The sequence below is a fragment of the Actinomadura fibrosa genome (assembly GCF_900659615.1).
In the GTDB taxonomy this organism is placed as follows: Bacteria; Actinomycetota; Actinomycetes; order Streptosporangiales; family Streptosporangiaceae; genus Spirillospora; species Spirillospora fibrosa.
The window spans coordinates 1-54,746 of the sequence record NZ_CAACUY010000038.1 but is presented as its reverse complement, the minus strand read 5'-3'; the positions used below and the strand labels follow the sequence as shown (position 1 = coordinate 54,746).

Below are 54,746 nucleotides of genomic sequence, written 5' to 3'. Positions count from 1 at the left end.
TCGGGTCGGGAGCGGCCAGGTCGATGGTGACCTGGCCGCAGCCGATCACCCTGACCGCCAGCACTGAGCCCGCGGCCCCTTGCTGCCGTAATCCGGCTGCACCCCCGCTACGCCCTCAATCCGCCCAAGTTGACGGCCGTCCTGAGCTGGAATGCCTGGCTGGCAGCGTGAATAACCCCTGGTCATCTGGGCGGGCTGGGGTGGGTCGTCCGGACGCTCGCGAGCAGGTACAGGGCGGCGGGGAGGGCGGGGGCCGCCGCGACGGCGAAGCAGAGCGGCAGGGGCAGACGTTCTAGGAGGGGGCCGATGGCGGCGGTCCCGGCGGACGTGCCGAGGTTGAGCGCGGTGCTGACCCAGGCGGCGAGGACGAGGCCGGGGACGGACGGGGCCACGCCTGCCGCAGCGAGCGACAGCCCTACAGCGCCGACGAGCAGGCCCAACCGCGTCCGTGGGGACGCCCTCCAGGTTCGGGTGCCGTAGGCGAGGCCGCCGAGGGCGCTGCCGATGGCGAGCGCGGCCTCGATCCAGGCGACGGCAGCGGGCCAGTGGTGCGCGCGAGTGAACGCGACGGCGAGGAGGCCGAGGGCGCCGGTCGTGACTCCGATCGTCGCCGCGGCTGTGGCGGCTGCGGCGGGCGGCGCCGCACGTCCGGCCGGTCCGGGCCGTCCGGGCGCTGAGACGGGCGTCCCCGGGCGCGGACGAGCGCCCGGGGAGGTGATCATCCCCACGGTGCCCGCGACGATCAGGACGGCGCTGAGGGCGATGCCGAGAGAGGGCGAGCGGAGCGCGGCGAGGCCGGCGAGCAGGGGCCCGGCGACGTAGAGGAGCTCTTCGGCGACGGTGTCGAGGCTGTAGGCACGGGCGACGAGCGGACCGCCGGGCAGGAGGCCGTGCCAGAGCGTCCGCATGACGGGACCAAGCGGCGGCGCGGCGGCACCGGCGGCCGCGGTGAGCAGGGCCAGCGCCCAGGCCGGGACGCCGGGACGCCACGTCGTGGCGGCGAGCGCGGCCAAGGCGACGGCGTAAGCGCAAGTCAGCGCGGGGAGCACGCGCCGGAGGCCGTGCCGGTCGACGAGGGCCGCCCGGAGCGGGGTCAGGGCGGAGACCGTCACCGCGAACAAGGCCATGATCGCGCCGGCGGTGCTGTAGGAGGCGGTGGCGGAGGTCAGGGCGAGGGTGAGGGAGAGGAAGACCGTCCCGTAGGACAGGCGGCCCAAGAGAGCAGGCCCGAAGGTGCGAAGGACGTGCGGGGCGCGAAGGACGGACGCATAGGACGCTGGCACGAGTGCTGTACCTCAGGGGAACCCCACGGCGGAGGCCGGGGGGAAGGCGTGCAGGGACGTGGGACGCCGCACCGTGGGAGGGGGAGCGGCCGGGACGTCCTAGGCACGGAGAAGGAACAGCACGGTGATCATGCTAGCTGCGCGCGAGCCGGAGCAGAACGTTCCTGGACTACGTAGACGCGCCGGGCGCAGCCGCCCGACCGCCGTCAACGACGCGCGCGCCGTCACCCACTCGGGGAGCCGGGACCTGGTGCGGAGAGACGGGCACTGCGGGGACAGCCCTCCAGGAGCGCCCGTCCGCAGCAGCCGGCGCCGGTCTCAACAGACCACGACCGGCATGTTTCTGGTTCTGGCCGACCTCCGGGCGGCGGCCACCATCCGTGCGATCGCCGCGAGCCTCGCCCTCACCAAGACACCGGAACGCGCGCCGACCCCTGGCCGCTCTCGACGGGGAGGAGGCGTCCACCGGGCGGATATGCGCGGCCGACGGCTGCGACACGCGGTGCCCGGATCGGGCCCTGCGAGCGCGGGAGGCGGAGTCGCGCGCGGGAGGCCGTCCAGGACGGCCGCGTCCGTCAGCGTAGGTGAGGATGTCCGACCCGACGATAGCCCGCACGATGTGACGAGAGGACAGGGGCGGGACGGGGTGGCGGGGTCAGTGGGCCCATTCGCGGCGGCGGGCTTCGGCGAGGGCGACGGCGGTGGCGACGGCGACGTTGAGGGAGCCGACGCGTCCGATCTGGGGGATGTAGGTGACGGCGTCGGCGGCGGCGAGCAGGGCGGGGGAGCAGCCGTGGTCCTCGCCGCCGACGGCGAGGCAGACGTCGCCGTCCAGGGGCGCCTCGTGGAGGGGGACGGCGTCGGTGGTGAGTTCGACGGCGACGAGGCGCATGCCCTGTTCGCGGACGGCGGCGGCGGCTTCGGCGGGGGTTCCGGCGTGCTCCCAGGGGACGAGCCGCTCGGTGCCGAGGGCGGTCTTGCTGACGTTGCGGTGGTCGGGAGATGTGGCGTTCCCGGCGAGCCAGAGGTGCTCGACGCCGAACACGGCGGCGCTGCGGATGATCGAGCCGATGTTGAACGGCTGGGTGACCGATTCGACGAGCAGGCCGAGGCGTCCGCCGGTGCGGCGGCGCCAGTCGCGGTTGAGGCGCTTGACGTCGGTGGGGCGCAGCTGCCTGCGTCCTTGCGCGGGCTGGTCGTGCTGCTGGGTGCTCATCGGGACGGGCCTTCCGTGCGGTCGGGCGCGCCGGTGGGGGCGCTGGTCGGGGCGTCGCCGGGGGGCGGGCCTGCGGTCGGGTGGCCGGTCGCGTCGCCCGGCCCTTCGGTGGCGGGGGAGCCGGTTTCGGCGGGGGAGACGCGCAGGACGCGGTAGGCGGAGCGGGAGGCGATGCGCTCGGTGGGGAAGCCCTGGTCGTTCAACCATCGCTGGAGGGAGTCGGAGCCGAGGTGCTTCTGGACGACGAGGTGGGCGAGGCCGGTGGGGGTGAGGCGGGGGAGCCAGGTGAGGAGGAGGGCGTGGAGGGCGGGCTTGCCGATGCGGATCGGGGGGTTGGACCAGATCGCGGCGAAGCGAAGGCCAGGGTCGATCTCCTCCCCCAGGTTGAACCTTACATTGTCAAGGCCGCTGGTGGTGGCATTCTGCCCGGCGAGCGCAAGCGCTCGCCGGTTCACATCCACACCCCAAACCCTCGCCTGCGGCGAGCGGCTAGCCATGGTGAGGGCGATGGGGCCGTATCCGCAGCCGAGGTCGAGGAGGTCGCCGTGCTGCGGGGGCGGGGGGACGGTCTCCAGCAGGACGCGGGTGCCGAGGTCGACGCGGTCGGGGGAGAACATGCCGCTGTCGGTCTCCAGCCTCAGGTGCAGGTCGGGCAGGACCAGGTCGACGGTGCGCCTGCGGCCGGCGGCGCCGGGCCGTTCGGCGAAGTAGTGTTCCCCCACGTCGGCCGACCGTATCAGCGCCGGCCCCCTGCCGGTGCCGTGGCGGCGCCGGTGCCGCGGGTCAGGGGAGGCGGGAGAACCAGGCGAGGGACACGCCGCCGGCGGCGAGGGCGAACAGCAGCGCGATGCCGGTGTACCGGGCGGCGATGTCGCGGTGCTCGATCTTGAAGCCGAGGGAGCTGCCGATGTTGGCGTACACCTCGCCGAGCTGGTCGGCGTCGGCGGCCTCGTAGGCCTTGCCCTCGGTGCTGTCGGCGAGGTTCTTGAGGGTCTCCTTGTTGACCGAGACGCTGGTGGTCTCGCCTTCGATGTCGACGGTGCCGTAGGGGGTGCCGAAGGCGATGGTGGAGACGGGGATGTGGGCGCTGCGGGAGGCGTCGATGGCCTCCTGGACGGAGCGTCCGGTGGTGTTGTCGCCGTCGGAGAGCAGGACGATGTGGGCGGGCGGCGGGTCCTGGCTGGCCTGGGCGTCGAAGGAGCGGACGCCTTGCAGGGAGGTGAAGACGGCTTCGCCGATGGCGGTGCGCTTGGCGAGGACGAGCTGGTCGAGGGAGGCGATGGCGGCGTCGCGGTCGGCGGAGGGGGCGGCGACGAGGTTGGCGTTGCCGGCGAAGGAGACGACGCCGACGTTGAAGCGGGCGGGGAGCTCGCGGATGAACTTCTTGGCGGCGCTCTTGGCGGCGTCGAAGCGGGTGGGGGTGACGTCCCTGGCCATCATGGACAGGGAGACGTCGACGGCGACCATGATGGTGGCGCGGTCGCGGGGGACCTTGACCGAGGACGCGGGGCGCGCGAATCCGATCATCATGAGGACGATCATGATGAGGAAGAGGGCGGCGGCGACGTGGCGGCGCCAGCCGGGGCGCCGGGGGGCGATCTGGGAGAGCAGGGCGAGGTTGGTGAAGCGGACGGCGTACTGGCGGCGGCGCATCTGGAGCAGGACGTAGGCGGCGGCGAGGAGCGGCGCGAGGACCAGGAGCCAGAGCCGGTCGGGTGACAGGAAGGTCATGGGCGCGCGCTCCCGGTGCTGACGGGCCGTCCGGCGGCGCGGCGCTGGCGGAGGGCGAAGCGGGCGATGTCGGTGATCCAGTCGCGGTCGGTGCGCAGGACGAGGTGGTGGGCGCCGCTGCGGCGCAGGGCGGCGCTGGTGCGGTCGCGTTGGGCGGCCGCGGCGGCGGCGTAGCGTTCGCGGACGCGGCGGTTCAGGACGATCTCGTGGACGGTGCCGGTCTCGGGGTCGGTCATCTCGATGAGGCCGATGTCGGGGAGGTCGAGTTCGCGGGGATCGATGATCTCGATGGCGAGGACCTGGTGGCGGGCGGCGAGGCGGCGCAGGGGGCGTTCCCAGGGCGGCTGGTCGCCGGAGCGCGGGTCGTGGCGGGGGTCGCCGGGGGCGTCGTCGAGGGGGGCGAGGAAGTCGGAGATGATCACGCGGAGGCCGCGGCGGGTCTGGCCGCGGTCGAGGGAGGTGATGGCGGCGGCGAGGTCGCCGTGGGGGGCGTGGCGGGGGGTGGCGCGGGAGAGCCCGGCGGCGGCTCCGGTCATGGCGGTGCCGCCTCGGTTGGCGCGCTTGGGGTCGCCGTCGGGGTCGCTGTCGGGGCGTGCGTCCAGGACGGCTTGGAGGAGGGCGTAGAGGGCGGCCTTGCCGGTGCGGGCGGGCCAGCGGCGCAGGCCGTCGCGGTGCAGGAGGTAGGCGCCGGCGCGGTCGCCGAGGCGGACGGTGAGGAAGCCGACGGCGGCGAGGGCGGCGACGGCGAGGTCGCGTTTGACGAGGGTGCCGGTGCCGAAGTCCATGCTGGGGGTGAGGTCGATGAGGGCCCAGGCTTCGAGTTCGTGGTCGGCGATGAGGTCGCGGACGTGGGGGGTGGTGGTGCGGGCGGTGACGGCCCAGTCCATGTGGCGGACGTCGTCCTCGCCGGGCTGGTAGAGGCGGGCTTCGGCGAGTTCGGTGCCGGGGCCGGGGAGCAGGCCGAGGTGCTCGCCGTTGAGGAGGCCGTCGAGGCGGCGGGTGACCTGGAGTTCGAGGCGGCGCAGGGTCCGCTCGGGGGCGAGTTCGGCGAGTTTGCCGCTGGGGCGGGGGCCGGAGCGGGGGCTCATGGGGTGGTCACCGCGGCGGCGCCGTGGTTCCACACGACGCGGGGCGGGGGGACGGCGGTGAGGATCTGCGCGACGACGTCGCCGGTGTCGACGCCGTCGGCGAGGGCGTCGAAGGTGAGGACGAGGCGGTGGGCGATGACGTCGCGGGCGACGGCGCGGACGTCGTCGGGCAGGACGTAGTCGCGGCCGGAGAGCAGGGCGAGGGCGCGGGCGGCGGCGACGAGGCCGAGGGTGGCGCGGGGGCTGGCGCCGATGTCGATGACGGGGCGCAGGTCGGGGAGGCGGTACTGCTCGGGTTCGCGGGTGGCCATGACGAGCCGGACGATGTAGTCGGCGACGAGTTCGTGGACGGAGACCTCTTCGGCGGCGCGCTGGAGGCCGGCGAGGCGCTCGGTGTCGAGGAGGCGGGTGGCCTCGGGGGGGTCGACGCTCATGCGCTGGAGGATCTGGAGTTCCTCGTGGGCGCCGGGGTGGTGGACGTCGATCTTCATGAGGAAGCGGTCGCGCTGGGCTTCGGGGAGGGGGTAGACGCCTTCGGACTCGATGGGGTTCTGGGTGGCGAGGACGATGAAGGGGCGGGGGAGGGGGTAGGTGTTGCCGCCGAGGGAGACCTGGCGTTCGGCCATGACCTCCAGGAGGGCGGACTGGACCTTGGCGGGGGCGCGGTTGATCTCGTCGGCGAGGACGAAGTTGACGAAGACGGGGCCGAGTTCGACGTCGAACTGCTCGGTGGAGGGGTGGTAGATGCGGGTGCCGACGATGTCGGAGGGGACGAGGTCGGGGGTGAACTGGAGGCGGGCGAAGGTGCCGCCGACGACGCGGGCGAGGGTGTCGACGGCGAGGGTCTTGGCGACGCCGGGGACGCCTTCGATGAGGCAGTGGCCGCGGGCGAGGAGGGCGACGACCATGCGCTCGACCATGTGGTCCTGGCCGACGATGACCTTCTTGACCTCGGCGACGGTGTTCTGGAGCAGGGCCGCGGCCTCGTCGACGTCGTGGGCGGCGATGGTCATGTGGGAGTCCCTCACTGTCCTGCGGGTGGACGTCGTGGTGCGGGTGCGGGCCGGCGCCTTCTGACCCTACGCGATCACTTGTACCCGTTCGTGCGGGATCCCTGCGTGGTGGGCGGGGTGTTTCGGGTGGTGCGGCCGGTGGGGTGGGCGCTGGCGGGGGAGTACGGCGCCGGGGGGTCGCCGGGCGGGGTAGCGGGTGAGGCGCGGGGCGTGGTGGCGGGGTGCGGTTGTTAGTGTGGCGGCCATGTCGAGGCCGTTGCCCCCGGGGGATCCGCTGCAGCTGGGGCCGTTCCGTTTGTCGGCTCGTCTGTCGGAGACGCCGGCGGGGATCGTTTTCCTCGGGGTGGACGGTGCGGGGCGGCGTGCGAGTGTGGCGGTGCTGAACCGCGGTGCGGCGGGGGACGCGGCGGCGCGGGATCGGTTCCGCGCGGCGATCAACGCGGCGGTGCCGGGTGCGGGACGGGTCGCGTCGGGCCGTCCGGGCGCCGGGCCCGGTGCGGCCGGACCTGGAGGTTTCGGACCCGGAGGTGCGGGCCGGGGCGGATCGGACGGGGCGGCGCCGGTGCTGGCGGCGCATCCGGACGGGCCGGCGCCGTGGGTGGCGACGGTGTACGAGCCGGATCGGGCGGGTGCGGAGCGCTTCCTTGCGTCGGTGCTGCTGGAGGGGACGGGGCGGGGCCGGTGGGGGCGGCGCCGCGGTCCGCAGTTCCAGCCGTACTGGCTGGGGTCGGGTGAGCCGGCGCTGGCGCGTCCGGTGGCGTCGCCGGTGCCGGGTCCGGCGGCTCCGGGCGTGGTGGAGCGCCCGCCGGAGCGGAGCCTGGTGACGACGCTGCTGACGCTGGCGGCGGCGCTGGTGGTGCTGGCGTTGCTGATGGGTGTGCTGTTCGCGTGCCAGCCGCGGGTGAAGGAGCCGCCGCCTCCGCCGCCGGAGCCGACCCCGTCGACTCCGGCGCCGACGCGGACTCCGGTGTCGCCGTCGCCGTTGCCGACCCCGTCGAGCCCGGTGACGACTCCGGCGCCGTCGGACGGCGCTCCCCTCTTCTGAGCCCTGCCCGCCGGCCGTCCTGCCTGGCCCCGCGGTAAAGGCGTTGCGGGGGCGGGAACGGGGTGGCCAGGATGGGCGGATGCTGGAGAGTCTTCTCGCCTTCACGGGCGCGGCGGTGCTGATCTCGATGGCGCCGGGTCCGAGCACGGTCGTGATCATGCGTCAGTCGATGCGGGCGGGGCGCCGCGCGGGGCTGGCGACGGTCGTGGGCAACGAGGCGGGGGTGCTGGCGTGGGGGCTGGCGGCGGCCGCGGGGCTGTCGGCGCTGCTGGTGGCGTCGCGGCTGGCGTATGACGGGCTGCGGATCGTGGGCGCGGCGGTGCTGGTGTGGTTCGGTGTGCGCGCGTTGTGGTCGGCGCGGCGCGGCTCGTCCGCGCACGGCGCGGCAGCGGACGCGGCGCCGGACCTTGGGCCGGACCTGGTGCCCGGCGCGCCGGCCGAGGCTTCGGGTGAATCAGCGGGTGCGGCAGATGGGGAGGGCGCGGGCGGCGGGGTGTCGTCGTGGCGGTGCTTTCGTCTCGGGCTGGTGACGAACTTCGCGAACCCGAAGGCGGGGGTGTTCGCGGTGTCGTTCCTGCCGCAGTTCGTCCCGGACGGGTGGTCGGTGCCGGCGGCGCTGGTGCTGTTCTCGGTGCTGTGGGCGCTGATCGACGTGGTCTGGTACACGGTGGTGGTGTGGCTGGTCGGCACGGCTCGGCGGACGCTGGAGCGCCCGTCGGTGCGGCGGCGGCTGGACCAGGTGTCGGGTGTGGTGCTGGTGGGCCTCGGGGTGAGGCTGGCGGCGGAGACCCGCTGACCCGGCCCGCCCAGTCCGCTCGGCCTGCTCGGCCTGCTCGGCCTGCTCGTGCCGTCCGCCTGGGGGCAGGTGGCCCGGTTCAAGATCGGCTTTCGGGGCGGGGGCCGTAGCCTGGGGTGATGATCTCACTGGATGACCTCGCCGACCGGTACGTGGACGAGTTCGCCGCGCTGGATCCGTGCCTGGCGGCGATGATGGGCATCGCGGGGCAGGACGCGCGGCTCACCGACTACGGTCCGGAGGGCCGGGCCGCCCGCGCCGGCCTGGCGCGCGCGACGCTGGCGCGGCTGGAGTCCGGTGACGTCGCGGTCGTGTCCGATGCCGACCGGGTCGCGGCGGCGGTGCTGCGCGAGCGTCTGGAGACGGATGTGGCGCTGCACGAGGCGCGCGTCCACGAAGGGTTCCTGGACAGCACCGACGGGCCGGTGCAGCGGCTGCGCACGGCGGTGGAGCTGCTGGACCAGGGGGCGGGCACCGACTGGGACGCGGTCCGGTCGCGGCTGCGGGCGCTGCCGGGGGCTCTGGAGGGGTTGCGGACCGACCTGGAGGCGGCGCGCGGCGGTGGCCGGGTGGCGGCGCGGCGGCAGGTGCTCCGCAACGCCCGCGAATGCCGGGACATCCCCGCGTATCTGATGAGCCTGCCCGCCAAGTACGACGCCGTCCACACCGGACCGGCCGGCTCGGTTGACTCGGCCGGCTCTGTCGGAGGCGGAGGGGACGCGGGGGCCGATGCGGCGCTGCGGGGGGAGCTGGAGTCGGCGGCGGCGGAGGCCGCGCAGGCGCTGGAGGAGTTCGCCGCGTTCCTGGTCGGAGATCTGGCGCCGCACGCGCCGGAGCGGGACGCGCTGGGCCCCGACCGGTACCGGCTGGGCGTCCGGGACTTCCTCGGGACGACGCTGGACCTGGAGGAGACCTACGCGTGGGGCTTTGAGGAGCTGGCGCGGATCGAGGCCGAGATGGACGAGGCCGCCGAGCGGATCCTGCCGGGGGAGCCGGTCGCGGCGGTCCGTGCCGCGCTGGACGCCGACCCCGCCTACCGGGTCACCGGCGCGCGGGCGTTCCGGGAGTACCTTCAGGAGCTCGCCGACCGCGCGATCGACGACCTGGACGGCGTCCACTTCGACATCCCGGCCCCGCTGCGGCGCATCGACTGCCGGATCCCGCCGGTGGAGTCCGGGATCTACTACCTGGCGCCGGCCGAGGACCTGTCGCGTCCGGGCACGGTGTGGTGGACGGTCCGCGACCCGGCCGCCGACATCGTGACGTGGTCGGTCCCGGGGACGATGTTCCACGAGGGCGTGCCGGGGCACCACCTGCAGCTCGGCGCGACCGTCCTGAACGCCGGGCTGAACCGGTTCCAGCGGGTGGCGGGCGAGCTGTACCCGGGCCACTGCGAGGGGTGGGGCCTGTACGCCGAGCGGCTGATGGACGAGCTCGGCCACTACCGCGATCCCGCGCACAAGCTGGGGATGCTGGCGGGCGGGCAGCAGTTCCGCGCGGCGCGGGTCGTCCTGGACATCGGCCTGCACCTCCAGTTGCGGATCCCGGCGGGGACGGGCTTCCACGAGGGGGAGCGGTGGACGCCGGAGCTGGGCCTTGAGTTCCTGCGCGCGCACACCGGCCCCGAGCCGGAGGAGGCGCTGGCGTTCGAGATCGACCGGTATCTCGGGCGGCCCGCGCAGGCGATCGCCTACAAGCTCGGAGAGCGGGTGTGGCTGGAGGCGCGTGAGGCGGCGCGCCGCCGGGACGGCGCGGCGTTCGACCTGAAGGCGTTCCACCGCCGCGCGCTGGACCTGGGCCCGATGGGGCTGGACCTGCTGCGCACCGAGCTGTCCCGCGCCTGACCCCGCGCGGTCCGGCCTCGGCGACCGGTCAGGACGGGCCTGCGGGGTCGTTGACGGCGACGGCCTTGAAGAAGGTGTAGTGGAAGGTCCCGTCCGCGCGGGCCGTCCGGCGCAGGTCGGCGACACCGCGGTCGAAGGCGTCCCGCCTGGTGAGCCCGGCGGCGACCGCGTCGTCGCCGACCGCCGCGACCATGGCGGTGAAGGTGTCCAGCGTGAAGCCCTCGGCGAGCGCGGGACGGGTCCGGTCGGCGTAGACGGTGCGGGGGCGGACGCGGACCGCGGCGTACCCGGCGGCCGACAGCAGCGGGTGCAGGCGCCGGCCGATGAGCGCGTCGCCGCCCGCCGCGGCCTGCAACCGGACCAGGTGCCCGATCGCGGCGCGGGCGTCGGCGCTGTCGGGGTGGAAGAACGCCGACCCGTGGTCGCCCTCGATCACCGTGAGGGTGCCGCCGGGCCGCAGGACGCGCCGCAGCGCGGCCAGCGCCGCCACCGGATCGGCGAGATGCTCCAGCACGAAGCAGACCCCGCAGCCGACCTCCAGCACGCGGGACCCGGGCGGGTAGGCGGTGCCGCCGTGCAGCAGCCCGGCGAGGGTGTCGGCCTGGTCGCCGAGCCGCCGCGCCTCGTCCGCCGAGTACCCGTGCACGTACCCGTGCACGCAGCCGCCGTGGGGGTTCGCTGTCGTCATGGGGATTACCGTCGCGCGACAATGGCCCGGTGCACAGGTCCAATGGCGGCGGCTCCGATCGGTCCATAACGGCGGCGGGCTCGGACTTCCTCCAGCTGGACGCCGCCGACGCCCCGCCCGGCGGCCTGGCGGACTGGCTCACCGCCCGCCTGCGGCAGGCGATCGCCGACGGGCGCGTCCCCGTCGGCGCCCGCCTGCCCGCCACCCGCGTCCTCGCGGCCGAGCTGGGGGTGTCGCGCGGTGTGGTCACCGAGGCCTACCAGCGGCTCACCGACGCCGGCCACCTCACCGGCCGCGGCCGCGCCGGCACGATCGTCGTCGCCGCCCCCTCCCCGACACCCCCGCCCGGCAACGACGGGACCGCCGATGCGGGCGCGGCCGTGGGCGAGGCGGGGGAGGGGCCGTTCGGGAGCGGGCCGGGCAGTAACGTGTTCGACGTGCTGCGGGCCGCGCCCGCGCGGATCGACCTGTCCCCGGGCGTCCCCGACCTGGCGGCGTTCCCCCGGGCCGCGTGGATGCGCGCCGAACGGTCCGTGGCCGGGTCCCTGGCGGCGCCCTCGTTCGGGTACGGGGACCCGCGGGGGACGCCGGAGCTGCGCACCGCCGTGGCGAACTGGCTGGCCCGCAACCGCGGGATCCGCGCCGACCCCGCCGAGGTCGTCGTGGTCGCCGGGACCGCGCAGGCGCTCGCGCTGGCGGCCCGGGTCCTCGGCGCGGACGGGATCGCCGCGGTCGCGGTCGAGGACCCCGGGTCGCTCGGCGCCCGCCAGCACCTCGCCCACTGGGGGATGCGGACCCCGCCCGTGCCGGTCGACGCCGACGGGATCCGCGTCGACGCGCTCCGCGCGTCCGGGGCGGGCGCGGTGCTGCTGACCCCGGCGCACCAGTTCCCCACCGGGGCCGTGCTGTCGGGCGGGCGGCGCCGCGACCTGGCGCGCTGGGCCGCCGGCGGAGGCCTCGTCGTCGAGGACGACTACGACGCCGAGCACCGCTACGACCGGCCGCCCGTGGCCGCGCTCCGCTCGATCCTGCCCGACCGGGTCTTCTACGCCGGCAGCACGTCCAAGCTGCTGGCACCGGCCCTGCGGATCGGATGGATGCTCGCGCCGCCCGCGCACCGGGACGCGCTGGTGGACGCCAAGCGGTTCGCCGACCTCGGCAACGCGGCCCTGCCGCAACTGGTGCTGGCCCGGCTCATGGACTCCGGCGAGCTGGAACGGCAGCTGCGGTTCCTGCGCCGCCGCCACCGGCACCGCCGCGACACGATGATCGACGCGATCCGCGCCCACCTGCCGGGCGCGGTCGTGCACGGCGCCGCCGCCGGACTCCACCTCACCGTCACCTTCGACACCGCCTTCCCCGACACCACCTTCTCCGACACCGGCCTCGCCGCGCGGGCCCTGGCGGACGGGGTGAAGACCCAGCCGCTGTCCTGGCACGCTCAGCGCCCCCACCGGCCCGGCCTCGTCCTCGGCTACGCCGCCACGGCCCCGTCCACGATCACCGAAGGCATCGCGATCATCGGGAAGGCACTGCGAACCCTGACCTGACCCCGCCCCGGGACACACCGCGCCCGTGCGGAGCCGCTGCGGTGGCGGCCGGGGCCGCGGCTCCCCGCCCGGCCCCTTACCGCCGTTCACTGCGCGGACGCCGCCGCAGCGCCTCACCGAGGGCCCCGATGCTGGTCACACCACCTCGCCGCCGTTCATCGGCAGGGGAGCGGTCAGCGGCGGCGGGGTGAGCGCCGGCTGCTCGCCAGCGCCGCCGGTCGTCCGGTCGCCGCCCCGTCCGCGTGGCTCCGAGGACCACGGCGACGACGGCGATCGGGACGGACGCCGCCGCCATCAGCACGCCCGGGCCCGCCCACGCCGACCCCAGCCCCCATCCCGCGAACACCAGCACCGCCACGACCTCCGACCCGAGACCCGCGAGCGACGTCACCGTCGCCCGCGCCCCGTCCGAGATGCCCTCCTGCAACCGGGCGTCCGCCGCCGCCGTCGACCAGCGCAGCGCCCCGAACGCGACCGCCACCAGCACCAGCCCGCCCGGACGGCCGTCCAGCGACCCCGCCGCCAGGCACACCGCGCCCACCGCCAGCACCGGCGCCGGCCACCGCGCCCCGCGCCCCGACAGCCAGCCGCCCACCGCGTCACCCGTGACCACCATCAGCACCAGCAGCGGCCCCCAGGACCCCGCTACACCGGCGTCCCGGACCAGCAGCGGAACATACTCGTCCAGCGCGCCCACGCCCGTCAGCACCACCATCACCAGCAGCGACCGCCGCAGGCGCGGGCCGGTCCGGACCTGCCGCCACCCCTCACGCACCACCGCCGCCAGCGACGCCCCCACCCCCGCCGAAGCGTCGTCCGTGCTCGCCACGCCGCCCGTCCCGCGCACGGGCTCACCGGACGTCACGCGGGGCGACTCGGGCAGGCGCCACCCGGCCACCGCGCACGCCCCGCACGCGGCGACACTCAGCACCCCGGCCGCCGCGTACCCGCCGACGGCCAGCACCGGCGCCGCCAGCGCGGACGCCGCGACCACCCCGGCCAGCCCCGCCGCCTCCGAACGCCCCACCAGCCGCGCATAGGACGCCGCCGCGCCCGCCCGCGCCAGCTCCTCGTACACCAGCGCCTGCAACGTCCCCGACCGCAGCGCCGACCCGGCACCCCACAGCACGAACCCCACCGCGAACACCGGATACGACGGAACCGCCGCCCACGCCCCGAAACCCGCGCCCGACAGCAGGGGAGCGGCGACCAGCAGCCGCCGCCGCGAGAACGCGTCCGCCCACACCCCCGACGGCAGCTCCAGCGCGAACCCCGCCACCGACCAGATCACGAACAGCGACGAGATCGCCGCCGCGGACAGCCCCGCGTCGGCGAACAGCGCCGCGTACACCGGGTACAGGACGATGAAGTCCTGCAAGAACGCGTAGGCGTACAGGCGGCGCGCCAGCCGCGTCTCAGCCGGCGCGTCGGACGGTTCAGGGGAGCATCAACATCGCCACGTCATGCCCCGCACCCAACCACATCGCCCGTCCCGCCGCACCCCGTTATCCAGCCGCGTTACCCGGCCACGCCGCAGCCGCGCCGCAGCCGCCCGGCGAGCACGCGGCCGAGGCGTCCCGCGGACCTCCGGCGACGCCACCCGGGAGAGTCGCGCGGGGGGAGTCACCCGGGGAGTCGCGTGGGGGAGTCGCGCGGGTTCCCCGGGCGGTCTCGGACGGTCAGGGCCGCGGCCAGTTCCGCAGAGCGCTGTCCAGGGCGTCCAGGCACCTGGCCCAGGAGGCGTCGGCGTCGCGCGGATGGTGCCGGAACCCGCCCGCCGTCTCCAGGCTCACATAGCCGTGGAACACCGCCCCCAGCATCCGCACCGCGTCGGTCTGGTCCGGCTCGGCCAGGTCGTAGCCGCGCAGGATCGCCCGGGCCATCTCCGCGTGCCGGGGGCCCGCGCTCGCCGCCGCCGTCTCGGGGTCCAGCTCCATCTGCCCGGCGGCGTACCGGCCCGGATGCCGCTTGGCGTAGTCGCGGTAGGCGCCCGCGAACGCCACCAGCGCGTCCTTGCCCGCCCTGCCGGCCAGCGCGGCGGCGACCTCGTCGGCGAGCTCGGCCAGCGCCAGCAGCGCCACCCGCGTCCGCAGATCCCGGGCGTTGCGGATGTGGGAGTACAGGCTCGCCTCCTTCACCCCGAACCGGCGCGCCAGCGCCGCGACCGTCACGTTGCCGAAGCCGACCTCGTCGGCCAGCTCCGCCGCCGCCACGGTCAGCCGCTCCACGGTCACCCCCGCGCGCGCCATGCCCCACCCCCACAACCTAAGTCCTTAATGTATTTGCCTAAGCCTATTAGGAAGACTAGCCTCGCCGCACATGAGACCCCTCACCGAGCACGACATCCGCACCAGCTTCCTCAACTGCTCCAAAGGCGAGGCCAAGCGCCTCGGTCTGCCCAAGGACCTCGCCGGCCTGCCCTGGGACGACCTGGACTTCCTCGGCTGGCGAGATCCCGGCGCCCCCGAACGCGCCTACCTCGTCGCCGAACGCGGCGGCCGCCCCACCGGCATCGCGCTGCGCGGCGGCCGCGGCACCGCCCGCGGCTTCACCGCCCGCACCATGTGCTCGCTGTGCCTGACCACCCGTACCGGCGGCGGCGTCACCCTCATGACCGCCCGCCGCACCGGCGAGGCCGGCCGGCAGGGCAACTCCGTCGGCCAGTACCTGTGCGGCGACCTCGACTGCTCCCTCTACGTCCGCGGCAAGAAGCAGACCGTCGCCGGCGGCGGCCTCGACGAGTCCCTCACCCTCGAAGAGAAGATCGCCCGCGTCAACGCCAACCTGCACGCCTTCATCGACACCATCACCCGCTGACCCGCCTCCCACCGGCCGCCCCCACCGGGGGAGGGGCCAGCGCCCCGGTCGGCCTCGGCGCCCGAGCGGTCAACGCCTCTTCCGCCGCCGGGTCCGCCGGGCAGGGACCGCTACCCGAGGGCGTTCGCGCGGATCCCGTCGAGCAGATACCCCAGGCCACGGCGGAACGCGTCGTCCCAGTCGTTGTCACTGGGATGCCCGTGCGCCGCCAGCGTCGGGTACGTCTCGCGCCGCGCCGCGAGGATCGCGTCGGCGGCGCCGCGGACGGACGACTCGTCCGTCCCCTGCCACGACAGCTGGCTGACCGCTGACCCGAACACGAAATGGGACAGCCCGTAGGCGGCGGCGGTCAGCGGCGCGCCCGTCAGCCCGGCGCGCCGCAGCGCCGCGTGCAGGAACTCCGTGCGCGCGAGGACGTTCGGGCCGAGCATCGGCCGGCCCACCAGCGTCCCGGTCCATCGGTGCCGCAGCATCACCGCCCGCCACCGCTCCACCATTGCCGTCACGTCGGCGCGCCAGTCGCCGGTCGCCGGCGGCACCTCGGCCTCGGCGAACACCGTGTCGAGGGCCAGGTCCAGCACGTCGTCCTTGGTGTCCACGTGCCAGTACAGCGTGGTCGAGCCCGTGCCGAGCCGCTCGGCCAGCCGCCGCATGGTCAGCCGGTCCGCGCCCTCCTCGTCCAGGAGCGCGATCGCCTCGGCGACGATGCGCTCCCGCGACAGCGGCGGCGCCTCCCGCCGCCCCCGCGGCCCCCTCAACCAGATCTCGCCCGCCCGGCTCGTCCCCATGCGCCCACTCTAGTACGGTGAACGAGTACCGGACCAACGTTCCAGTCACTCGATCAGCGTTCAGGAGTGGGTGTGGGACACATCGAGGCCAGCGACCTGGCCTACGCGCTGCCCGACGGACGGCCCCTGCTGCGGGAGGTGTCCTTCCGCGTGGGGCAGGGCACGAAAGCCGCCCTCGTCGGACCCAACGGCGGCGGCAAGACGACCCTGCTCAAGCTCATCGCCGGGGAACTGGCCCCGTCCGCAGGAAAGATCACCCACACGGGCGGGCTCGGCGTCATGCGCCAGTTCACCCCCGAGGACCGCACCGTCCGCCAGCTCCTCCTAGCGGCCGCACCACCGCGGATCCGAACGGCCACCGACGCGCTCGCACGCGCCGAAGCCGCACTGACCGGCACCCCCGACAGCCAGCTCGCCTACGCCCAGGCCATCGGCGACTTCACCGACGCCGGCGGCTACGACCTCGAAGTCGTCTGGGACGCCTGCACCACCCTCGCCCTCGGCCTGCCCTACGAGCAGGTCCGCGACCGGCCCGCCGGCACCCTGTCCGGCGGCGAGCAGAAACGCCTCACGCTGGAGGCCCTCCTCCGCGGACCCGACGACGTCCTGCTCCTCGACGAACCCGACAACTACCTCGACATCCCCGGCAAGCAATGGCTGGAGGAACGCCTCAACGCCACCACCAAGACCGTGCTGCTCGTCTCCCACGACCGCCGCCTGCTCGCCGGCACCGCCGACCGCATCATCACCGTCGAGTCCGGCACCACCTGGACCCACGGCGGCGGCTTCACCACCTACCCCGCCGCCCGCCGCGACCGCGCCGCCCGCCTCGGCGAACGCCGCCGCCGCTGGGACGACGAGCACGCCCGGCTGCGCCGCCTCGTCCACACACTGCGCCGGCGCGCCGCCGCCAACGACGCCCTCGCCTCCTCCTACCAGGCCGCCCGCACCCGCCTGACCCGCTTCGAGCAGGCCGGACCACCCGAACCACCGCCCCGCGAGCAGAACATCCGCGTCCGCCTGCGCGGCGGGCGCACCGGCAAACGCGCCGTCACCTGCGAACGGCTCCAACTCACCGGCCTCACCGAGCCCTTCGACCTCGAAGCCTGGTACGGCGAACGCATCGCCGTCCTCGGCGCCAACGGGACCGGCAAATCACAGTTCCTCAAACTCCTCGCCGACCCGTCCTCCGTACCCCACACCGGCACGGCCCGGCTGGGCGCCCGCGTCGTCCCCGGCCACTTCGCCCAGACCCACACCCGCCCCGACCTCCACGACCGCACCCCCGACGAGATCATCACCACCGGCTTCGGGACCACCCTCAACGACGCCATGCGCGCACTCGCCCGCTACGAACTCGCACCCGCACGGCGCCAGCCCTTCCACACCCTGTCCGGTGGCCAGCAGGCACGGCTGCAGATCCTGCTGCTGGAACTGTCCGGCTGCACCCTCCTCCTGCTGGACGAGCCGACCGACAACCTCGACCTCGCCAGCGCCCAAGCCCTCCAGGACGGCCTGACCGCCTACCAGGGCACCGTCCTCGCCGTGACACACGACCGCTGGTTCGCCGAAGATTTCGACCGCTACCTGATCTTCGACCCGGACGGCACCGTCCACCACCGCACCACCCCGACCTGGCAACCAGCCGGCCCGACACCTGAGAACCCCGACACCTGAGAGCTGAGCACCGGCCGCAGCACAGACCCCGCTCCGGCCGCATCCAGCACCCGCCAGACGGGTCCGCCGGGGCAGGGGAGTACCCCCATCCCGGCGGACCCGGCACCGCTCAGCCCGACGTCCGCCCGTCCAGCGCCTCCCGCAGGATGTCGGCGTGCCCGGCATGCTCCGCCGTCTCCGCGATCAGATGCATCAGCACCCTCCGCGCACTCCACACCGTCCCCGGCTCGTGCCAGGGCGCCTCAGGCAGCGGATGCGACACCGACAGATCCGGCACGGCCGCGACGATCTCCTCAGTACGGACCGCGACCCGCTCATAACGCGCGAGGATCCCGGCACCCGACTCACCCGGCCGCATCCCGAACTCCTCCTGATGCTCGATCATCCACCGCGGCACCTCACGCGCCGTCCCCGCCGCCACATCGGCCCACGTCACACCCTCCGGCAGGTCATAGCGCATCGCCGACGGCCCCTCCACGACGAACCGCGACCACGCCTCCTCCATCGACGCGACATGCTTGATCAGCCCGCCCAGGCACAGCGCGCTCACCGTCGGACGCTCGGCGAGCCGCCCGTCGTCGAGCCCGCTCACGGTCCCGGTCAGCGCGGACCGCGCGGCCGCCAGAGCAGCGAGCAGATCACTCCGCTCGGCGTCGAGAGCCGGCGGGGGAGCGGTGGGAGAGGTCACAGCGGTCATGGTGTCCGAACCCTTCGGATTGCTGTCGTCGACTGGCACACGGCAACACTCCCAACAGAGGCGGACAGGACATGACCGCTTCTCACCGCCATCCCGCACAACATCGCGAGCGGCATCCACCGCGCCGACCTCGCCCGGTTACGCGTCCGCGCCGTCCGCCGTCCACGCGGCCACGACGTCCACATGCCGCACGCCACCCGACTCGGCGATGTGACGGAACCACGCCGCGCACTCCGGCACCGAGCCCACCTCCCGCGCGGCCCGCTCAGCCTCGGCCCGGCTGCGCCACACCAGCACGTCCAACCACGAACCGTCGTCCTCCCTGGTCAGATAGGCGGCCAGGCACCCGGGGAACCGCCGCCGCAGCGCGTCCACCATCGCCGGCCGCTCCGCCACCAACCGCTCCTCGGCCCCATCATGGATCGTGAAACGAGCCAACTCGATCGCCATCACGGCCAGCACGATAACCACCGGCACCCACAACGACGGGGGAGAGGCAGCATGATCACGCGCGGCCATCCCGCGAACAGGGACAGCGCCACCGCAGTTCTGCCGACGGCCGTCGAGTCGGGCGGGCCGGGGCCCGGTGACCCCGGCCCGCGCACTACCGCTCGACCTCGGTCAGATGCTCGAGCCGGAACGGTTCGGCGAGGCTGCGCTCCAGCTTGGCCGCCACAGCAGCGAAGTGCGGCGTGGCGAAGTGATGCTCGAGGGCGGCGCGGTCCACCCACCGCTCCAGCAGGACGATCCGATCGGGATCGGCCGGATCGGGATACGGCTGGTAGCCCAGGCAGCCCTCCTCGGCCAGGGACGGCTCGATCATCGCGGCCAGGTCGGCCAGCACCTGGTCGCGCAGACCGGGCACGGCACGGAAGTGCGCGATGACCGTCAGGGGAGCGGCGCCGGGGACCCGCGGGTCCGGAACGCGGTCACCCCTGATCAGCCAGTGCGGCCCGTCAGCGAACTCCCCGACGATGTCGAAGAACCGCTTGAAGTGCGGCCCGTCCGCATGGGCGGCGAACGCGGCCTGGTCGGTGTAGGCCTCGTTGAGGTAGAAGCGGCCCGGGTCGCTCTCATCCCGTATCAGCTCGAACCTCACCGTGCCCGGCTCGTCGCGTCCCGAATCGCGGCCGTCGGCCAGCGCGGCCTCGATGAACTCCTGCCGCCGTTCAGCGGGAACGTCGAAGTAGACGGCGATGTGATACATGCCCCTCTTCCTTCTGGGTGTCGTTCGATAGATGGACGGCGACCGGGAGGGCCCGGCGTGAAGCGCGCGTCGGCGCCCCGCTGAGGCTCCCTGTCCGGCCACGCCACCACGGTGCCGCGGGGGAGCCGACTCAGGCAGTGGGCCGTCCAACCTGGTTCCAACGGCACCACCCTGCGCACGTCCCGACAGGCCCTCACGCGGCCATGATGGACGGCATGGACCACCGTGCCGAGCTACGTGCCTTCCTGCGCGAGCGCCGAGCCCGCCTGCGCCCCGACGACGTCGGTCTCCGCGACGACGGCCGGCGCCGCCGCGTCCCCGGGCTGCGCCGCGAAGAGGTCGCACGGCTCGCCGGAGTGAGCGTCGACTACTACGTCCACCTGGAACAGGGCCGGGCCCGGCAGGTCTCGGACTCGGTCCTGGACGCCGTGGCACGCGCGTTGCGTCTCACCCCCGACGAGCACGCCTACCTCAAACGCCTCGCGCACCCCGAGGGGACCGCGGCCCCCAAGCCACAACGCGTCCTCGACGGCGTGGCCGATGTGCTCGCGGCGCTGCACCACCGTCCCGCCTACGTCGTGGGCCGCCGCACCGACGTACTGGCCTGGAACCAGCTCGCCGCCGCGCTGTTCGCCGACTTCACCGCGCTGCGCCCCGCGCAACGCAACATGGCCCGCCTCGTCTTCACCGACCCCGCCGCACCCACCGTCTACCGGACCTGGTCGCGCAAAGCCGACGACGTGGTCGCCTACCTGCGCTTCGACGCCGCACGCCACCCCGGCGACCCGGCCCTGACCTCGCTCATCGACGAACTGTCGGCGGCCAGCCCCGACTTCCGCCGACGCTGGGCCGCAGGCGAGGTCCGCGACAAACGCAACGGCCGGCTCACCGTGCACCATCCCGCCGTCGGCGACCTGGAGATCCGCTACGAGACCCTGCGCCCAGCCGGCGACCCCGACCAGGCCCTGATCGTGTGGAGCCCCACCGACGAACGCGCCGCCACGGCCCTCACGCTCCTGGGCACCCTGACCGCCGAGCCCCAACCCAACACCTGACACTCGAACGGCCGGGCGGGGCAGGCGTCCCGATGACCGAGGAGCCCACACCGGATCCGCGATCGAGCTAACTTGACATAATGTACATTATCGACCAACAACGAGACCGTTAGAAGCAGGGGCAGAACGGACACTCTGCCGTCCGTGCGCGCGACCCTCGACCTCGCCGAGCCGTGCGCCGCGCGCAGGCTCGCCGACACGGCCGCGCCATCGACGGCAGATACGTCCTCGCGGAGTCTGCGGCGAACCGGACACCAGCTCGCGCCCGGACGGCTCGAGATGCCGCCGCCCGGAGCCGATCCTCATCGTCGGTCAGCAGCTCATCGTCCGACTCCAAGCGCTGAGCTGGCGCCTCGAGCGGCGGCCGATCCGGCTTGAAGGCGCCGATCACGCCCTTAACCAGACAGAAGGTGAATTCTGTCTGGTTAAGGACGAAGATGCATATCTCGGGCACGGGTGGTTTGCGGACCTCCGTCGGCATGCCCGTTCCAGCGACTGACCACGGGGCAGCGACGGCGTCCACGGCTCGGTGGCCTGCCGCGGATATCGCACCCTGCTAGCCAGCCGTCGAGGGTCGCTCTCGGGCGGTGATGTGAGCGCGGTCGCGCAAGCTGGCTCGACCGGCCAGGTCAGCTCGAACGCCGGGACGCAGGTGTCGGCCAATCAGATGTGCGGGTGCTCCCCCGGTGCTCTCCGCGGTGGCAGGGCCGCGATCGCGTCGGTCGGTGAGGTCGTGGTACCAGGGCGCGCACGCTGTTCGCGCGGTCCTGTCGTGAGCCACGGCCGACGCTATCGCCGCCCCTCCCCCGCCACCCGGGTGGCAACGCGCTCACCAGGTGTCTGCCGTCGGTTCGCGTTCCTCGTCGCGCAGGCCGTTGAACAGCGGAAATGGGGGGTTGTGTTCAATTCTGGCCGCCGCGAGCGTGAGATCCGCAAGCCCGTCCGGGCGCCTATCGCCGGGGCGGTCATGGAACGGATGTCTTCGGTGCGGACAACAAGAAGAAAGAGGGCCGCCGCGGTCTCGCTCGCCCTGGTGCCGGCCGCGCACGCCGCGCCGCCGACTGGGGCCGTTCGCGGTTCGTCGTGGTCCGCTCCGGGGGCGGCGCGAGGGTGGAGCAGAAGGGGGCACGGACGACGATGAGGAAGAGAGCATCCGGCGGGGGCCGTGGACGGCGGCGTGCCGTGGCCTGGATCGGGGTCGCGGTGACGGGGGCCGCTGTGGGCCTGGCGGGCGCCGGGCATCTGCTGGACCCGTCCCCGCCCGCTCGGGCGGGACGGGACGCGCAGGTGAGGGCCGTCCAGGGGGTGGGGCTCGATCCGCTGACCGATCAGGAGATGGACAAGGCGCGGGCCGCAGCGCTCGCCGGGCAGTCCAGGGCGCAGCAGGCGGCGGGGTTGCCGCAGGTGGTGTTCGTCAGCGCCGATCGCCGTGACGATGTGGACGGCGTGGCCCGTAGGGCGGAGGTGCGGCTGTACGACTACCGCACCGACGAGATGGTGACGAGCGAGATCGACCTGGCCTCGGGGCGGGTGGTCGGGACCGAGCGGAGCCGGAACACGCAGCCGCCGGCGGCCCGTGAGGAGCTGCGGCGGGCGGTGGAGCTGGTCCTCGCCGATCCCCGGCTGGGACCGGGGCTGCGCGCCGCGTACAAGGCCGCGTCCGGGCGTGCTCTGGTCTCGGCCGACGAGGTGCACGTGCGGGGCCGGGTGTTCCGTGCCGCGCAGGCGGCCGGGGCGGGGGGCGGTGAGCAGGTCGCGCAGTGCGGACGCCTGCGCTGTCTCACGGTGAGCCTGAAGATGCCGGACAGCGGGTGGCTGGACACGAGCCGTCTGGTGATCGACATGTCCGGGCAGCGTGTCCACGTCCTCGACCGGTAAGGCGGCGATCATGCTCAGAGGGTTGTTCATGCGGGGCCGGGGGCTGGTGGTGGCCGGTGCGGTCCTGTGCGCGGTGGCTGTAGCGGCGCCGGGGGCGTCCGCCGTTGCCGACGGGGCGGCGGCGCGTTCGGCGGTGCCGGCCGATTGCAGTGGCCAGTACAAGGTGGACAAGAGGTTCCCGGACGGGGCCCGCTGGCAGCTGTGCTGGGACATCCGCAGCGATGAGGGCCTGCGCGTGCTCAATGTCCGGTACACCCCGCGCGGGGGCGGGCAGATCACGGTGCTGCGCGATCTGGCGTTGGCACAGGTGCATGTTCCGTACGACGACAATTCGGAGCGGTATCTCGATCTGCCGTTCGGTTCGGACGAGGCGGCGCCGCTCACGCAGCGGGAGTGTCCTGGAGGGGAGCTCCGGTCCCACAATCGGCAGCGGATGGTGTGCGTCGCGACGCAGGGGCACGGCTACGGGTACAAGAAGACCGATGCGGATCCGAGCCGGGACAAGCAGCGGCAGTCGCAGGAGCTGGTGCTGTTCGGGGTGTTCGAGGTCGGCTGGTACAACTACGTGCTGGAGTACCGGTTCTCCGATGACGGCCAGATCACGTCGCGGCTGGGTGCGACGGGTTCGCTGGTCTCCGGGTACACCCGGCCCGAGCACGGGTGGCCGATCGGGCGCGGGAACACCCGGCACTCCCCCAACCACTCGCACAACGCTTTCTGGCGGGCCGATTTCGACCTGGCCGGTCCGGGCGGCGAGAAGGTCGAGCAGTTCGACTTCGCGGGCGAGGGGACGTTGAAGCGGACGATCCGGCGCAAGACGCTGACCAAGGAGGCGGAGGCCCGGTTGTCGCCGAGCCGGTTCTGGCGGGTGGTCGACCCGACGGTCAGGAACGCCGACGGGCATCCGATCTCCTGGCAGGTCGACGGGATCGCCAGTTCGCAGTTCCGGGGTCCGGCCTCGGCCGAGGAGCAGTTCACCCGGTCGGACGTGTACGTCACGCAGCGCAAGGCGTGCGAGCGTCTGGCGGCGGGCAACGAGCAGCGGGGCTGCCGTAAGCGGGTGGACCAGTTCGTCGACGGGCAGACGCTCACCGATCCGGTGCTGTGGGTGGGCGTGGACTTCCACCATGTCCCGCGCGACGAGGACGAGGACCCGATGCCGGTGCACTGGCAGGGGTTCAGCATGAGCCCGCGTGACGTCACCGCCAAGAACCCGTACTAGGGCGGGGTGGATCTGGGCGGTGACTCTGGGCGCCGGTCGGCCGCGGGGTGGCCGGCCGGCGCCGTCCCGTTCTCGGACGTCGATGGTCTGACGCCGCTTTCCTTGGGAAGCGGCGTGTGGTCGTTGGAGGTCGGGGGTGGGTGTTGGTAGGTGCACCTTGGGTGGTAGTCAGGTACCCCCGGCCGGGGTGTGCAGGCCCATGGTGCGGGATCGTCCCGGCTCCTAGCGTCGTCGGCATGGAGATCAACAGTGTGAACGGCCGGTTATCCGGCGTCCTGGTCGGGATCGTGCTGGTGGCGTCGGCGGCGGGTTGCGCCTCCGCCGGGCAGGGGCGGGCGCCCGCGCGGCAGGCCGGGGCGGCGGCCGGTGCCCCCTCCCCCGCCGTGCGGGGGACGGTGGTGTCGGTGACACCGCTGGCCCGCATGTCGCAAGCGCAGACCGGCCGGTACCTGGACGAGGCGGATCTCAAGGCTCCGCGGCCGCGGGCCGGGGTGGACGTCTACCGGCTGGTCTACCGGACGGTCTCGGCGACCGGGCGGCCCACGACCGCCAGCGGGGTGGTGGCCCTGCCGCGCGGTACCGCCCGGGCGCTTCAGGCGGTCAGTTTCGCGCACGGCACGCATTCGGGCAGGCGCACCGCGGGGTCGGTCGCCGCGGACGGCCAGAGCCGGATCGCGGCGGTGTACTACGCCGCGGCCGGATACGCCGGGGTCGCGCCCGACTATCTCGGCCTGGGGGTCGGGCCGGGAGCGCACCCCTACCTGGATGCTGCGTCGGAGGGCGAGGCGTCGCTGGACATGCTGCGCGCCGCGCGTACCGTCGCCGTCCGGGAGGGCGCGCGGCTGGACCGGCGGGTGCTGGTGACGGGCTTCTCCCAGGGCGGTCAGGCCGCGATGGCGCTCGGTCGCCGGCTGGAGCGCGGTGACGACCCGTACCTGCGGCTGGGCGCCCTGGCGCCGGTCAGCGGGGTCTACGATCTGCGGCGCTCGCAGATCCCGGCGTCCCTGCCGGGGCGCGGTTCGCTGGACCCGCGGGTGTCGGCGTTCAACCTCGCCTACGCCACGGTGGCGTGGAACCGCCTGTACCGGTTGTACGGGACGCCTTCCGAGCTGTTCCGGGCACCCTACGCCGGGGTCGTGGAGCAGCTCTTCGACGGCAGCCACGACGAGGAGGAGGTGTTCCCGCGGTTGCCCGCGCGTCTGGAGGAGTTGCTGACGCCGCGGTACGTGAAGTGGCTTGAGCGTCCGTCCGGGGCTCTGCTGCGCGCGATCCGTGCGGCGGACGGTACGTGTGACTGGGAGCCGCGGGCTCCGGTGCGGCTGTACGGGGCCGCCGGGGACGAGCAGGTCACGTTCGCCAACACCGGTGCGTGCGTACGGGCCCTGCGCCGCCACGGGGCCGTGCCGCGGGTCGTCGACTACGGTCCCGGCACCCGCCACTTCGACACCCTGCACCGGGGTCTGCCCGACACCCTGCGGTGGTTCCAGACCCGCAAGTGATCGCGTCGCGGTTCGGTGGGCCCCGGACGCGGACGCCGCGCGGAAGAGTGCGCGTAGACGAAACAGGTGTGCACTCTGAGGTGGGACGGCGCGGAGCCCTGGCCTGCATCATCAGGTGAGGTGCCACGGGGACCCCGGGTTCCGGGCGGTGTCCGGCCCTGCTCGTCGTGGCGCGGCCGCGCCGGTCGGCATCCGCGGTGGACCACTTCGCCGCGTCCGGGTCGCGCGGGATCCGGTGGGCCGTACGGGGGGTTCGGCGGGGTCGCGCGTGGACGGCCTGCCGAGGGGCGTGCGGCGGCGCGGGCCGGAGCGTCGGGCGGGGCCTCGCTCGCTGTCCGGCGTCCGTCCGGCGGTTCCTGTCCGGTGGGTTCCGGCGGGTCGTGGTTCCGGGTGGATCAGGCTCCGATCGTGGAAGGGGTGCGGGGATGACGGTGTCGGCGTTCGCGAGGGTCAAGGGCGTGAGGCCGCTGGTCGCGGTGGCGGGAGCCGGTGCGGTGGCGGCGGCCGTGCTGGGGGTCGGCGCGGGGCCGTCCCACGCGGCGCCGCAGGGCGGTCGCCCGGTGTACGTCACGACGAGGCTGAGTGACGACGTGGCCGTGTTCAGGCCGGGCCCGGACGGGCAGCTGGGGAAACCGTCGAGCCATGCGCGGACCGGGGACGAGCCGCGCGGTCTGGTGTTCGCGCCCGACGGGCGCCGCGCCTACGGGGTGAACGGCGGCGGCACCGACGGCGCGGCCCAGGGCAGCGTCACCACCTACGCCGTCGAGGGTGACGGCGCCCTCACCCCGGTCGGCGACCCGGTGCCGACCGGCGGCGGCGTCAGTTTCGGGATCGCGATCGACCCGGCCGGTGCGGCGCTGTACGTCACCAACATCGACTCCGGCACGGTCACGGCGTTCGCCATCGGGTCCGGGCGGATCACCCGGCTCGGTGACCCGGTCAGTACCGGCCACCCGGATCCGCGGGGTGTGGCGGTGTCCGCGGACGGGCAGTGGGTGTTCGTCAGTCATGGACGGCCGGTGGAGGGCCGCGACGACGTCGTGGTGCCGTTCCCGGTCCAGGGGGATCACAGCCTCGGTCCGGCCGGGAAGGCCGCGCGGGTCGGCTCCGGTGGGCAGGGGGTCGTCGTGTCGCCGGACGGGCGGTTCCTCTACGTCGTCTCCACCGGGTCGGACGGGGTGTTCGCCTTCACGGTCGGTCGCGGCGGGACGCTGAGCGAGGTCCCCGGATCGCCGTTCCCCGCCGCCGACTTCCCGGAGGGGGCCGCGGTGAGTCCCGACGGCCGCCTACTGTTCGTCACCAGCCCTGGCCCGGTGCGGCCCGACAATGCCCGGGCCGTGTCGGTGTACGGCATCGGCCGCAACGGGGCGCTGAGCTCCGTCCCCGGCTCTCCGTTCCGGGCCGGGCAGGGGCCGGTGGGGGTCGCCGCCACACCGGACGGGAGGCACCTGTACGTCAGCGACGTCGACTCCAACGACCTGTCGGGCTTCGACGTCCTGCCGGCCGGTGAGCTGCGGCCGGTGCCCGGTTCTCCGGCGCCGATCGGCGGCATGAGCCCGGCGTTCCAGTCGGTGTCGGTGCTGCCCGACCAGGGGCCCGCGGCCTCGTTCACGGCCTGGCCGTCCGGGACGGGATCGTCGGTCGGCTTCGACGCCTCGGGCTCGGCCGACCCCGACGGGCGCGTCGTCCGCTACGACTGGGACTTCGGCGACGGCACGGCGGTGAGCGACGGCGGTCCCGGACCCGTCCACGCGTACCAGCGGCCCGGGACCTACACGGTGACGCTCACCGTCACCGATGACGAGGGCTGCTCCACCCGCTTGGTGTTCACCGGCCAATCGCCGTTGTGCAACGGGACCGGCCGCGCGCGCTCGCAGCAGTCCGTGGCCATCGGACGGTGAGGAGGCCGCGCGTCACGGTCGCGCGGACGTGGACTGACGACGGGAGATTTCCGGGCTGCCGGCGCGCTCGGTGAGGTCCTTGAAGCGCAGCGCGTTGCGGACGGCGGCGCCGCCCGGGTCGTTGTTGAAGTACACGTAGGCCTCGGCGGCGCCGGCGACGCGGCCGGCCCAGGTGGAAAGGGCCCGGTCGCCGTAGGACGGGCGCGGGTGCGCGGCGCCCTCGTGCAGCCGCAGGTACAGCCAGTCGGCGGTGCGCCACAGCGGCGTCACGGGGCGGCCGAGGCGGTCGGCCCAGCACAGGGCGGCGCCGCGGCGCTCCAGGACGGCGCGGGTCTCCCCCGTCCACCAGGACGGGTGGCGGGGTTCGACGGCGACGCGGACACCGGCAGGGAACAGGGCCAGGCAGGCCTCCAGCCGGGCCGGTTCGGCGCGCAGGGTCGGCGGGAGCTGCAGCAGGACGGGGCCGAGCTTGTCGCCCAGGCCGCCCGCGGCGTTCATGAGGCGCTCGACGGGCTCCTCGGGGTCCTTCAGGCGCTTCATGTGGGTGAGGTAGCGGCTGGCCTTGACGGCCATGACGAACCCGGGCGGGGTCGCCTCGCGCCAGGCCTCGAAGGTGTCGCGTCCCGGCAGCCGGTAGAAGGCGTTGTTGTTCTCCACGGTGGTGAACACCTCGCCGTAGCGGGGCAGCCACCGCCGCTGCGGCAGGCCCGGCGGGTACAGGACCCCGCGCCAGTCGGCGTACTGCCATCCCGAAGTGCCCGTCCAAAGCACCGCTCCCCCTCCCCTGCGGGTCGCGGGGCTCCTACCCACTACCGGGCCGAGTTCTCCCGACCGGGAGCCCGGGGTGGAGACGGCCGGCGGGGACGGGTGTCGAGCCGGTGGGGGGTTCCGGCCGGTCAGCGCGCGTGGATCTTCTCGTGGGCTTCCTCGAACGTGGCGCCCGCCAGGAACGCCGCGACCCCGCCGGTGAAGTGGGAGCAGTCGAAGATGTCCTCGTGCGGGCAGGCCAGGCCGTGGGCGATGGCGGTGCGGGCCGCCTGGGCCCGGGCGATCCGCGCGTCCAGCTCGGTGAGCTTGCCGCGGTACACCTCCCGCCAGCCTCCGCCGTCCGGCGCGGGACCGCGGGACGCCAGGAACGCCTTGACCTCCCGCAACGTGAAACCGACCTCGCGCAGCAGCACCACCACGCCGACCAGCTCGGCCGCCGACGGCGGATAGCTCCGCCGGCCCGAGACCCGCTCCGGCGCCGGCAGCAGCCCGAGCCGCTCCCAGTAGCGCAGCGCGGAGGCGGCGACACCCGTCCGGCTCGCCAGCTCCCCGATCGTCAACCGCTCACCCATCGGTCCGAGCATACGGGAGCCGCCGGCCGCCGATCATCCACCGGCCCGGACGGTCCGCTTGACTTGAAGCGCGCTTCAAGCCGCAGGATCCCCGCCATGGACACGAACCCGACGACCGGCCGCACCCGCGACGACACCGACGCCCTCATCGCCCTGCTCGACATCGGGGACACCATCCCCGGAGCCGCCGAACTGCGCGCGCACTCCTACGACCTGCTCGGCATCACCCGGGACGCCGCGGTGGACGCCGCGGTGGTCGACGTCGGCTGCGGATCCGGCCGCGCGGCCGCGGAGATGGCCGCCAGGGGCGCGCGGGCCGTCGGCATCGACCCCGACGAACGGATGATCGCCGTCGCCGGTGAGCGCTGGCCCGCCGCGGACTTCCGCGTCGCCGACGCCTACGACCTGCCCTTCCCGGACGGCGCCCTGCGCGGCTACCGGGCCGACAAGGTCTACCACGTGCTGGACGACCCCGCCCGCGCCGCCGATGAGGCGCGGCGCGTGCTCGCCCCCGGCGGACGCATCGTGCTGCTCGGCCAGGACTGGGACACCTACGTCATCGACTCCGACGACGCCGCGCTCACCCGCACCATCGTGCACGCCCGCGCCGACCTGGTCCGCGCGCCCCGCGTCGTCCGCCGCTGCCGCGCCCTGCTCCTGGACGCGGGCTTCACCGACGTCACCGTCGAGGCCCGCACCTGGATCGGCACCGACGCGGCCCTGCTGCCCGTCCTGACCGACCTCGTCCGAGGAGCCCGCTCGGCCGGGGCGATCACGGACGCACAGGCCGAGGCCTGGCTCGCCGATCAGCGCGAACGAGCCCGCGCCGGCCGCCTGTTCCTCGCCATTCCGATGTTCGTCACCGCCGCCACACGCCGCTAGACCCCGCCGGCAGGATCCCGACGGGAGCCGCGGGACGGCTACGACTCCCCCCGGCTCCCGTCCAGGCACGTCCTGCGACCTCGGATATGGGTGTCGGGTGTCGCTGGCGGCCTTACCGTCCGAGGACGTCCGAGACTTCCCTGGACGTCCCCGGACGTCCGCGACCCTGGACGTCCGCGACCCTGGGCGCCTCCGGCGGTTGGGACCGGCGGTGACCATCGAGGGGTTCAGCGGCGGTGCGGTTCCAGAGCGCACATGTACTCCACCAGCCGGACGCCGATCTCGAACGGCGCGTCGCCCCCGTCCAGCGCCGGGTCCGGCCAGGTCTCCGACAGGCGCCGCCACGAGTCGCGCCCGAGGAACACCCCGGCCACCGCGTCGTCCCCCAGCTCCGCACGCCAGACGGGCTCGGCGGCCAGCAGGCGGCCCAGCGCCGCCTCGTTGTCGGGCTCGGCGCGGTGCTCGGCATGGAAACCGATCTCCAGCGCCCGGTCAACGGCCCCGGGCGCGATCTCCGCCGCGATGAGCTGCGCCTCGTAGTGCTCGCGCTGCGGCTCGGCGTCCCCGACCCACGCCTTCACCCCGTTGTGGCGCACCTGCACATGCAGGCGCCCCAGACCGGCCGGCGCCGACCCCCGGACGACCTCACCGACCTGGTCGAAAAGCTCCCAGTCCGTCACAACGGCCGATCCTAGAACGTCCCTCGGACACCCACCCGGACACCCACCCGCGGCCCGCACCAAGCGGCGCGAGGCGAACGGGCCACCAGCGCGGCGAACCCGGTCAGGCCAGTTCGGCGCGGCGAGCACCCAGTCAGACGAAGCTAGTGCGGCGCGCACCATGACGGGACGATGCGACGGGGGCCGGGGCTCGTTCGGTGTCGGTCCGGCGCTCACAGCCGCCGATCGGCGCCTTGAACCGGCCAGCATGCGGGATTCCGCCCGCCGGGTCCGTCCGGCATCGGTTCTGTCGGTGGCGGACGGTAGCGTCCGGCGCGTGCGTCCCACCGATGTCCAGCGCCTGACCGTCGCCGAGACCGCCGACCGCTACGTGGAGATGGTCCGGGCCAAGACCTCCACCGGGGCGCTCGCCCCCGGCACCGCCGAGGTGTACGCGCGGGACGTGGTGACGTTCGCCGAGCTCGCGGGCGCCGACCGGGTCCTGGACGACCTGACGGGCGAAGACGTCGACGAGGTCCTGCTGAGGTTCGCCCGCAAACCGGACGGGCGCCGATCCCGTCCGGCGGGCACCGCGGGCCGTTCCGCGACCGCCGCCCCGGCCGGACGCACCCCCGCGAACGCCACCACAGACACCACCACAGACACCACCACGGACACCGTCGCGGACACCGTCGCGGACGCCGGGACCGGCCCTAGCGCCTCGGCGGGGTCGTCTGACGGTGCCCCCGCGCAGAGCGCCGCGTCCCAGGCCCGGTTCCGGCGCTCGGTGTCTGCGTTCTTCCAGTACGCGCTGGTCGCGGGATGGGTGCAGCTCAACCCCATGCAGGCGGTGACGCTGCGGCCCAGGCAGCGCGGCGGCCTGCGCGCCGAGCGGCGGGCGCTGACCGCCGAGCAGGCGGAGGGCCTCCTCGGCGCCGCCCGCGACCTGGTCGAGGCCCCCGAACCCGCCGCGGGCCGCCGGTCCGACCAGCGCACCGAGCTGCGCGACGGCCTGATCGTCCTGCTGCTGGCCGCGGTCGGGCCGCGGGTGTCGGAACTGACCCGCGCCAACGCCGAGGACTTCTTCGTCAACGCCGGGACCCGCTACTGGCGCATCTTCGGCAAGGGCGGCCGGACCCGCGACGTCCCCCTCCCCCGCCCCGTCGCCGACGTCCTGGACGCCTACCTGCGCGACGGGCGCCCCCTGCTGGACCGCGGCCGCGAACCGAAGGCGCTGCTGCTGTCCTGGCGCGGACGGCGGCTGGCCCGCGGCGACGTGCAGGCGGTCATCGACCGGGTGCAGGCCCGCGTCGACCCCGACCGGCGCCGCAGCGTCACCCCGCACGGGCTGCGCCACACCACCGCCACGCACCTGCTGGCCGCCGCGACCGACATGGACGCCGTCCGCCGCGTCCTCGGCCACTCCGACCTGTCCACCCTCGGCCGGTACCGCGACGAGCTCCCCGGCGAGTTGGAGGCCGCGATGCGCGTCCACCCGCTCCTCGGCCCCGTCCAGCACCCCACGGAACCACGCGACGCCGCGGAACCGCCCACCGGACGGCCGCCCGCGCAGGCCCAGTGACCCCCGCTGGCAGGGCGAAGGCGGGGCGTGTGACGCCCGAGCGACGTTCCCGTTCACGCGCGTCGGGTTCAGGTACCGGCCGCGTCAGGCTCCTGCACTCGGACGTGGACGCCGCCACGCCGGATCCTGCTGACCCGGTGGACCACCACGGACCACAGCCGACCACGCCGCTTCAACTGGCCGGGGCCCGTTCGTCAAGCAGGGCGGTGGAGCCGCAGGAGCGGCGGGCCCTGGACGCGGCCCCGCGGGCGGTCAGGGGGTGGCGGGCTTGGTCAGCAGGGTCCTGGCCAGGGCGTAGGCCTCGGTGAGGTCGCCGCCGCGGTAATCCAGCGCCGCGATGTCGGCCAGGTGATGGTCGGCGTTCACGGCGACGGTGTTCGGCAGGTGCCGGAACAGCGGCGCGTCCGACATCGAGTCGCCGTAGGCCACGCACTCCTCCGCCATGAGGCCGTGCCGGGCACGCAGCTCGTCGGCGATGCGGACCTTGTCGGCGGGGGTGAGGATCCCGGCGGTGTCCAGCGGCGCGGTGAACGGCAGGGGCGGGAAGCGGGACGCCACGACATCGTCGAAGCCCAGGTCCAGGAGGTGGCGGGCGAAGAAGTCCGGCGACATGGTGATCACGGCGGAGTGCTCGCCGCGGGCCCGGATGTCGGCGCAGACCTCGGCGATGCCCTCCAGCCACGGCCCGGCGGCGTAGGCGGCCGCGACCGCGGCGGGTGTCAGGTGCTGCCAGAGCCGGTGGATCTCCAGGGAGAAGCCGCGCGTGTCGAGCGTGCCGGCGGCGAAACGGGCCTCGAGCTCGTGCAGTTCGGGGAGGGTGCCGAGCTGCCGGGCGACCTCCAGGTTCGCGGTGGAGCCCGCCAGCAGCGTGCCGTCCATATCGAAGATGTGCAGGTATCCCACAAGGTGAGCAGTCTGTCCCATGGATGGACGGCAACGCCAACCCGTTTCCGCGGCTTCCCTACCGGGTGCCGCCCCTCCTGCGGCCACCCGTCCCGCGGCCGCCCTGTCCGGGATCGCCCTGCGCAAGGTCGTCCTGCGCAAGGTCGTCCTGCGCAAGGTCGTCCTGCGCAAGGTCGTCCTGCGCGGTGAACTCGGCGGCGTGGTCGGCGGCCCACTGCGCGAAGGTCCCGGCGGGGCGGCCGGTGAGGCGTTCCACATGGTCGGTCGTGCGGTCCGACGCCGGGCGGCGCGCCGCGGCGGTGATCAGCGCCTCCACCAGGGGCGCGGGACGGCCGTCGGCGAGCATCCGCGACCGCGCGAGGCCGGCGGGCAGTGGCCGGAACCGCAGCGGGCGTCCGAGCGCGGCGCCGAGGCGGTCGACCTGGTCGGCGCGGCTGAGGACCTCCGGCCCGGTCAGCACATGGGGCCCGTCCGCCGCGCGGCCGCTCCCGGACCGGTCAGGGTCGGCGAGCAGGACGGCCACGGCGGCGTCGGCGACGTCGCGCTCGTCCACGACGGCGGTGGGCGCGACGTCCGGGCCCGCCACCACGTTCCCCGCCCGAATCTGCGGCGCCCAGCCACGGGCGTTGGAGGCCAGCGTGTCGCTGCGCAGCACCACCGGTCGCACACCGGCGCCGCCGAGCAGGGCCTCCATGTCCGCGTGCGCCTGGGCGATGGGATCGCTCTGGCGGGCGGCCCGGTCGTCGACGGCGCTGGAGGACACGTACACCACGCGGGGCCCCGCCGCGGCCAGCTCGGCGACCAGGCCGCGGGCGGCGGCCTCCAGCAGCGGCCAGATCAGGAACACCGCGTCGACCCCCGCCAGCGCCGCGCGGACGGCGGCGCGGTCGGTCAGGTCACCGACCACCGTCCCGGCCCCGGGCTCGGGACGCGGACCGGCGTCGCGGCGCACCAGGCGCCGTGCCCGCACGCCGCGCGCGTCGAGGCGGTCGGCGACGTGGCGGCCGAGGTTGCCGGTCGCGCCGGTGACCAGGATCGTCGGACGGTGGCGGGCGCCCGCTCGGGGCGTGCTGTCAGGCATGATCGGGACGGTAGGGGTTCAGGTCGACATGAAGGCAAGGGGCGCGTGGGCAAGACGATCGGACAGGTGGCCGCCGAGCTCGGTATCGAGGCGCACGTCCTGCGGCACTGGGAGCAGGTCGGGGCCCTCGCCGTGCGCCGCGACGGCAGCGGGTACCGCGTCTACGACGACGCCGCCGTCGAGCAGGCGCGCACCGTGCGGAGGCTGCGGAGCGTCGGGCTGTCGCTGCCGGAGGTCATCGCCGCCATGGCCCCCACCAGGTCGGCGGCGCAGGCGGTCGTCGCCACCAAGATCGCGGAGCTCGAGGACGACATCGCGCGCAGGCGGCAGGCGATCACCTTCCTGCGGCACACCCTCGAATGCCGCCACCGGTACCTCGACGAGTGCCCCGACTGCGCCCGATTCGTCCGCGACTGAGGCCTCCGCGACTGAGGCACCCGCCGCCACTCCACGTCCTGGCTGACCTGCCGCTCGGGCTCTCCGTCACCGCCTCGGGACCGTCCCTTGGCGCGGGGCCCGCCCGCCGGTCCATCATCCGCAGGGCCCCTTTCCGGGCCGCCGCGTACTGCCGAAAGTCGGGGACGGCACCGGCCGTCCGTCCGATGCCCCACGCGAAGATCGTTTCTAGCGTCGGGGGTATGGACGGAGCACTCGACCTGCTGCACACCGCGGTCACCTCACCCTGGTTCTACCTGGCCCTGTTCGCCGTGGCCGCGATCGACGGGTTCTTCCCCGCCGTCCCCAGCGAGAGCATGGTGATCACCGGCGGCGTGTACGCCGCGTCCGGACGGCCCGACCTCACGGCGGTCATCGTGCTCGCCGCGCTCGGCGCGTTCCTCGGCGACCACATCGCCTACCTCATCGGACGCGGTTCCGGCGCGCGCCTGACCCGCGCGCTGCGCCCCGGAACGCGCCGCCACACCGCCTTCACCTGGGCCCGCCGCACCCTCGGCGAGCGCGGCGGGCTGATCCTCGTCGTCGCCCGCTACGTCCCCGGCGGCCGCACCGCCGTCACCATGACGATGGGCGCCGTCGCCTACCCGCTGCGCTCGTTCACCCCCTACGCGGCCGTCGCGGCGGTGTCCTGGGCGCTGTACGGGGCGCTGCTCGGCTACGTCGGCGGCGCCGCCTTCGAGGACGACCCCGCCAAGGGCGTCGCCGTTGGCCTCGGCCTCGCGCTCGCGACCACCGCGCTGGTGGAGACCGTCCGCTTCCTGCGCCACCGCCGCAGCAAGCCGACCCCCGCCCCCGCCCCGCGCCAGGGCCAAGACCAGGACGCGACCTCGGACAAGCCCACGGACAAGCCCACCGACGGGCCCGCGGAGGACGTCGGGGACGTGGCCGGGGACAGGGCCGGGCGAGTGGCGCCGATCCCCCGCGGATGACCACCCCTGCATGACAGGGTTGAGGAAACCGTGAACAACAGGTGAACTTCGGCGGTCCGTACGGGGATCTCAATTCTTGGACGGGCCGCCTCGATCGTCAGGGAGAGCATGCAAGCGCCAGACCTCAGCACCGACCTGTACCGGGACATCACCGCGTTCGCGCACGGCACGCCGCCGTGGGTGCACGCCCTGGCCGAGACCGGCACGGACGCGGGCCTGCTGCTGTTCGCCGTGCTGTTCGCGGCCGGCTGGTGGCGGGCGCGCGGCGGCGACGCCCGCGCGATGGCACTGGCGCTCGCGGCGCCGTTCGCGATGGTCGCGGCGTACCTGGTGAGCGAGGTCTCCAAGAGCCACATCCAGGAGGAACGGCCCTGCCGCGCGGTCGCCGGGGCCATGAACATCGCGGCGTGCCCGTCCCCGGGCGACTGGTCCTTCCCGAGCAACCACGCCACGATCGCGGCGGGCTCGGCCGCCGCGATCGTCGTCGCCTGGCGGGCGATGGCGCCGCTGGTGCTGCCGCTCGCCGCGCTGATGGCGTTCTCGCGCGTGTTCGTCGGCGTCCACTACCCCCATGACGTCGCGGCCGGGTTCCTCGTCGGCGTCACCGTCGCCACCGCGGCGTCGCTGCTGCTCGCACGGGCCGCCGAACCGCTGGTCACGACGCTCCGGCGCCGCCCGGCCGGAGCCGCCCTGCTGGGCGTCCCCGCCACCGCGCCGTCCCCTGCCGCGCCGTCCGCAGCGGGGCCCGGGGTCCCGCATCCCGCCGCGATGCGGGCCGCCGTGCCCGCGGTCGCCGGCGCCGGAGTCCCCGCGTCCGGCATGGACGGCGTCGACGGGCCCGCCGGCCCGCCCGACGAGGCCGCGATCACCATGCCCGACGTGATGGGCGGTCTCGGCAGGCACCACCGCCCGCGTCCCTGACACACCCCGCCCGGCCCGCGTCCTCGGACGTCCCTCGACATCCCCGACACGCCCTCGGACATCCCGGACGCGCCGCGAACGCGCCCCCGAACGCCGTCCGGCGAATCCGGCGCGTCCGGTGAGTCCGGCGCTTCCGGCGAGTCCGAGGACGTGGGCTCGGCGCACGCACCGCCCCTGACGAGACCCACTGGCCGCACATGGCGTTCGCGCGTCTTGGGGCACTGCTCGGCAGGCCGGGCGGCACCTCCTCGGCGGCGGCCTGGCCGCCCCCGCCGCCGGGCGCTCGGGGACGCATCGGGACGCCGGGGCGTCCGGCTAGCCGCTCCGATCCGGGGACGGCACCGCGTGCTGCGACGCCTCCGCGTGCCCTCGGGGCAGGCGGACCGTGGCCAGGAGGCCGCCGTCCGGGCGGGGCGCCAGGTCCAGGGTCCCGTCATGAGCCCGGACGATGCTGTGCACGATCGCCAGCCCGAGCCCGACACCGGCGTGCTCGTCGGTGCGGACGCGCTGCGTCCCGCGCTGGAAGGGCTCGGTGAGGGTCGGGACGAGCTCCGCCGGCAGCCGGTGGCCGGTGTTCTCGACCTCCAGCAGCCCGGCGCCATCCAGCGACCGGGTGTGAACCGTGACGGTCCCGTCGGCGGGGAAGTTGTGGACGATCGCGTTCTGGACGAGGTTCGTCACCATCCGCAGCATCAGCTCCGCGGAACCGGTGACGTGCGTCGCCTCACCGGTGACCGTCAGCGTGATCCGGCGCCGCTCGGCGAGGGGAAGCAGCGTCTCGGCGGCCTCCTCGGCGATGAGGGACAGGTCCACGGGCTCGCTGACGAAGCTCCGGCGGTCACCGCGGCTGAGCAGCAGGAGGGCCTCGGTGAGGTCGATCGCCCGCGTGTTGACGATCCGCAGGCGGTCGAGGAGCTCGCCGTGGTCCCGCCCGGGATCGCTGCGGGCGACCTCCAGCAGCGTCTGCGAGATCGCCAGCGGCGTGCGCAGCTCGTGGGAGGCGTTCGCGGTGAAGCGCTGCTGCTCGGTGACGTGCGACTCCAGCTGCTCGAGCATCGTGTCGAACACGTCCGCGAGCTCGCGGAACTCGTCGCTCGGACCCTCCATCCCGATCCGGTGGGACAGCGACCCCTCCGCGGCCAGCCGCGCCGCGTCCGCGATCCGGGTCAGCGGCGCCAGCATCCGGCCGGCGAGGAACCATCCCCCCAGCAGGCCGAACACCACCAGGAAAACCATCGCCTGGGCCGCGCGGGGAGCGAACGCCTCCAGCAGGTCGGAGCGGCTGGGGAACATCGGCGGGGACGGCACCCCCCGCCGCTGGGTCCCGGGCCCGCTCACGAACACGCCGTCGGGAACGTAACGCAGCAGGAACACCCACACCACGGCCAGCAGTAGGCCGCCGGCGAGCAGAAGGAACCCGGCATAGCTGAGCGTGAGCTTCATCCGGGCGCTGAGCCCCGGGCGCCTGCCCACGCGCCCATCAATGCGCCCGTCCACGCGCCTATCCATGCGCGCCGTCGGGCCGTCCGCCGTCGAGCCGTTCGCGGTCGGCGCCGGCGTCGATGCGGTAGCCGACGCCGGGCACCGTGGCGATCAGCCACGGCCGGCCGAGCCGCTTGCGCAGCGCGGACACCGTGATCCGGACCGCGTTGGTGAAGGGGTCGGCGTTGGCGTCCCACGCCCGCTCCAGCAGCTCCTCGGCGCTGACCACGCCGCCCTGCGCCGCGACGAGGACCTCCAGCACGGCGAACTGCTTGCGGGTCAGCGCCACGTAGCGCCCGTCGCGGAACACCTCCCGGCGGAACGGGTCCAGCCGCAGGCCCGCGATCTCGCGGACCGGCGGCCGGGAGTGCGCGCGCCGGCGGTCCAGCGCCCGCAGCCGCAGCACCAGCTCCCGCAGCTCGAACGGCTTGGTGAGATAGTCGTCGGCGCCCAGCTCGAACCCCGACGCCTTGTCGTCGATCCGGTCGGCCGCGGTGAGCATCAGGATCGGCATGCCGCTGCCGGACGCCACGATCCGCCGCGCGACCTCGTCCCCGGACGGCCCCGGGATGTCACGGTCCAGAACCGCCAGATCGTAGGAGTTGACACCGAGCATCTCCAAAGCGGCATCACCGTCACCGGCGATGTCGGCCGCGATCGCCTCCAGGCGGAGACCGTCACGGACGGCTTCGGCCAGGTAGGGCTCGTCCTCCACGATCAGCACACGCATACCCGAAGCCTAGGCAACCCGGCATATCGCGGGCATATGCAAACCGGACACACCCCCCACCCGAACCACCCGAAACGGAGGGAGATCGCCCTCGGAGGCGTCCGGGGGTCTAATCCCATCGCCCGGTTGCGGCGGGATCCCTGGGCGTCAGCTCGCCGTGCGGCGGCTCCGGCTCATCGCCCTAGGTCCCCCGGCACCGCCCGTAGGCGGCGCCGCGCAAGGGGGAACCGCGCGAGGGGGACCCGCCGCGGCGGCCGGATGCGGCAGCCGGACCGGCTCCACTACGCGGTACTCGAAATGCCACCACTCGTTGTCGTAGACGCGGTAGAGCCCGTACCGCCCGCCGTGCCGCTCCAGCCACCGCGCGCCCTCACGCGGCCGGACGTCCACCGCGATCCCCCGCACATGTCCCGACTCCCGCGGCGGCAGCACCCGGCGCCGCGCCGCCGCCACCGAACCGGTGCGCCGCACCTCCGCGGCGAACATCCGGGCCTGCTCCGTCGCGTCCCGGTACCCCGAGGTCAGCCCGATCAGCTGCCCGTCCCGCCAGAACGCCTCCGCCCGCGCGTGCGTGAACGCGGCGAGGGCCTCCGTGGCCAGCCCGCGCAGGTCCTCAGCCGGGAACCGCAGCCCCAGCGCCCACTGGCACGCCACGAAACGGGCCCGGCCCGGAGCACGGCATAACGCGATCGGCACCAGCAGCACCCCGATCAGCCGAGTGACCATCGCCAGGACGCGCGCTCTGAGCGCGGGAGGCATGCGCACCACAGCTCACCGCCCGACGATCAGGCCGTGCACGGCGATTCCGGCCGGTGAGAGCCGGGCAGAGCGCGGCGCGGCCGTCAGACCGGCGAGCGGCCCACCGCGAATCGCCGGACCGAAGGGCGCGCCCGGACGCACACGACAGGACGAAACGGACGAAACTGCGCTGTGATCCATACCTCCACGGAAGACGCAGGCCCGTTGCCGTGACGTATGCGGAATCCGATACGCCCGCGATACACCCCGCTCCCCGGCACAGGAGGGCCAGAGGAAGCAGCTCAGGAAGGCCAGGGGGGAGCGGCTCAGGTTGGGCGGGAGCGGCTCAGGCCAGGCCTCCGTCCACCAGCCCCGCCTCGTAGGCGATCACCGCGGCCTGCACCCGGTTGCGGACCTCCAGCCGCGTCAGGATCGCGCTGACATACGCCTTGACCGTCCCCTCCACCACGTGCAGCCGCCCCGCGATCTCCGCGTTGGACAGTCCCGCGCCCAGCAGCGCCAGCACCTGCCGCTCCCGCGGCGTCAGGCCCGCCGTCCGCGCCCGCGCCCGGGCCCCGTCCGACATCCGGCCCCCGCTCAGCTCCGTGATCACCCGGTGGGCGACCTTCGGCGACAGGTAGGCGGCGCCCTCGGCGACGGCCCGGACCCCGGCGATCAGCTCCCGCGGATCGCCCGACTTCAGCAGGAACCCGCTCGCCCCGTCCGACAGCGCCCGCGCGATGTACTCGTCCTCACCGAACGTGGTCAGCATGACTACGCCCGTGCCCGGCGCGGCGCGGCCCAGCTCCGCGGCCGCCGCCAGCCCGTCCAGCCGCGGCATGCGGATGTCCAGCAGCACCACGTCGGGACGGTGCGCGAGCGCCAGCTCCACCGCCTCCCGCCCGTCCCCGGCCTCCGCGACCACCTCGATCCCCGCATCGGCCGACAGGATCGCGCGGACCCCCGCGCGGATCATCGCCTCGTCGTCGGCGAGCAGAACCCGGATCACTCGGCGTCCCTCCCGGTCGTCTGTGTACCGAACACGTCCTTGGCCGACAGGCGGTCGCCCGTGAAGCACAGCCGGTAGACCCGGGCGACGCCCAGCAGGTTCGCGTCCGGACGGTAGTAGCGGCAGTCGGCACCCGCCGGCTCGGGCACCCGGAACCGGACCGCGCCCGCGTCGGCCGTCTCCATCGGCGGCAGCACCCGCTCCACCCGCGCCCGCCCGTCCCCGACCCGCAGCGCCGCGTAGTCCGAGGCGGGCAGCACCGAATTGACCGCGACGTACACGTAGTAACCCGCCATCACCGCCCCCAGCGCCGCGATCAACCCGGCCGGGACGGCGATCGCCGTGATCAGCCCCCGCCGCACCTGCCGCCGCTCCCGCGCCAGATGCCGCGCCGACTCCGACAGCCACTCCCCGGACCCGCCGATCGCCCCCGGCACCGCTCCCCTGCCCGGGTGGCCGGGGTTCGGGCCGGTCGACACCAGGCCCAGGGCCGTCATCAGCGCCGTCGCCGACGCCGACCCCTGTTTACCCGACGACGCGGCGAGCGGCCCGCTCGGTGGCCCGTCCACGGGCAGCTCCGCGACGACCTCGAACCCCCCGGCCGGGTCCGGGCCCGCGCGCAGCGTCCCTCCGGCCAGGCGGACCCGTTCGGCCAGCCCCGTCAACCCGAGCCCGCCGCCCGGTGGCAGCAGCGGCGGCCCGCCGGGCGGTGGCCCGTTGACGACCCGCACGACGACCACCCCGCCGGACCCGGGACGGTCCGCCTCCAGGATGCCTCCGGCACCAGCCGCCCCGGACCCGGCCACCCCGGACCCGGCCGCGTCCGCCGGATCCATCACCTCAACCCGGCTCGCGGTCGCGGCGGCCGCGACACCCGCCTCCACCGGGACCCTCGTGAGGACGTCCACGGTCACCGCGGCGCCCGGCGCGTGCTTGGCGGCGTTCGTGATGCCCTCCTGCACGACCCGATGCACGGCCAGTCCCACCATGGGCGGCATGTCCGGCAGCGATCCCCGCGCCGCCCCGTCCTCGCCCGCCAACCGGACGGGCACCCCGGACGCCCGCGCACGCTCCACCAGCTCAGGGACGCTCTCCCCCGCGGGCCGGATCCGCGCCGCCGCCTCACCCGGCGCACCCGGCGCGCCGCCCGCGACGGTGCCGTCCGGGTCGGACGCGGGGCCGGGCTCCTCCCGCAGCACCCCGATGATCTCCCGCAGGCGCTCGGTGGCGTCCGCCGCACCGGCGCGCAGCTCCGCCGCCGCCGCACGATGCCGCTCGTCCAGGCCCGCCGCGACCTGCAACGCGCCCGCGCGCACCGCGATCAGAGCCAGCTCGTGGCCGAGCGAGTCGTGCATGTCACGCGCGATCCGGGCCCGCTCCCGCAGCCGCTCCCGCTCGGCGATGATCCGCTGCTCGCGCTCCAGCCGGTCCGCGCGGTCCCACCCGGCGCGCAGCAGCTCCTGGTACTGCTGCCAGTACCGGCCCGCCAGCCACGGCAGGACGCCCAGCAGCACCAGCCAGATCGTCAGCGGAAACCACGTCGTCACCGCGACGTCGCGGACGAGGTTCAGCGTCACCCCGAGCGCGAACACCCCGGTGAACCCCCACAGCACCGGCCGCGCCCGCGACATCCGCAACCCCGCCAGATACGACAGGACCGGCAGCCCGAACGCGAAGTTCCCGTGGACCAGGATCAGCGCGACCACCGTCACCAGCGCCGCCAGCGGCCACGCCCGGCTCACCGCGATCGCACCCGCCAGCGCCATGAGCCCCAGGACCTCCGCCCACAGCGCCGGCCCCGCCTCCAACGGCGTCAGCAACCCGACCGCCACCGGGAACGCCAGCACGGCGAACAGCAGCATGTCCTTCACCAGCGCCGACCGGCTCGGACGCCGCACCGCCGCCCGCGCCGCCTGCTGCACCGCCCCCGGCAGCGCCCGCCAGGCCCCGTCCCGTCCCGCCGACCGCAGTCCCTCCGGCAGCCCCCGCCGCACCGCAGCCCGGAACGCCGCCGGACGCGATCCCGGCCCCGCCTCCTGCTGCGCGCCCCCGCTGACCGTCCGCGCCCGCTCGTCCACCCGCCCACCGTACAAGCCGGTGATCAGCGGCGTTACTGCCGAAAGTCAAGAACCGGGACCTATTGGACGCCCGCCGACCGTTCCGAGATCGCCGGACGGCCCCACACTCGGCCCTGCCACCGTCACGACCCGCACCGGCCGTATCCTGACCACGCCGGAGGCACGCGAGCGCGCCCGGCCCGCCGTCCACGCCCGAGAACGCGGCGTGACGCGCTCCACCCGCCCGGGCCGACGGCCGCCCACGCGAACTGCCTGGGCAGGCCGACCAGGCGAGTGCAACCGGACGGACGGCCCCGGTGTTGAACGGATGTGACGGTTACGGACGAAGCTCTCCCCCACACGGCCGCCCCCGGCACCGGTACCGGCACCGGCTCCGACGCCGCCGACCTGCCGGGGCCCCACGCCCTGCGCGGCAGCGGCCAGGCCGGCGACGCGTCGGGCGGCGCCGGAGGCGCACCGGGCGAGGCGGACGACACCGCACGCGACGAGGTCGTCACCGCCCTCACCGGCGACCTCGACACCGGCTTTGCCGTCCTGTACGACACCTACCGCGGCGCGGTGTTCTCCACCGCGCTGCGGCTGTCCGGCCGTTGGGCCGAGGCCGAGGACCTCGCCGCCGAGGCGTTTCTGCGCGCCTACCGCGCCCTGTGCGGATACGGGCCCGACCGCATCGCGGGGCTCCGCCCCCGCGCCTGGCTCCTGACGATCCTGATGAACCTGTGGCGCAACAGCCTGCGGACCGCCGCCCGCCGCCCCCCACCGGGCCCGCTCGAGGACGCCCCCGACCCGCCCGACCCGGCCGAACCCGTCGAGGACACCGCCGCCCGCCACGAGACCGGACGCGAGCTCGCCGGCCTGCTCGCCGGGCTGCCCGCCGCCCAGCGCGCCGCCGTCGTCCTGCGCCACGTCACCGACCTGCCGGTCGCCGAGATCGCCATCGTGCTCGACCTGCCCGAGGGCACGGTCAAATCGCACATCTCCCGCGGCCTCGCCCGGCTCCGCACGCTCCACCACACGCAAGGGGGCACCCCATGACCCGCACCGATCCCGTCCCGGACACCAGCGGCCCCGGCCTCGGATCCGGTGACCCGCTGACCGCCGGGCTCGCCGGACTGGCCGCCGACGCGCCCGCCGGGCTGCTCGACCGCATCGCCGCCCGCCGCGTCCACGTCCCCGGCCCCCTGGACGACCTCCAGGTCGCCTTCACCGACCACGGCATCGCCTACCTGCGCGCCGGCATGGACGAGCAGGCCTTCACCACCGCGTTCCGCGCGCGGTTCGCCCGGCCGCTGCTGCCCGCCGACCGTCCGCCCTCCGGGCTGGTCCCCGCGCTGCGCACCGGACGCCTCGGCCGCCTGCGCCTGGACCTGCGCGGCCTCAGCGAGTTCGAGGCCGCCGTCCTGCGCGCCGCCGCCACCATCCCGCGCGGCCAGACCCGCCCCTACGCCTGGGTCGCCCGCCAGGCCGGACGCCCCAAGGCCGTCCGCGCCGTCGGCTCCGCGCTCGGCCGCAACCCCGTCCCGCTGCTCATCCCCTGCCACCGCGTCACCCGCTCCGACGGCGCCGTCGGCGACTACGTCTTCGGCGGCGACGCCAAGGAACGGCTCCTGCGCGCCGAGAACGTCGACCTCGACGAGGTCGCCGCCCTCGCCGGCCGCGGCATGCAGCTCGTCGGCAGCGACACCACCGGCATCGTCTGCTACCCCACCTGCGGCGACGCCCGCCGGATCACGCCCCCGCACCGCCGCCCGTTCCGCAACCTCGCCGCCGCCCGGGCCGCCGGCTACCGCCCCTGCCTGCACTGCCGCCCAGCCCAACCCGAACCCGCCTGACCGGCCCAACCCCCCGCACGCCGACCCCCGAACACCCCGCAACCGGAGACCCCCGCAACTGGAGATCCCGGCAACTGGAGATCCCGGCAACTGGAGATCCCGGCGGCAGCACGACCCGGCGGCCCGAATGCGCCGCAAAGGGGCCGCGAGGCCGCGGAACTGCGGGCCGAGGGCACTGTCGGGCAGCTGGTCCACGGTGGTTAGGCTGCTCGGGTCCTTGTCGCGTCGCGTTTCTTCGGGGTGTCAGTGACGTCGATCGACCGCGCCGCGTACCCGCGGTTCGTACTGGGGGTACCTCCCGAGGCTGGACCAGGTTCGCGGGTCCGCGCCGGCTCATCTGCGTGGCGCGCTGCGGCTGGCCGAGGACCTGCCGTGCGCGGTGGACGCGGACCGGGCTGGCCGCACCGGCGAGCGTCACGGCGGTCCGGTTGATGATCTTGCCGGGCTCGCCGGCTCGTACTCCGAGTAGGGAGGAAGGTCGCATGGCCACCGGGATCGGTGCACGTTCGGCGCCCGCCCTGCGGCGGTACGTCGACTCGTATGTCGGTTTCGACCTCCGCGGGCTCGCGGCGGGGGTGCACTGCGGCCCGCCGAGCCGCGCTCTCACCGCGGTGATCAGCCTGTCAGACCCCCTGGAGGTGGCGGCGGGCGTCGGCGACGGGTCACCGGTCACCCGATTCGGCAGTGTGGCCAGCGGTCTGATGGGCCGGTCCGTCGCGATCCACCACGACGGACGCCAGCAAGGTGTGAAGGTGGCGCTGACACCGCTCGGGGCTCGGGCCATCTACGGCATGCCCGCCGCCGCGCTCGCCCACCGGCTGGTCCCCCTGGACGAGCTTCTCGGAGCACTCGGCGTCGAACTGGCCGACCGGCTCCGAGCGGCATCGACATGGGCGGCGCGGTTCACCGTACTGGACGAGCTGCTCCTGCGGGCTGTCGGGCGTGGCGCCGGCAGCGACCATGTGCGCCGGATGCGCCCCGAGGTGGCCGAGGCCTGGCGCCGCCTCGTCGCCGCACGGGGCTGCGTCCAGGTCGGCGCAGTCGCCGCGGATTTGGGCTGGAGCCGCCGGCACCTCACCGGACGGTTCCGTGACGAGCTGGGCCTGGCGCCGAAGGTCTTCGCCCGCGTCCTCCGCTTCGAGCACGCGCACGACCTGGCGACGGCGCGGAACCGGCTCCCGTGGCCCGATGTGGCGGCCATCTCCGGCTACGCCGACCAGGCCCACCTCGTGCGGGACTGGAACGAGTTCACGGGCCGAACGCCGACGGCCTGGCGTCACGGCGAGGTCCTCCTCGGGACCGGATAGCCGCCCGTCGCGTCGGCTCGTGTTCCCATTTCTTCAAGACCACCCGGTTGCTGCGGTGTGACGATCGTCGACATGAGACTCGTCAACGACCACAACGCCGTCGACCTGCGGACCACTCCCGTGCACCTCGGACTGGGATCGACAGTGAAACGCGTCGAGGGCTTCGCCTGGGACCCGGAGGTGCTCCAGGCCTACAGCGCCGCGGTCGCGGCGGACGGCGCCGAAGGCCGGATGGTGATGATCTTCGACGGCGACGGCCCCGGCGACCATTGGGAAAGGCACCCCGCCGGTGACGAACTGGTCGTCTGCCTCAGCGGGTCGGTGACGGTCACCCGCGACCTGGACGGAATGCCCGCCCGTGTCCTGCTCGGGCCCGGCGAGGCCACCGTCAACCCGGCCGGGGTATGGCACGCGGTCGACATGACCGGGCCGACGTCCATCCTGGCCATCACCGCCGGCCTCGGCACCGACCACCGTCCTCGCACCGACACCCCGCCGACCGAACACGTCGGCGTGCTAGGACCGGAAGCACCATGACGACGCGCATCGCCTGCCTCGGCGACAGCCTCACCCGCGCGCTGATCAGCGTCGACCACCTGGACACCCTCAGCCGACGCAACCCTCCCGTGATCTGCGACTCGCCCGCTACCGCGTCGACATGACCTTCACGCCTCGGGTCCTGACCGACGTCCCGGGCAAGGAACTGCGGTGGCTCGGGAAGCTCGGCCCAGGATGGATCGCGGACGGGGAGCATCGCTTCACCATCGAGCAGATCCGCCCCGGCGCGTCTGCCTGACTCAGAGCGAACGCTTCACCGGAGTAGCCGTGCCCTGCCGCAGTTCCGAGCGATGAACAGGGCGCTGGGCCAGCGGGCCGAAACGCTCCAACGCTGAAACGGGGTCCTGCGGCCGAGCGCCGGGAGGACGCGCCGGCGCCCGCCAGCTTGCCCGTGAGGCCGAGCCTCCCGAGGGGGCGGCCAGAGTATGCCCAGAAACGATCACCCGGGTGCGTTGTAGCTGGTTGGAGTGGGGGTGCACCGACGCCCGAGCGCTGTGCTCGGGCGTCGGGCATGCGGTGGTTCCAGTCGGCGAACGGCGGGGACGTCCACCCCGGGCGTTCGCGGGCAGGCAGTCTTAGCCGGGGCCTCTGCGGCTTGCGTCAGGTGCTCGGTCGGGCGGGTCGGGCGTTCACCAGCGCTCCCAGTGCAGGACCTGGTCGCGTGGGATGCGGGGCGCGGGCTTGAAGTCGGTGCCGATCGTGTAGGCGAGCGGGATGAACGCGGCGAGCATGACCTCGTTGTAGGGGACGCCCAGTACGGCGGCGAGTTCGGGTTCGAGGGGGCCTTGGGCGGTGGTCCAGGTGGTGCCGAGGCCGCGGGCGCGGGCGGCGAGCATGAAGCTCCACGTCGCCGGCAGGATCGACCCCCAGGTGCCCGACTGGACGGCCGCCGAGGCGTGGTCGGTGCGTCCTTCGATGGCGGGGATCACGAACGCCGGGACGCGGTGGATGTTGTCGGTCAGGTGCCGCAGCCCGTCGAACACGCCCTGGGTGGAGCGCGGAGCATGGTTCATGCGGCGGATGTCGTCGTCATTGAGTGGTTGGCCTTCCGCGGCCGCGAGCGCGCGGCGGAAGATGCCGCCCACCTCGCGGCGCAGGCGCGGCTCGGTGACCACGATGAAGTGCCAGCGCTGCCGGTTGCGTCCGGTGGGTGCCTGCGTGGCCAGGTCGATGCACTCCTCGATGAGCGTGCGCGGGACGGGCCGGTCGAAATCGAGCCGCTTGCGGACGGCCCGGGTGGTGGACAGCAGTTCGTCGGGCGTCAGGTCGAGGGTCATCGCGGTGCTCCTCATGCTCGTGCGGAAGTCGATGCGGACGCCGGTGCGGTGGCCGCCGGCTCGCCGGCCGCGGGTTCGGCCCGCCCCCGCAGCCCGAGGAAGGCGATGACCGCGCCGAGCAGCGAGAACGATCCGGCGGTCAGGAACGCCGCGCGGTAACCGTCCAGTGAGGACGCCGGGACGGCCATCACGGCCGCGAGCACCGCCACGCCGATGCCGGCCCCGATCTGGACGGCGGAGGTGACCAGGCCGGAGGCCAGGCCCTGCCGGTCGTCGGGCAGGCTGGCCACCGCGGCGATGTTGAGGCTGGGGAACGACAGGCCGTTGCCCACGCCGTGGACGACGAGCGCGGGCAGCAGCACGGTCGCGTAGCCGCTGGACGCGTCCGCGCGCAGGAACAGCAGGATCCCGGCACCCTGCACCAGCAGCCCGAACGCGGCGGTGCGCCGCAGGCCCCAGCGTCCGATCAGCCGTCCGGCCAGGTTCGCGGCGACGATGATGGCCAAGCCCATCGGGACGATCCCCAGCCCGGTGTCCAGCGCCGAGTACCCCAGCACACCCTGCAAGTACAGGACGGCCGCGAACTGCCAGCCGATCGTCGCGCACGCCCAGGCCAGCGCCGCCAGGTTGGCCGAGGCGAGCCGCCGTGAACGCAGCGCCTCCAGGGGCACCAGCGGGTTTCGCCGGTGCCGCTCGATCGCCACGAACGCTCCCAGCAGCGCCAGCGCCGCCCCACCGGCGGGCCAGCTCGTCTCGGTGAGCGCGTAGACCAGCAGCAGGACGCCGCCGGTGACGGCGCCGGCGCCCGCCGCGTCAAACCCCGGGCGCGGGCCGTCGGCGCGTCCGGCCGGGACCACCCGGGGCGCGACGGCGAGCACGAGCAGCGCGATCGGCACCGGCAGGAAGAACACCAGCCGCCAGCTCACCTCGGTGAGCAGCCCGGAGGCGATCAGCCCGGCACTGTAGCCGGACGCTCCGGCCAGCGCGTACACCCCCAGCGCCCGGTTGCGGCGCGGCCCCTCGGCGAACGTCGTGGTGATCAGCGACAGTGCCGCCGGAGCGGTCAGCGCGGCCGCGACGCCCTTCACCACGCGGGTGGCGACCAGGAGCCGGCCGTCGGAGAGCAGGCCGCCCGCCAGGCTCGCCGCCGCGAACACCGCCAGCGACGCCAGGAACATCCGGCGCCGTCCGAGCAGGTCGGCCAGCCTCCCTCCGAGCAGCAGGAACCCGCCGTAGGCGACCGCGTAGCCGGACATCAGCCATTGCAGCGTGCCGTCGGGCAGCGCGAGGTCGGCGCCGACGGCGGGCAGCGCCACGCCCATCAGCGACAGGTCCATCGAATCCAGGAACACCGCCGCGCACAGCAGGACCAGGGCCGCCGTCGCCCGGCGGTCGGAACGCATCACCAGAACACTCCATCTTTGAGCAGACGATCTGCAACCAGACGGAACCGTAGGCTCGCCAATGATCTGCTGTCAAACTATTGTGTGGCAGATGGTTCTGGTAGCCTCGGACGGGTCGACAGTGCAGGAGATCCATGCCTTCCAAGCCCGCCCGTCCGGCGTACTTCCCGACGCTGGCGGCCGAACGCCCGGACATCGCGATGTGCCGCGCCGCGGCGTACCTGGCCCGCGCCGCCGACGCCCACGCCGCCCGGCACGGCCTCGGCGTCGGCCAGCACCTGGTGCTGAAGATGCTCGACGCCGTCGGCCCCTGCTCCCAGCAGGTGCTCAGCGAGGAGCTGCGGATCGACCGCAGCGTCATGGTGAACGTGTGCGACGACCTGGAGCGGTCCGGATTCGTCCGCCGCGAACGCAACCCCGACGACCGCCGCTCCTACGCCGTCACCATCACCGACCAGGGCCGCGAACGGCTCGCCGAGGCCGAGAGCACCGTCCCCTCCTACCTCGACGAGACGTTCGCCCCTCTCACCACCGGCGAACGCGCCCAGCTCACCGCCCTGGTCACCAAGCTGATGCAGCTCTGACGTCAGGTCAGGCGCGGACTACGCGTCGGCCAGCTCCGGATCGTCCCCCAACCGTGAATGATGCGGTGGACGGCGGGGCGGCCGACGCTGCACTCCGCGGCGAGGTCAGCCAGCGGCACCGCACCGGGCGGCGCCTCGGTCATTCTGCGAGCGGACCGGTCGGATCACGGTTCACGGCGGTCTCGGTGCCCGCGGCTCTGTGGCCGGTGGTGCGGGGTCAGTGGCGGGTCGCCAGGAGGACGCCCGCGCCGCCCAGGAGCAGGCCCGCGACGGCCAGCGGGTCCAGGGACTGGCCGATCGTCAGCCACGCCAGCACCGCCGTCACCGACGGCGTCAGGAAGAACAGCGCCGCGACCCGGCTCGCCGGCGCCCGCCGTAGCATCGAGTTCAGCAGCAGGAACGCGCCGATCGAGTTGACCAGGACGATCCACACCAGCGCCGCCCCGAACGGCGCCCAGTGCGCCACCCGCGGCGTCTCGGTCAGCAGCGACACCGCGCCCAGCGGCGGCGCGGCCACCAGGAACTGCACCGCCGTGCCCGTCCGCACGTCCATCGCCGGGACGAACCGCTTCTGGTAGAGGGTTCCGGCGCTCAGGCCCAGTAGCCCCACGAGGCAGAGCACCACGCCGAGGGGGGAGAACGCGACCCGTCCCGCGACCGCCAGGATCACCCCCGCCGCGCCGAGCACGAACCCCGCCCACTGCCACCGGCCCACCCGCTCGCCCAGCAGCGACGCGGCCAGCAGCGCGATCACCACCGGGTTGAGGCCCTGCACCAGCGCGATCACCCCGACCGGCAGCCCCTGCCCGAGCGCGGTGTACAGGGCGCCGAACTGCACCGCCTGGACCAGCAGGCCCGACACCGCCACATGGGCCAGGGCCCGCCCGCGCGGCCAGGGCGCCCGCACCGCCACCGCGTACGCCGCCAGCAGCAGCCCCGCCACGGCGAACCGGACGAACATCAGCAGCAGCGGCGGCGCCGCGTCCACCCCGATCGCCCCGGCGATGAACGCGCTGCTCCACAGCAGCACGAACACCCCGGGCACCGCCCGCGCCGCCCACCCGGACGGCTCGGACGGCCCGGACGTCCCGGCGGGGCGGCCGGCGTGCGACGTCGCGTCGGCGGACGGCCCGGACGGCCCGGACGGCAGGCCGGCACGCGGCTCCACCGGGGGCGCCACACCGTGCGCCACCGGCCGGCCGGACCGCGTCCGCGTCCCGCTCTCGGTTCCCAGTGCCATCGTCCACCTCCGCGAGTAACCGCTCAATACGGTTACCCAGTCTCGGGGCGCCGCCATAACCTGTCAAGCCGGTTATTCTGGCGGTATGGAGTTCACCTTCGTCAGCGGCCACCTCGCCCTCGACTTCGCCGGGACCGTGCAGCACCGCCGCGCCGACCGCCGCGACCTGCTGGCCCGGCCCGCCGACCTCGCCCGCTGGACCGTCGCCGCGGGCCTGCTCACCGAACCCCCGCCCGCCGAGGCCGCCGACCTCGCCGCCGCCGTCGACCTCCGCGAGGCGATCTATCGCGCCGCCATCGCGCGCCTGGCGGGCACCGGCCCCGCCGACGCCGACCGTCGCGCCCGCCCGCTCCGCCGCCGTCCACGCCGCGTGCAGCCGGACCGCGCCCGCGCGGAACGCCGCGGTGAGCGCCACCGCCGGATCGTCCACCGGAACCGGTTCCGCGCCCGGCAGCAACCCGACGGAACCGGTGTCGATCGCCTCGGACAGCACGGCCAGGGACTCCGCCGCGTGCCGCAGCAGCATCCCGAGGTTCCAGCCCCGGCACGGCGTCGGCCGTCCGAGCGCCGCGGCGTCGACGAGCCCGAGCACGTCCACCGCGAAGTCCATCGACCGCCCGAGCAGATCGGAGCCCCGCTCCGGTACCGTCGCCCGCTCCACCGCGTTCATCGCACCCCTCGCTTCCCGGGGGCGCCGCACCCCACGAATAGACCGACTCCGCGGCGGCCCGAAAGTAACCGGCCGCGCCCCGGCCGCTTCCGCGCCGGAGGCCGGAGGCTAAGCTGATCTTCTCTCCCCCGGCAGAAGGAGCGCCGATGACGATCGCCTCCGAGTCCACCGAGATCACGTCCGCCGAGGAGCTGCGCGAGCTGCTCGGCACGCCCCTGCGGAAGGTCATCGAGAAGGAGCGCGCGGCCCTGCACCACTGGGACCGCGAGTGGCTGGCGCGGTCCCCGTTCTGCCTGATCGCCACGAGCGACGCCGCCGGCAACTGCGACGTCTCGCCCAAGGGCGACCCGCCCGGCTTCACGCACGTGATCGACGACACCACCATCGCCATCCCGGACCGGCCGGGGAACCGCCGCGCCGACGGCTTCTTCAACGTGCTGAGCAACCCGCGCGTCGGGCTGATCTACCTGATCCCCGGACGGGGCGAGACGCTGCGGATCAACGGCCGGGCGCGGCTCGTCCGGGAGGCGCCCTTCCTCGACGCGATGACCGTCAAGGGGCACCGCCCGGCCCTCGCCCTCGTCGTGGAGATCGAGCAGATCTTCTTCCACTGCGCGAAGGCGTTCCTGCGCTCGAACCTGTGGAAGCCGGAGAGCTGGGAGGACGACACCCTGCCCTCGCACGCCCGGATCACCAAGGACGTGCAGTACGTCGAGGAGAGCGTCGAGGAGCTGGAGCGCTACTACGGCGCCGCCTACCAGAAGAAGCTGTACACCACCTGACGGCGGGGCGGGCGGCGCGGAGGCGACCCCCGCGCTGGGCGCGCGGGGGTGCTCGGCGGGCGGTCCCCAGGCCGCCGTCCTTCGTCCCGGCGGGCCGCGGGACCGGCGCTCAGCCGCTCTTGCGGCGGAACTGGCGCTGGTGGTCGGCGCGCTCGTGGGTGCCGCGCACCTTCGAGCCGCTCCTGCCCGCCCCGCCCTCGTTCTTCTCGGCCGCCGCTCCGCGCTTGCGCTCCAGGGCCTCCCGGAACCTGCGCTTCACGTCGTCCTCGCTGCCGTCCTTCTCTCCTGACGAGTCGGCCATGCGGACCTCCAGCGGTTGTAGGGGCACCCCTAGCCTCACATATCCGGTGGCGGAGCGGGCGGGTGACCCGCCGTGAAGATCACTGGCCCGCCGGCCGCCCCTCCCGGGCCGTCTCCTCCCGGATGCGGCGCCAGGCGGCCTCGACGTGCGCGTCACCGGTGCCGGGCGCGCCGATCGCCATGCGCAGCAGCACCCGGCCGCCGACCCTGGTGTGGGTGAGGTAGAGGTCGCCGGACGCGTTCAGCCGCTCCATCACGCGCAGCGTCGCGGCGTCGGCCTCGTCGTCCGGCAGGCCCTCCCAGCGCGGGCGGAAGCACACCAGCCCGAACGGGTGGTGCTCCAGCAGCGCGAACCCCGGATCGGCGCCGATCCTGGACGCCAGCTCCGCGGCCAGCCGCACCCCCGAGCGGATGTGCGCGCGCAGCCCCTCCGCCCCGTACCAGCGGATCACCGCCCACAGCTTCAGCGCGCGGAACCGGCGTCCGAGCGAGATCTGCCAGTCCCGGTAGTCGATCACCTCGCCGGACGCGCTGGCCCGGTTGCGCAGGTACTCCGGCAGGATCGACAGGGCGCCGACCAGCGGGGCCCGGTCGGCCACCCACAGCGCGGTGCAGTCGAAGTTGGTGAGCAGCCACTTGTGCGGGTTGGTCGCGTACGAGTCGACGTGCCCGTCGAGCCCGTCGTTGACCCAGCGGAACTCCGGGCAGACGGCCGCGACGCCCGCGTACGCGGCGTCCACGTGCAGCCAGACGCCGTGCCGGGAGCAGACCTCGCCGATCTCCCGGACGGGGTCGACCGCCGTCGTGGAGGTGGTGCCGACGGTCGCGCAGGCCAGGACGGGCACCGCGCCCGCGGCGATGTCCTCGGTGATGAGCGCGTCCAGGTGGGCCGGGTCCATGGCGAGCGTGTCGGGGTCGACGTCCACGACGCGGACGTTCGCGGCGCCGATCCCGGTCACCCTCGCGGCCTTCTCCAGCGACGAGTGGGTCTGCGAGCTGACGTACAGCGTGTGGCGGCGGGTGATGCCCTCGCGCGCGGCCGCGCCGCCGTCCCTCCGGTGCAGGGCGGCGAGGAGCGCGATCAGGACGGCGTCGGACGCCGAGTCCTGGATGACCCCGCCGCCGTCCCCGTCGCTGCGGAACCGCGCCGGCAGGCCGAGGAGCTCGGCGAGCCAGTCCAGCATCCGGGTCTCCAGCTCCGTGCAGGCGGGACTGGTCGCCCACAGCATGCCCTGCACGCCGAGGCCCGCGGACAGCAGCTCGCCGAGGATCGCGGGACCGCTGGCGTTGGCCGGGAAGTAGGCGAAGAAGCTCGGGTGCTGCCAGTGGGTGATCCCCGGCATGACGACGCGGTCGAGGTCGGCGAGGACGGCCTCGAACCCCTCGCCCTCCTCCGGCGGACCGGCGGGCAGGCTCGCGAGGACCTCACCCGGCCGCACCTGCGACTGCACCGGGTACGACTCGACCTTCTCCTGGTAGTCGGCGATCCAGTCGACGACCTGCTTGCCGTACCGGCGGAACTCCTCCGGGGTCATGTGCCCTGCCATCAGGTCCCCTCCCCCGCGTGGATGCCTAACAGTTCCACCGTCCATACCCCGTCCATGACCTCGGTCACGAGGAGTGACACCGCCAGGTCGGAGAGGCCGTCCTGCGCCGTCCACAGCGGGACCCGGACCCGGAAGGCCCGCTCGTCGGCGGCCCCGTCCGCGAGGGGGACCGCGTCGAGCGAGCGGAACGCGCCGTCCGGCGGGGTGATCAGGTGGCGGCCGGTCCGCTCGATCGCGGACGCCATCTCCCCCGCGCTGAGCCGGCGCCCCTCGGTCAGGGTCTCCAGCTCCTCGTAATGGCCCCGGACCAGCAGGCCCAGCACAGCCCGAACGGCGTTCACGCCCTCTTCCGGCAGCATGCGCCACACCGTACCGCGCCGGACGGGCAAGATCGGCGCCTTGTTTAGACGCCTCGGCCCGGGAAGGTTCCTCCGCGTTGAGACCGACCGTTTACCGTGCAGGAGGACGAGAGATGCCCGAAAGACGCGACAAGCACGGCCCCAGGCTGGACGACGAGATCGGTCACGAGACGCAGGGCATGGTCCGCGGGAACCACCCCACGCGCGTCGAGGAGTTCAGGGAGACCGAGGCGTTCTCCGACGACGGCCCCTGGGACCCGACCGCGGCCGCCGGCGACCCGCGCGAGGGGGCGCCGCCCGGGATGACGCCGGGCGACGTCGAGGGCCGCAGCAACCTGGCGCGCATGCTGACCGGCGTCCGCTGGCCGGCCCGCCCCGGCGACCTGGTGGAGCACGTGAACCGCGCCGCCGCGCCCGACGGCGCCGTCGCGGCGCTGGAGACGCTGCCCGACCGCGAGTACGAGAACCTCGCGGACGTCGCCGAGGAGCTCGGCTACGGCCGCGAGACCCGCCGCTTCTAGGCGTGGCTCCGCGCTCCAAGGCGCGTCGAGCCCTAGACGGTGTCCGGACCGCGACGCTCGGCCACCGGACGCTCGGGAGCCGAGCGTCCGGTAGCCGGGCGTTCGGTGGCCGAGCTTCCGGTGGCCGGGCTTCCGGTGGCCGGGCGTTCGGCATCCGGACGGCCGGACGGGCCGTGCCGGCGGCGCTCGTGCGGCGGACGCTCCGCGGGCGGCCCGCACCAGTGGCCGAGCGCGGCGCGGATCGCCGCCGCCCGCAGGTCGGGCGCCGTCTCGTCGCAGGCCCACGCGATGTACCCGTCGGGGCGGACGAGCGCCGTCGTGCGGGTGGCGCGGCCCGCCACGGCGCAGTGGACGCGGTCCGCCCAGCGCTTGGTCGCGAGGTAGGTCACCGCCGGGTCGTTCGCCGCCACGACCAGGACGAACCGCCCGTCGCCGAGCAGCCCGTACAGCCGTCCCGGGGCGCCGGCGAGGGGGACGTCGGGGGCGCGCCGCCCGGTGAGGGGGTGGGCGTCGCGCGGGGCCGGGTAGGCGAGGTCGACGCCGGAGGCCGCGCCCGCGAGGCGCCGCGCGACCGGCGGGAT

The 54,746-nt window shown here is 74.4% G+C and carries 54 protein-coding genes and 3 pseudogenes; 26 read left to right on the top strand and 31 right to left on the bottom strand.

Going from position 1 to position 54,746, the window contains the following annotated elements; all coding sequences use genetic code 11:
* Positions 1 to 182 precede the first annotated feature (182 nt).
* The 6 genes and pseudogenes from E1300_RS16160 to E1300_RS16135 all read right to left on the bottom strand — a co-directional run bounded on the left by E1300_RS16160 (position 183) and on the right by E1300_RS16135 (position 6,331).
* Positions 183 to 1,217 (bottom strand): MFS transporter, encoded by a 1,035-nt coding sequence (locus E1300_RS16160; protein ID WP_207399770.1) that lies wholly within the window; start codon positions 1,215 to 1,217, stop codon positions 183 to 185.
* A 721-nt stretch (positions 1,218 to 1,938) separates the two neighbouring features.
* On the bottom strand, positions 1,939 to 2,499 hold the full coding sequence (locus E1300_RS16155; RefSeq protein WP_131757816.1) for a TrmH family RNA methyltransferase: 561 nt from the start codon (positions 2,497 to 2,499) through the stop codon (positions 1,939 to 1,941).
* A 122-nt stretch (positions 2,500 to 2,621) separates the two neighbouring features.
* Positions 2,622 to 3,221, bottom strand: a pseudogene (locus E1300_RS16150) (class I SAM-dependent methyltransferase); the annotation flags it as partial.
* A gap of 61 nt (positions 3,222 to 3,282) precedes the next feature.
* On the bottom strand, positions 3,283 to 4,230 hold the full coding sequence (locus tag E1300_RS16145) for a VWA domain-containing protein (RefSeq protein WP_131757814.1): 948 nt from the start codon (positions 4,228 to 4,230) through the stop codon (positions 3,283 to 3,285).
* Positions 4,227 to 5,318, bottom strand: coding sequence for a DUF58 domain-containing protein (locus tag E1300_RS16140; RefSeq protein ID WP_131757813.1), 1,092 nt, complete (start codon positions 5,316 to 5,318; stop codon positions 4,227 to 4,229). Before E1300_RS16140 ends, E1300_RS16145 begins: the two co-directional genes overlap by 4 nt.
* Complete coding sequence (locus tag E1300_RS16135) at positions 5,315 to 6,331, bottom strand: AAA family ATPase (protein ID WP_131757812.1); 1,017 nt, start codon at positions 6,329 to 6,331, stop codon at positions 5,315 to 5,317. Before E1300_RS16135 ends, E1300_RS16140 begins: the two co-directional genes overlap by 4 nt.
* Positions 6,332 to 6,701: 370 nt before the next feature.
* Between E1300_RS16135 and E1300_RS16130 the strand changes: the two genes are divergently transcribed.
* The 3 genes from E1300_RS16130 (at position 6,702) to E1300_RS16120 (ending at position 10,016) form a co-directional block, all read left to right on the top strand.
* Positions 6,702 to 7,376, top strand: a complete 675-nt coding sequence (locus E1300_RS16130) for a hypothetical protein (protein WP_242619178.1) — start codon at positions 6,702 to 6,704, stop codon at positions 7,374 to 7,376.
* Between the two features lie 79 nt (positions 7,377 to 7,455).
* Positions 7,456 to 8,172 carry a LysE family translocator gene (locus tag E1300_RS16125; RefSeq protein ID WP_131757810.1) on the top strand — a complete coding sequence of 239 codons (717 nt, stop codon included), beginning with the start codon at positions 7,456 to 7,458 and terminating at the stop codon, positions 8,170 to 8,172.
* A 119-nt stretch (positions 8,173 to 8,291) separates the two neighbouring features.
* Positions 8,292 to 10,016, top strand: a complete 1,725-nt coding sequence (locus E1300_RS16120; RefSeq protein WP_131757809.1) for a DUF885 domain-containing protein — start codon at positions 8,292 to 8,294, stop codon at positions 10,014 to 10,016.
* Positions 10,017 to 10,044: 28 nt separating this feature from the next.
* Here E1300_RS16120 and E1300_RS16115 read toward each other — a convergent pair whose 3' ends face one another.
* The gene (locus E1300_RS16115; RefSeq protein ID WP_131757808.1) at positions 10,045 to 10,704 is read right to left on the bottom strand and encodes a methyltransferase domain-containing protein; all 660 of its coding nucleotides are present in this window, start codon (positions 10,702 to 10,704) and stop codon (positions 10,045 to 10,047) included.
* Between the two features lie 29 nt (positions 10,705 to 10,733).
* On the opposite strand from E1300_RS16115, the gene pdxR reads away from it, so the two are divergent.
* A complete protein-coding gene (pdxR, locus tag E1300_RS16110) occupies positions 10,734 to 12,254 on the top strand; it encodes a MocR-like pyridoxine biosynthesis transcription factor PdxR (protein ID WP_207399769.1) in 1,521 nt (506 codons plus the stop codon).
* A 76-nt stretch (positions 12,255 to 12,330) separates the two neighbouring features.
* Here the strand turns inward: pdxR and E1300_RS16105 are convergent, their stop codons facing one another.
* Both E1300_RS16105 and E1300_RS16100 read right to left on the bottom strand, forming a co-directional pair.
* Positions 12,331 to 13,632: an MFS transporter gene (locus E1300_RS16105; protein ID WP_242619177.1), complete on the bottom strand. Its 1,302-nt coding sequence runs from the start codon at positions 13,630 to 13,632 to the stop codon at positions 12,331 to 12,333.
* 301 nt (positions 13,633 to 13,933) lie between these two features.
* The gene (locus E1300_RS16100) at positions 13,934 to 14,503 is read right to left on the bottom strand and encodes a TetR/AcrR family transcriptional regulator (protein WP_131757806.1); all 570 of its coding nucleotides are present in this window, start codon (positions 14,501 to 14,503) and stop codon (positions 13,934 to 13,936) included.
* 70 nt (positions 14,504 to 14,573) lie between these two features.
* Here E1300_RS16100 and E1300_RS16095 point away from each other — a divergent pair, with 70 nt between their 5' ends.
* Positions 14,574 to 15,071 (top strand): FBP domain-containing protein, encoded by a 498-nt coding sequence (locus E1300_RS16095; RefSeq protein WP_131757805.1) that lies wholly within the window; start codon positions 14,574 to 14,576, stop codon positions 15,069 to 15,071.
* 110 nt (positions 15,072 to 15,181) lie between these two features.
* Here E1300_RS16095 and E1300_RS16090 read toward each other — a convergent pair whose 3' ends face one another.
* Entirely contained in the window at positions 15,182 to 15,859 is a 678-nt protein-coding gene (locus tag E1300_RS16090) for a TetR/AcrR family transcriptional regulator (protein ID WP_131757804.1), read from the bottom strand.
* 72 nt (positions 15,860 to 15,931) lie between these two features.
* Here E1300_RS16090 and E1300_RS16085 point away from each other — a divergent pair, with 72 nt between their 5' ends.
* Positions 15,932 to 17,536 carry an ABC-F family ATP-binding cassette domain-containing protein gene (locus E1300_RS16085; RefSeq protein WP_131757803.1) on the top strand — a complete coding sequence of 535 codons (1,605 nt, stop codon included), beginning with the start codon at positions 15,932 to 15,934 and terminating at the stop codon, positions 17,534 to 17,536.
* Positions 17,537 to 17,645: 109 nt separating this feature from the next.
* On the opposite strand, the gene E1300_RS16080 is transcribed toward E1300_RS16085, so the two are convergent.
* The 3 genes from E1300_RS16080 to E1300_RS51575 form a co-directional block, all read right to left on the bottom strand.
* Positions 17,646 to 18,233 carry a DinB family protein gene (locus E1300_RS16080; protein WP_131757802.1) on the bottom strand — a complete coding sequence of 196 codons (588 nt, stop codon included), beginning with the start codon at positions 18,231 to 18,233 and terminating at the stop codon, positions 17,646 to 17,648.
* A gap of 138 nt (positions 18,234 to 18,371) precedes the next feature.
* A complete protein-coding gene (locus E1300_RS16075) occupies positions 18,372 to 18,683 on the bottom strand; it encodes an antibiotic biosynthesis monooxygenase (protein WP_242619180.1) in 312 nt (103 codons plus the stop codon).
* Between the two features lie 154 nt (positions 18,684 to 18,837).
* Positions 18,838 to 19,440, bottom strand: a complete 603-nt coding sequence (locus E1300_RS51575; protein ID WP_207399768.1) for a putative quinol monooxygenase — start codon at positions 19,438 to 19,440, stop codon at positions 18,838 to 18,840.
* 215 nt (positions 19,441 to 19,655) lie between these two features.
* On the opposite strand from E1300_RS51575, the gene E1300_RS16060 reads away from it, so the two are divergent.
* The 5 genes from E1300_RS16060 to E1300_RS16040 all read left to right on the top strand — a co-directional run bounded on the left by E1300_RS16060 (position 19,656) and on the right by E1300_RS16040 (position 26,995).
* Positions 19,656 to 20,495 (top strand): helix-turn-helix domain-containing protein, encoded by an 840-nt coding sequence (locus tag E1300_RS16060; protein WP_242619176.1) that lies wholly within the window; start codon positions 19,656 to 19,658, stop codon positions 20,493 to 20,495.
* A gap of 1,182 nt (positions 20,496 to 21,677) precedes the next feature.
* Positions 21,678 to 22,373 carry a hypothetical protein gene (locus E1300_RS16055; protein WP_131757800.1) on the top strand — a complete coding sequence of 232 codons (696 nt, stop codon included), beginning with the start codon at positions 21,678 to 21,680 and terminating at the stop codon, positions 22,371 to 22,373.
* 10 nt (positions 22,374 to 22,383) lie between these two features.
* On the top strand, positions 22,384 to 23,595 hold the full coding sequence (locus E1300_RS16050; RefSeq protein WP_131757799.1) for a copper amine oxidase: 1,212 nt from the start codon (positions 22,384 to 22,386) through the stop codon (positions 23,593 to 23,595).
* Positions 23,596 to 23,831: 236 nt separating this feature from the next.
* Positions 23,832 to 25,094: an alpha/beta hydrolase family protein gene (locus tag E1300_RS16045; RefSeq protein WP_131757798.1), complete on the top strand. Its 1,263-nt coding sequence runs from the start codon at positions 23,832 to 23,834 to the stop codon at positions 25,092 to 25,094.
* Positions 25,095 to 25,519: 425 nt separating this feature from the next.
* Positions 25,520 to 26,995: a beta-propeller fold lactonase family protein gene (locus tag E1300_RS16040; protein WP_131757797.1), complete on the top strand. Its 1,476-nt coding sequence runs from the start codon at positions 25,520 to 25,522 to the stop codon at positions 26,993 to 26,995.
* A 12-nt stretch (positions 26,996 to 27,007) separates the two neighbouring features.
* Here the strand turns inward: E1300_RS16040 and E1300_RS16035 are convergent, their stop codons facing one another.
* Both E1300_RS16035 and E1300_RS16030 read right to left on the bottom strand, forming a co-directional pair.
* Complete coding sequence (locus tag E1300_RS16035) at positions 27,008 to 27,766, bottom strand: DUF72 domain-containing protein (RefSeq protein WP_131757796.1); 759 nt, start codon at positions 27,764 to 27,766, stop codon at positions 27,008 to 27,010.
* Between the two features lie 125 nt (positions 27,767 to 27,891).
* On the bottom strand, positions 27,892 to 28,335 hold the full coding sequence (locus tag E1300_RS16030) for a MerR family transcriptional regulator (RefSeq protein ID WP_165502860.1): 444 nt from the start codon (positions 28,333 to 28,335) through the stop codon (positions 27,892 to 27,894).
* Between the two features lie 96 nt (positions 28,336 to 28,431).
* Between E1300_RS16030 and E1300_RS16025 the strand changes: the two genes are divergently transcribed.
* Entirely contained in the window at positions 28,432 to 29,217 is a 786-nt protein-coding gene (locus tag E1300_RS16025) for a methyltransferase domain-containing protein (RefSeq protein WP_131757794.1), read from the top strand.
* A gap of 227 nt (positions 29,218 to 29,444) precedes the next feature.
* On the opposite strand, the gene E1300_RS16020 is transcribed toward E1300_RS16025, so the two are convergent.
* Positions 29,445 to 29,897 (bottom strand): hypothetical protein, encoded by a 453-nt coding sequence (locus E1300_RS16020; RefSeq protein ID WP_131757793.1) that lies wholly within the window; start codon positions 29,895 to 29,897, stop codon positions 29,445 to 29,447.
* A gap of 316 nt (positions 29,898 to 30,213) precedes the next feature.
* Between E1300_RS16020 and E1300_RS16015 the strand changes: the two genes are divergently transcribed.
* Positions 30,214 to 31,458 carry a tyrosine-type recombinase/integrase gene (locus E1300_RS16015; RefSeq protein ID WP_131757792.1) on the top strand — a complete coding sequence of 415 codons (1,245 nt, stop codon included), beginning with the start codon at positions 30,214 to 30,216 and terminating at the stop codon, positions 31,456 to 31,458.
* A 252-nt stretch (positions 31,459 to 31,710) separates the two neighbouring features.
* Here E1300_RS16015 and E1300_RS16010 read toward each other — a convergent pair whose 3' ends face one another.
* Both E1300_RS16010 and E1300_RS16005 read right to left on the bottom strand, forming a co-directional pair.
* Positions 31,711 to 32,382 carry an HAD family hydrolase gene (locus tag E1300_RS16010; protein WP_306440659.1) on the bottom strand — a complete coding sequence of 224 codons (672 nt, stop codon included), beginning with the start codon at positions 32,380 to 32,382 and terminating at the stop codon, positions 31,711 to 31,713.
* 37 nt (positions 32,383 to 32,419) lie between these two features.
* Complete coding sequence (locus E1300_RS16005; RefSeq protein WP_131757791.1) at positions 32,420 to 33,442, bottom strand: NAD(P)H-binding protein; 1,023 nt, start codon at positions 33,440 to 33,442, stop codon at positions 32,420 to 32,422.
* 45 nt (positions 33,443 to 33,487) lie between these two features.
* Between E1300_RS16005 and E1300_RS16000 the strand changes: the two genes are divergently transcribed.
* The 3 genes from E1300_RS16000 to E1300_RS15990 all read left to right on the top strand — a co-directional run bounded on the left by E1300_RS16000 (position 33,488) and on the right by E1300_RS15990 (position 35,748).
* On the top strand, positions 33,488 to 33,859 hold the full coding sequence (locus tag E1300_RS16000) for a MerR family transcriptional regulator (protein ID WP_207399766.1): 372 nt from the start codon (positions 33,488 to 33,490) through the stop codon (positions 33,857 to 33,859).
* Between the two features lie 221 nt (positions 33,860 to 34,080).
* A complete protein-coding gene (locus E1300_RS15995) occupies positions 34,081 to 34,827 on the top strand; it encodes a DedA family protein (protein ID WP_131757790.1) in 747 nt (248 codons plus the stop codon).
* 108 nt (positions 34,828 to 34,935) lie between these two features.
* The gene (locus tag E1300_RS15990) at positions 34,936 to 35,748 is read left to right on the top strand and encodes a phosphatase PAP2 family protein (protein ID WP_131757789.1); all 813 of its coding nucleotides are present in this window, start codon (positions 34,936 to 34,938) and stop codon (positions 35,746 to 35,748) included.
* A gap of 315 nt (positions 35,749 to 36,063) precedes the next feature.
* On the opposite strand, the gene E1300_RS15985 is transcribed toward E1300_RS15990, so the two are convergent.
* The 5 genes from E1300_RS15985 to E1300_RS51570 all read right to left on the bottom strand — a co-directional run bounded on the left by E1300_RS15985 (position 36,064) and on the right by E1300_RS51570 (position 41,785).
* On the bottom strand, positions 36,064 to 37,221 hold the full coding sequence (locus E1300_RS15985; protein WP_207399765.1) for a sensor histidine kinase: 1,158 nt from the start codon (positions 37,219 to 37,221) through the stop codon (positions 36,064 to 36,066).
* A gap of 28 nt (positions 37,222 to 37,249) precedes the next feature.
* Entirely contained in the window at positions 37,250 to 37,960 is a 711-nt protein-coding gene (locus E1300_RS15980; RefSeq protein ID WP_131757787.1) for a response regulator transcription factor, read from the bottom strand.
* A gap of 147 nt (positions 37,961 to 38,107) precedes the next feature.
* On the bottom strand, positions 38,108 to 38,719 hold the full coding sequence (locus tag E1300_RS15975) for a D-alanyl-D-alanine carboxypeptidase family protein (protein WP_131757827.1): 612 nt from the start codon (positions 38,717 to 38,719) through the stop codon (positions 38,108 to 38,110).
* Positions 38,720 to 39,044: 325 nt separating this feature from the next.
* Complete coding sequence (locus E1300_RS15970; RefSeq protein WP_131757786.1) at positions 39,045 to 39,707, bottom strand: response regulator; 663 nt, start codon at positions 39,705 to 39,707, stop codon at positions 39,045 to 39,047.
* Complete coding sequence (locus E1300_RS51570; protein WP_207399764.1) at positions 39,704 to 41,785, bottom strand: sensor histidine kinase; 2,082 nt, start codon at positions 41,783 to 41,785, stop codon at positions 39,704 to 39,706. Before E1300_RS51570 ends, E1300_RS15970 begins: the two co-directional genes overlap by 4 nt.
* 309 nt (positions 41,786 to 42,094) lie before the next feature.
* Here E1300_RS51570 and E1300_RS15960 point away from each other — a divergent pair, with 309 nt between their 5' ends.
* From E1300_RS15960 to E1300_RS50080, 6 genes are all read left to right on the top strand, one after another.
* Complete coding sequence (locus E1300_RS15960; protein ID WP_242619175.1) at positions 42,095 to 42,820, top strand: RNA polymerase sigma factor; 726 nt, start codon at positions 42,095 to 42,097, stop codon at positions 42,818 to 42,820.
* Positions 42,817 to 43,617 carry a methylated-DNA--[protein]-cysteine S-methyltransferase gene (locus E1300_RS15955; RefSeq protein WP_131757785.1) on the top strand — a complete coding sequence of 267 codons (801 nt, stop codon included), beginning with the start codon at positions 42,817 to 42,819 and terminating at the stop codon, positions 43,615 to 43,617. The genes E1300_RS15960 and E1300_RS15955 overlap by 4 nt, the downstream gene beginning before the upstream one ends.
* 482 nt (positions 43,618 to 44,099) lie before the next feature.
* Entirely contained in the window at positions 44,100 to 44,924 is an 825-nt protein-coding gene (locus E1300_RS15950) for an AraC family transcriptional regulator (protein ID WP_131757784.1), read from the top strand.
* 72 nt (positions 44,925 to 44,996) lie between these two features.
* Complete coding sequence (locus E1300_RS15945) at positions 44,997 to 45,461, top strand: cupin domain-containing protein (RefSeq protein ID WP_131757783.1); 465 nt, start codon at positions 44,997 to 44,999, stop codon at positions 45,459 to 45,461.
* Positions 45,458 to 45,586: a hypothetical protein gene (locus E1300_RS53425; protein ID WP_278045361.1), complete on the top strand. Its 129-nt coding sequence runs from the start codon at positions 45,458 to 45,460 to the stop codon at positions 45,584 to 45,586. Before E1300_RS15945 ends, E1300_RS53425 begins: the two co-directional genes overlap by 4 nt.
* The gene (locus tag E1300_RS50080; RefSeq protein ID WP_165502859.1) at positions 45,583 to 45,720 is read left to right on the top strand and encodes a hypothetical protein; all 138 of its coding nucleotides are present in this window, start codon (positions 45,583 to 45,585) and stop codon (positions 45,718 to 45,720) included. The genes E1300_RS53425 and E1300_RS50080 overlap by 4 nt, the downstream gene beginning before the upstream one ends.
* Before the next feature lie 391 nt (positions 45,721 to 46,111).
* Here the strand turns inward: E1300_RS50080 and E1300_RS15935 are convergent, their stop codons facing one another.
* The gene (locus E1300_RS15935) at positions 46,112 to 46,759 is read right to left on the bottom strand and encodes a nitroreductase family protein (RefSeq protein ID WP_131757782.1); all 648 of its coding nucleotides are present in this window, start codon (positions 46,757 to 46,759) and stop codon (positions 46,112 to 46,114) included.
* Positions 46,760 to 46,770: 11 nt separating this feature from the next.
* Entirely contained in the window at positions 46,771 to 48,162 is a 1,392-nt protein-coding gene (locus E1300_RS15930) for an MFS transporter (protein WP_242619179.1), read from the bottom strand.
* Positions 48,163 to 48,296: 134 nt separating this feature from the next.
* Here E1300_RS15930 and E1300_RS15925 point away from each other — a divergent pair, with 134 nt between their 5' ends.
* On the top strand, positions 48,297 to 48,746 hold the full coding sequence (locus E1300_RS15925) for a MarR family winged helix-turn-helix transcriptional regulator (protein ID WP_131757780.1): 450 nt from the start codon (positions 48,297 to 48,299) through the stop codon (positions 48,744 to 48,746).
* A 217-nt stretch (positions 48,747 to 48,963) separates the two neighbouring features.
* Here E1300_RS15925 and E1300_RS15920 read toward each other — a convergent pair whose 3' ends face one another.
* Positions 48,964 to 49,986: a DMT family transporter gene (locus E1300_RS15920; RefSeq protein ID WP_131757779.1), complete on the bottom strand. Its 1,023-nt coding sequence runs from the start codon at positions 49,984 to 49,986 to the stop codon at positions 48,964 to 48,966.
* Between the two features lie 85 nt (positions 49,987 to 50,071).
* On the opposite strand from E1300_RS15920, the pseudogene E1300_RS53965 reads away from it, so the two are divergent.
* A pseudogene (locus E1300_RS53965) lies at positions 50,072 to 50,389 on the top strand (ABATE domain-containing protein); the annotation flags it as partial.
* Here the strand turns inward: E1300_RS53965 and E1300_RS53960 are convergent.
* Positions 50,351 to 50,596, bottom strand: a pseudogene (locus tag E1300_RS53960) (maleylpyruvate isomerase N-terminal domain-containing protein); the annotation flags it as partial. The pseudogenes E1300_RS53965 and E1300_RS53960 overlap by 39 nt on opposite strands.
* A 206-nt stretch (positions 50,597 to 50,802) precedes the next feature.
* Between E1300_RS53960 and E1300_RS15910 the strand changes: the two are divergent.
* Positions 50,803 to 51,438, top strand: a complete 636-nt coding sequence (locus tag E1300_RS15910) for a pyridoxamine 5'-phosphate oxidase family protein (protein ID WP_131757777.1) — start codon at positions 50,803 to 50,805, stop codon at positions 51,436 to 51,438.
* 109 nt (positions 51,439 to 51,547) lie between these two features.
* Here the strand turns inward: E1300_RS15910 and E1300_RS15905 are convergent, their stop codons facing one another.
* The 3 genes from E1300_RS15905 to E1300_RS15895 form a co-directional block, all read right to left on the bottom strand.
* Complete coding sequence (locus E1300_RS15905; protein ID WP_131757776.1) at positions 51,548 to 51,739, bottom strand: DUF5302 domain-containing protein; 192 nt, start codon at positions 51,737 to 51,739, stop codon at positions 51,548 to 51,550.
* A gap of 79 nt (positions 51,740 to 51,818) precedes the next feature.
* A complete protein-coding gene (locus tag E1300_RS15900) occupies positions 51,819 to 53,285 on the bottom strand; it encodes an aminotransferase class I/II-fold pyridoxal phosphate-dependent enzyme (protein WP_242619174.1) in 1,467 nt (488 codons plus the stop codon).
* The gene (locus tag E1300_RS15895; RefSeq protein WP_131757775.1) at positions 53,285 to 53,644 is read right to left on the bottom strand and encodes a DUF7668 domain-containing protein; all 360 of its coding nucleotides are present in this window, start codon (positions 53,642 to 53,644) and stop codon (positions 53,285 to 53,287) included. Before E1300_RS15895 ends, E1300_RS15900 begins: the two co-directional genes overlap by 1 nt.
* Positions 53,645 to 53,757: 113 nt before the next feature.
* On the opposite strand from E1300_RS15895, the gene E1300_RS15890 reads away from it, so the two are divergent.
* Entirely contained in the window at positions 53,758 to 54,165 is a 408-nt protein-coding gene (locus E1300_RS15890; RefSeq protein WP_131757774.1) for a DUF2795 domain-containing protein, read from the top strand.
* A gap of 32 nt (positions 54,166 to 54,197) precedes the next feature.
* Here the strand turns inward: E1300_RS15890 and E1300_RS15885 are convergent.
* On the bottom strand, positions 54,198 to 54,746 hold a 549-nt coding region (locus E1300_RS15885), incomplete at its 5' end, for an aromatic-ring hydroxylase C-terminal domain-containing protein (RefSeq protein ID WP_442316422.1).

Excerpts from the sequence above, each read along its gene's own strand:
- E1300_RS16155 (WP_131757816.1), bottom strand. The coding sequence starts at position 2,499 with ATGAGCACCCAGCAGCACGACCAGCCCGCGCAAGGACGCAGGCAGCTG.
- E1300_RS16145 (WP_131757814.1), bottom strand. The coding sequence starts at position 4,230 with ATGACCTTCCTGTCACCCGACCGGCTCTGGCTCCTGGTCCTCGCGCCG.
- E1300_RS16140 (WP_131757813.1), bottom strand. The coding sequence starts at position 5,318 with ATGAGCCCCCGCTCCGGCCCCCGCCCCAGCGGCAAACTCGCCGAACTC.
- E1300_RS16135 (WP_131757812.1), bottom strand. The coding sequence starts at position 6,331 with ATGACCATCGCCGCCCACGACGTCGACGAGGCCGCGGCCCTGCTCCAG.
- E1300_RS16125 (WP_131757810.1), top strand. The coding sequence starts at position 7,456 with ATGCTGGAGAGTCTTCTCGCCTTCACGGGCGCGGCGGTGCTGATCTCG.
- E1300_RS16120 (WP_131757809.1), top strand. The coding sequence starts at position 8,292 with ATGATCTCACTGGATGACCTCGCCGACCGGTACGTGGACGAGTTCGCC.
- E1300_RS16115 (WP_131757808.1), bottom strand. The coding sequence starts at position 10,704 with ATGACGACAGCGAACCCCCACGGCGGCTGCGTGCACGGGTACGTGCAC.
- E1300_RS16100 (WP_131757806.1), bottom strand. The coding sequence starts at position 14,503 with ATGGCGCGCGCGGGGGTGACCGTGGAGCGGCTGACCGTGGCGGCGGCG.
- E1300_RS16095 (WP_131757805.1), top strand. The coding sequence starts at position 14,574 with ATGAGACCCCTCACCGAGCACGACATCCGCACCAGCTTCCTCAACTGC.
- E1300_RS16090 (WP_131757804.1), bottom strand. The coding sequence starts at position 15,859 with ATGGGGACGAGCCGGGCGGGCGAGATCTGGTTGAGGGGGCCGCGGGGG.
- E1300_RS16080 (WP_131757802.1), bottom strand. The coding sequence starts at position 18,233 with ATGACCGCTGTGACCTCTCCCACCGCTCCCCCGCCGGCTCTCGACGCC.
- E1300_RS16075 (WP_242619180.1), bottom strand. The coding sequence starts at position 18,683 with ATGGCGATCGAGTTGGCTCGTTTCACGATCCATGATGGGGCCGAGGAG.
- E1300_RS51575 (WP_207399768.1), bottom strand. The coding sequence starts at position 19,440 with ATGTATCACATCGCCGTCTACTTCGACGTTCCCGCTGAACGGCGGCAG.
- E1300_RS16060 (WP_242619176.1), top strand. The coding sequence starts at position 19,656 with ATGGACCACCGTGCCGAGCTACGTGCCTTCCTGCGCGAGCGCCGAGCC.
- E1300_RS16050 (WP_131757799.1), top strand. The coding sequence starts at position 22,384 with ATGCTCAGAGGGTTGTTCATGCGGGGCCGGGGGCTGGTGGTGGCCGGT.
- E1300_RS16045 (WP_131757798.1), top strand. The coding sequence starts at position 23,832 with ATGGAGATCAACAGTGTGAACGGCCGGTTATCCGGCGTCCTGGTCGGG.
- E1300_RS16040 (WP_131757797.1), top strand. The coding sequence starts at position 25,520 with ATGACGGTGTCGGCGTTCGCGAGGGTCAAGGGCGTGAGGCCGCTGGTC.
- E1300_RS16030 (WP_165502860.1), bottom strand. The coding sequence starts at position 28,335 with ATGGGTGAGCGGTTGACGATCGGGGAGCTGGCGAGCCGGACGGGTGTC.
- E1300_RS16025 (WP_131757794.1), top strand. The coding sequence starts at position 28,432 with ATGGACACGAACCCGACGACCGGCCGCACCCGCGACGACACCGACGCC.
- E1300_RS16010 (WP_306440659.1), bottom strand. The coding sequence starts at position 32,382 with ATGGGACAGACTGCTCACCTTGTGGGATACCTGCACATCTTCGATATG.
- E1300_RS16005 (WP_131757791.1), bottom strand. The coding sequence starts at position 33,442 with ATGCCTGACAGCACGCCCCGAGCGGGCGCCCGCCACCGTCCGACGATC.
- E1300_RS15995 (WP_131757790.1), top strand. The coding sequence starts at position 34,081 with ATGGACGGAGCACTCGACCTGCTGCACACCGCGGTCACCTCACCCTGG.
- E1300_RS15990 (WP_131757789.1), top strand. The coding sequence starts at position 34,936 with ATGCAAGCGCCAGACCTCAGCACCGACCTGTACCGGGACATCACCGCG.
- E1300_RS15980 (WP_131757787.1), bottom strand. The coding sequence starts at position 37,960 with ATGCGTGTGCTGATCGTGGAGGACGAGCCCTACCTGGCCGAAGCCGTC.
- E1300_RS15975 (WP_131757827.1), bottom strand. The coding sequence starts at position 38,719 with ATGCCTCCCGCGCTCAGAGCGCGCGTCCTGGCGATGGTCACTCGGCTG.
- E1300_RS15955 (WP_131757785.1), top strand. The coding sequence starts at position 42,817 with ATGACCCGCACCGATCCCGTCCCGGACACCAGCGGCCCCGGCCTCGGA.
- E1300_RS15950 (WP_131757784.1), top strand. The coding sequence starts at position 44,100 with ATGGCCACCGGGATCGGTGCACGTTCGGCGCCCGCCCTGCGGCGGTAC.
- E1300_RS15945 (WP_131757783.1), top strand. The coding sequence starts at position 44,997 with ATGAGACTCGTCAACGACCACAACGCCGTCGACCTGCGGACCACTCCC.
- E1300_RS53425 (WP_278045361.1), top strand. The coding sequence starts at position 45,458 with ATGACGACGCGCATCGCCTGCCTCGGCGACAGCCTCACCCGCGCGCTG.
- E1300_RS50080 (WP_165502859.1), top strand. The coding sequence starts at position 45,583 with ATGACCTTCACGCCTCGGGTCCTGACCGACGTCCCGGGCAAGGAACTG.
- E1300_RS15935 (WP_131757782.1), bottom strand. The coding sequence starts at position 46,759 with ATGACCCTCGACCTGACGCCCGACGAACTGCTGTCCACCACCCGGGCC.
- E1300_RS15930 (WP_242619179.1), bottom strand. The coding sequence starts at position 48,162 with ATGCGTTCCGACCGCCGGGCGACGGCGGCCCTGGTCCTGCTGTGCGCG.
- E1300_RS15925 (WP_131757780.1), top strand. The coding sequence starts at position 48,297 with ATGCCTTCCAAGCCCGCCCGTCCGGCGTACTTCCCGACGCTGGCGGCC.
- E1300_RS15920 (WP_131757779.1), bottom strand. The coding sequence starts at position 49,986 with ATGGCACTGGGAACCGAGAGCGGGACGCGGACGCGGTCCGGCCGGCCG.
- E1300_RS15910 (WP_131757777.1), top strand. The coding sequence starts at position 50,803 with ATGACGATCGCCTCCGAGTCCACCGAGATCACGTCCGCCGAGGAGCTG.
- E1300_RS15905 (WP_131757776.1), bottom strand. The coding sequence starts at position 51,739 with ATGGCCGACTCGTCAGGAGAGAAGGACGGCAGCGAGGACGACGTGAAG.
- E1300_RS15900 (WP_242619174.1), bottom strand. The coding sequence starts at position 53,285 with ATGGCAGGGCACATGACCCCGGAGGAGTTCCGCCGGTACGGCAAGCAG.
- E1300_RS15895 (WP_131757775.1), bottom strand. The coding sequence starts at position 53,644 with ATGCTGCCGGAAGAGGGCGTGAACGCCGTTCGGGCTGTGCTGGGCCTG.
- E1300_RS15890 (WP_131757774.1), top strand. The coding sequence starts at position 53,758 with ATGCCCGAAAGACGCGACAAGCACGGCCCCAGGCTGGACGACGAGATC.